This is a genomic window from Streptomyces sp. NPDC059009 (genome assembly GCF_042740175.1).
Taxonomy (GTDB): domain Bacteria; phylum Actinomycetota; class Actinomycetes; order Streptomycetales; family Streptomycetaceae; genus Streptomyces.
The window spans coordinates 1-54,486 of sequence record NZ_JBHYJB010000010.1 but is presented as its reverse complement, the minus strand read 5'-3'; the positions used below and the strand labels follow the sequence as shown (position 1 = coordinate 54,486).

General features: G+C 73.0%; 55 protein-coding genes (1 of these 55 only partly in view). 31 read left to right on the top strand and 24 right to left on the bottom strand.

What is annotated here, in order from left to right; translation table 11 throughout:
- The 4 genes from ACFWYM_RS12170 to ACFWYM_RS12155 all read left to right on the top strand — a co-directional run.
- Nucleotides 1–429, top strand: partial view of a cupin domain-containing protein gene (locus ACFWYM_RS12170; protein WP_384834087.1) — the 3' portion only. Its footprint begins 105 nt before the window's first position; 429 of the gene's 534 nt are visible here — the last part of the coding sequence; its start codon lies beyond the left edge, outside the window; it ends in the stop codon at nt 427–429.
- 92 nt (nt 430–521) lie between these two features.
- Entirely contained in the window at nt 522–788 is a 267-nt protein-coding gene (locus ACFWYM_RS12165; protein ID WP_384834084.1) for a DUF4235 domain-containing protein, read from the top strand.
- Nucleotides 789–944: 156 nt separating this feature from the next.
- Complete coding sequence (locus ACFWYM_RS12160) at nt 945–1,625, top strand: TetR/AcrR family transcriptional regulator (RefSeq protein WP_384834082.1); 681 nt, start codon at nt 945–947, stop codon at nt 1,623–1,625.
- Complete coding sequence (locus ACFWYM_RS12155) at nt 1,622–2,842, top strand: cytochrome P450 (RefSeq protein WP_384834079.1); 1,221 nt, start codon at nt 1,622–1,624, stop codon at nt 2,840–2,842. The genes ACFWYM_RS12160 and ACFWYM_RS12155 overlap by 4 nt, the downstream gene beginning before the upstream one ends.
- Before the next feature lie 32 nt (nt 2,843–2,874).
- On the opposite strand, the gene ACFWYM_RS12150 is transcribed toward ACFWYM_RS12155, so the two are convergent.
- From ACFWYM_RS12150 to ACFWYM_RS12130, 5 genes are all read right to left on the bottom strand, one after another.
- Nucleotides 2,875–3,537, bottom strand: coding sequence for a disulfide bond formation protein B (locus tag ACFWYM_RS12150; RefSeq protein WP_384834076.1), 663 nt, complete (start codon nt 3,535–3,537; stop codon nt 2,875–2,877).
- Between the two features lie 13 nt (nt 3,538–3,550).
- Nucleotides 3,551–3,727 carry a hypothetical protein gene (locus ACFWYM_RS12145; RefSeq protein WP_384834073.1) on the bottom strand — a complete coding sequence of 59 codons (177 nt, stop codon included), beginning with the start codon at nt 3,725–3,727 and terminating at the stop codon, nt 3,551–3,553.
- Nucleotides 3,728–3,873: 146 nt separating this feature from the next.
- Entirely contained in the window at nt 3,874–4,785 is a 912-nt protein-coding gene (locus ACFWYM_RS12140) for a LysR family transcriptional regulator (protein WP_384834070.1), read from the bottom strand.
- Nucleotides 4,786–4,809: 24 nt separating this feature from the next.
- The gene (locus tag ACFWYM_RS12135; protein ID WP_384834067.1) at nt 4,810–5,742 is read right to left on the bottom strand and encodes a zinc-binding dehydrogenase; all 933 of its coding nucleotides are present in this window, start codon (nt 5,740–5,742) and stop codon (nt 4,810–4,812) included.
- Between the two features lie 58 nt (nt 5,743–5,800).
- Nucleotides 5,801–6,232 carry a nuclear transport factor 2 family protein gene (locus ACFWYM_RS12130; protein WP_384834064.1) on the bottom strand — a complete coding sequence of 144 codons (432 nt, stop codon included), beginning with the start codon at nt 6,230–6,232 and terminating at the stop codon, nt 5,801–5,803.
- A 195-nt stretch (nt 6,233–6,427) separates the two neighbouring features.
- Between ACFWYM_RS12130 and ACFWYM_RS12125 the strand changes: the two genes are divergently transcribed.
- Together ACFWYM_RS12125 and ACFWYM_RS12120 are read left to right on the top strand one after the other, a co-directional pair.
- Nucleotides 6,428–7,351: a LysR family transcriptional regulator gene (locus tag ACFWYM_RS12125; RefSeq protein WP_384834061.1), complete on the top strand. Its 924-nt coding sequence runs from the start codon at nt 6,428–6,430 to the stop codon at nt 7,349–7,351.
- A 117-nt stretch (nt 7,352–7,468) separates the two neighbouring features.
- Nucleotides 7,469–8,152 carry a hypothetical protein gene (locus tag ACFWYM_RS12120; RefSeq protein WP_384834059.1) on the top strand — a complete coding sequence of 228 codons (684 nt, stop codon included), beginning with the start codon at nt 7,469–7,471 and terminating at the stop codon, nt 8,150–8,152.
- 8 nt (nt 8,153–8,160) lie between these two features.
- On the opposite strand, the gene ACFWYM_RS12115 is transcribed toward ACFWYM_RS12120, so the two are convergent.
- On the bottom strand, nt 8,161–8,988 hold the full coding sequence (locus ACFWYM_RS12115; RefSeq protein WP_384834056.1) for an endonuclease I family protein: 828 nt from the start codon (nt 8,986–8,988) through the stop codon (nt 8,161–8,163).
- Nucleotides 8,989–9,389: 401 nt separating this feature from the next.
- Here ACFWYM_RS12115 and ACFWYM_RS12110 point away from each other — a divergent pair, with 401 nt between their 5' ends.
- The 4 genes from ACFWYM_RS12110 (at nt 9,390) to ACFWYM_RS12095 (ending at nt 11,302) form a co-directional block, all read left to right on the top strand.
- Entirely contained in the window at nt 9,390–10,280 is an 891-nt protein-coding gene (locus ACFWYM_RS12110) for an SGNH/GDSL hydrolase family protein (protein WP_384834053.1), read from the top strand.
- Between the two features lie 72 nt (nt 10,281–10,352).
- Nucleotides 10,353–10,550, top strand: coding sequence for a hypothetical protein (locus ACFWYM_RS12105; RefSeq protein ID WP_384834050.1), 198 nt, complete (start codon nt 10,353–10,355; stop codon nt 10,548–10,550).
- Entirely contained in the window at nt 10,519–10,689 is a 171-nt protein-coding gene (locus ACFWYM_RS12100; protein WP_384834695.1) for a hypothetical protein, read from the top strand. The genes ACFWYM_RS12105 and ACFWYM_RS12100 overlap by 32 nt, the downstream gene beginning before the upstream one ends.
- A 103-nt stretch (nt 10,690–10,792) precedes the next feature.
- Nucleotides 10,793–11,302: a luciferase family protein gene (locus ACFWYM_RS12095; RefSeq protein WP_384834047.1), complete on the top strand. Its 510-nt coding sequence runs from the start codon at nt 10,793–10,795 to the stop codon at nt 11,300–11,302.
- A 61-nt stretch (nt 11,303–11,363) separates the two neighbouring features.
- Here the strand turns inward: ACFWYM_RS12095 and ACFWYM_RS12090 are convergent, their stop codons facing one another.
- Nucleotides 11,364–12,689 carry a peptide MFS transporter gene (locus ACFWYM_RS12090; protein ID WP_384834045.1) on the bottom strand — a complete coding sequence of 442 codons (1,326 nt, stop codon included), beginning with the start codon at nt 12,687–12,689 and terminating at the stop codon, nt 11,364–11,366.
- Nucleotides 12,690–12,994: 305 nt separating this feature from the next.
- Nucleotides 12,995–13,495 (bottom strand): cupin domain-containing protein, encoded by a 501-nt coding sequence (locus ACFWYM_RS12085; protein ID WP_384834042.1) that lies wholly within the window; start codon nt 13,493–13,495, stop codon nt 12,995–12,997.
- Between the two features lie 118 nt (nt 13,496–13,613).
- Between ACFWYM_RS12085 and ACFWYM_RS12080 the strand changes: the two genes are divergently transcribed.
- Nucleotides 13,614–14,153: a MarR family winged helix-turn-helix transcriptional regulator gene (locus tag ACFWYM_RS12080; RefSeq protein ID WP_384834039.1), complete on the top strand. Its 540-nt coding sequence runs from the start codon at nt 13,614–13,616 to the stop codon at nt 14,151–14,153.
- Here ACFWYM_RS12080 and ACFWYM_RS12075 read toward each other — a convergent pair.
- Nucleotides 14,143–15,078 (bottom strand): alpha/beta fold hydrolase, encoded by a 936-nt coding sequence (locus ACFWYM_RS12075; protein ID WP_384834036.1) that lies wholly within the window; start codon nt 15,076–15,078, stop codon nt 14,143–14,145. The genes ACFWYM_RS12080 and ACFWYM_RS12075 overlap by 11 nt on opposite strands.
- A 125-nt stretch (nt 15,079–15,203) precedes the next feature.
- On the opposite strand from ACFWYM_RS12075, the gene ACFWYM_RS12070 reads away from it, so the two are divergent.
- A complete protein-coding gene (locus ACFWYM_RS12070) occupies nt 15,204–17,303 on the top strand; it encodes a BTAD domain-containing putative transcriptional regulator (protein ID WP_384834675.1) in 2,100 nt (699 codons plus the stop codon).
- A 23-nt stretch (nt 17,304–17,326) separates the two neighbouring features.
- Here the strand turns inward: ACFWYM_RS12070 and ACFWYM_RS12065 are convergent, their stop codons facing one another.
- On the bottom strand, nt 17,327–18,835 hold the full coding sequence (locus ACFWYM_RS12065) for an MFS transporter (RefSeq protein WP_384834672.1): 1,509 nt from the start codon (nt 18,833–18,835) through the stop codon (nt 17,327–17,329).
- Between the two features lie 115 nt (nt 18,836–18,950).
- Complete coding sequence (locus ACFWYM_RS12060; protein ID WP_384834032.1) at nt 18,951–20,828, bottom strand: isocitrate lyase/phosphoenolpyruvate mutase family protein; 1,878 nt, start codon at nt 20,826–20,828, stop codon at nt 18,951–18,953.
- 64 nt (nt 20,829–20,892) lie between these two features.
- Here ACFWYM_RS12060 and ACFWYM_RS12055 point away from each other — a divergent pair, with 64 nt between their 5' ends.
- Together ACFWYM_RS12055 and ACFWYM_RS12050 are read left to right on the top strand one after the other, a co-directional pair.
- Complete coding sequence (locus ACFWYM_RS12055) at nt 20,893–21,660, top strand: ArsR/SmtB family transcription factor (protein ID WP_384834029.1); 768 nt, start codon at nt 20,893–20,895, stop codon at nt 21,658–21,660.
- Nucleotides 21,661–21,796: 136 nt separating this feature from the next.
- The gene (locus tag ACFWYM_RS12050; protein ID WP_384834026.1) at nt 21,797–22,336 is read left to right on the top strand and encodes a two-component system response regulator; all 540 of its coding nucleotides are present in this window, start codon (nt 21,797–21,799) and stop codon (nt 22,334–22,336) included.
- On the opposite strand, the gene ACFWYM_RS12045 is transcribed toward ACFWYM_RS12050, so the two are convergent.
- The 4 genes from ACFWYM_RS12045 to ACFWYM_RS12030 form a co-directional block, all read right to left on the bottom strand.
- A complete protein-coding gene (locus ACFWYM_RS12045; RefSeq protein ID WP_384834023.1) occupies nt 22,261–23,796 on the bottom strand; it encodes a sensor histidine kinase in 1,536 nt (511 codons plus the stop codon). The two genes, ACFWYM_RS12050 and ACFWYM_RS12045, sit on opposite strands and share 76 nt — an antisense overlap.
- Nucleotides 23,793–24,476, bottom strand: a complete 684-nt coding sequence (locus tag ACFWYM_RS12040; RefSeq protein WP_384834021.1) for a response regulator transcription factor — start codon at nt 24,474–24,476, stop codon at nt 23,793–23,795. Before ACFWYM_RS12040 ends, ACFWYM_RS12045 begins: the two co-directional genes overlap by 4 nt.
- A gap of 42 nt (nt 24,477–24,518) precedes the next feature.
- The gene (locus ACFWYM_RS12035) at nt 24,519–25,424 is read right to left on the bottom strand and encodes a PepSY domain-containing protein (protein ID WP_384834019.1); all 906 of its coding nucleotides are present in this window, start codon (nt 25,422–25,424) and stop codon (nt 24,519–24,521) included.
- Between the two features lie 138 nt (nt 25,425–25,562).
- Nucleotides 25,563–26,207, bottom strand: coding sequence for a TetR/AcrR family transcriptional regulator (locus tag ACFWYM_RS12030; protein WP_384834016.1), 645 nt, complete (start codon nt 26,205–26,207; stop codon nt 25,563–25,565).
- A gap of 104 nt (nt 26,208–26,311) precedes the next feature.
- Here ACFWYM_RS12030 and ACFWYM_RS12025 point away from each other — a divergent pair, with 104 nt between their 5' ends.
- The 6 genes from ACFWYM_RS12025 to ACFWYM_RS12000 all read left to right on the top strand — a co-directional run bounded on the left by ACFWYM_RS12025 (nt 26,312) and on the right by ACFWYM_RS12000 (nt 31,139).
- Nucleotides 26,312–27,250: an alpha/beta fold hydrolase gene (locus ACFWYM_RS12025; protein WP_384834013.1), complete on the top strand. Its 939-nt coding sequence runs from the start codon at nt 26,312–26,314 to the stop codon at nt 27,248–27,250.
- Nucleotides 27,247–28,212, top strand: coding sequence for an SDR family oxidoreductase (locus ACFWYM_RS12020; RefSeq protein ID WP_384834010.1), 966 nt, complete (start codon nt 27,247–27,249; stop codon nt 28,210–28,212). Before ACFWYM_RS12025 ends, ACFWYM_RS12020 begins: the two co-directional genes overlap by 4 nt.
- A gap of 41 nt (nt 28,213–28,253) precedes the next feature.
- Nucleotides 28,254–28,949, top strand: a complete 696-nt coding sequence (locus tag ACFWYM_RS12015) for a carboxymuconolactone decarboxylase family protein (RefSeq protein WP_384834007.1) — start codon at nt 28,254–28,256, stop codon at nt 28,947–28,949.
- Nucleotides 28,879–29,610, top strand: a complete 732-nt coding sequence (locus tag ACFWYM_RS12010) for a hypothetical protein (RefSeq protein WP_384834004.1) — start codon at nt 28,879–28,881, stop codon at nt 29,608–29,610. Before ACFWYM_RS12015 ends, ACFWYM_RS12010 begins: the two co-directional genes overlap by 71 nt.
- Before the next feature lie 114 nt (nt 29,611–29,724).
- A complete protein-coding gene (locus tag ACFWYM_RS12005) occupies nt 29,725–30,501 on the top strand; it encodes an SDR family NAD(P)-dependent oxidoreductase (protein WP_384834001.1) in 777 nt (258 codons plus the stop codon).
- Nucleotides 30,498–31,139: a hypothetical protein gene (locus ACFWYM_RS12000; RefSeq protein WP_384833998.1), complete on the top strand. Its 642-nt coding sequence runs from the start codon at nt 30,498–30,500 to the stop codon at nt 31,137–31,139. The genes ACFWYM_RS12005 and ACFWYM_RS12000 overlap by 4 nt, the downstream gene beginning before the upstream one ends.
- Before the next feature lie 96 nt (nt 31,140–31,235).
- Here the strand turns inward: ACFWYM_RS12000 and ACFWYM_RS11995 are convergent, their stop codons facing one another.
- The 4 genes from ACFWYM_RS11995 to ACFWYM_RS11980 all read right to left on the bottom strand — a co-directional run bounded on the left by ACFWYM_RS11995 (nt 31,236) and on the right by ACFWYM_RS11980 (nt 36,579).
- Complete coding sequence (locus ACFWYM_RS11995) at nt 31,236–31,805, bottom strand: hypothetical protein (RefSeq protein WP_384833995.1); 570 nt, start codon at nt 31,803–31,805, stop codon at nt 31,236–31,238.
- 123 nt (nt 31,806–31,928) lie between these two features.
- Nucleotides 31,929–34,025 carry a hypothetical protein gene (locus ACFWYM_RS11990; RefSeq protein ID WP_384833992.1) on the bottom strand — a complete coding sequence of 699 codons (2,097 nt, stop codon included), beginning with the start codon at nt 34,023–34,025 and terminating at the stop codon, nt 31,929–31,931.
- A 179-nt stretch (nt 34,026–34,204) separates the two neighbouring features.
- Complete coding sequence (locus ACFWYM_RS11985; RefSeq protein ID WP_384833989.1) at nt 34,205–35,227, bottom strand: hemolysin family protein; 1,023 nt, start codon at nt 35,225–35,227, stop codon at nt 34,205–34,207.
- Nucleotides 35,224–36,579, bottom strand: a complete 1,356-nt coding sequence (locus ACFWYM_RS11980) for a hemolysin family protein (protein WP_384833986.1) — start codon at nt 36,577–36,579, stop codon at nt 35,224–35,226. Before ACFWYM_RS11980 ends, ACFWYM_RS11985 begins: the two co-directional genes overlap by 4 nt.
- 255 nt (nt 36,580–36,834) lie before the next feature.
- Between ACFWYM_RS11980 and ACFWYM_RS11975 the strand changes: the two genes are divergently transcribed.
- Together ACFWYM_RS11975 and ACFWYM_RS11970 are read left to right on the top strand one after the other, a co-directional pair.
- Nucleotides 36,835–37,926: an LLM class flavin-dependent oxidoreductase gene (locus ACFWYM_RS11975; protein WP_384834669.1), complete on the top strand. Its 1,092-nt coding sequence runs from the start codon at nt 36,835–36,837 to the stop codon at nt 37,924–37,926.
- Nucleotides 37,923–38,576, top strand: a complete 654-nt coding sequence (locus ACFWYM_RS11970; protein WP_384833983.1) for a CE1759 family FMN reductase — start codon at nt 37,923–37,925, stop codon at nt 38,574–38,576. Before ACFWYM_RS11975 ends, ACFWYM_RS11970 begins: the two co-directional genes overlap by 4 nt.
- Here the strand turns inward: ACFWYM_RS11970 and ACFWYM_RS11965 are convergent.
- Both ACFWYM_RS11965 and ACFWYM_RS11960 read right to left on the bottom strand, forming a co-directional pair.
- Nucleotides 38,564–39,142 carry a hypothetical protein gene (locus tag ACFWYM_RS11965; protein ID WP_384833980.1) on the bottom strand — a complete coding sequence of 193 codons (579 nt, stop codon included), beginning with the start codon at nt 39,140–39,142 and terminating at the stop codon, nt 38,564–38,566. The two genes, ACFWYM_RS11970 and ACFWYM_RS11965, sit on opposite strands and share 13 nt — an antisense overlap.
- On the bottom strand, nt 39,139–39,681 hold the full coding sequence (locus ACFWYM_RS11960) for an RNA polymerase sigma factor (protein WP_384833977.1): 543 nt from the start codon (nt 39,679–39,681) through the stop codon (nt 39,139–39,141). Before ACFWYM_RS11960 ends, ACFWYM_RS11965 begins: the two co-directional genes overlap by 4 nt.
- 183 nt (nt 39,682–39,864) lie before the next feature.
- Here ACFWYM_RS11960 and ACFWYM_RS11955 point away from each other — a divergent pair, with 183 nt between their 5' ends.
- Complete coding sequence (locus ACFWYM_RS11955; protein WP_384833974.1) at nt 39,865–40,836, top strand: alpha/beta fold hydrolase; 972 nt, start codon at nt 39,865–39,867, stop codon at nt 40,834–40,836.
- 40 nt (nt 40,837–40,876) lie between these two features.
- Here the strand turns inward: ACFWYM_RS11955 and ACFWYM_RS11950 are convergent, their stop codons facing one another.
- Nucleotides 40,877–41,734, bottom strand: a complete 858-nt coding sequence (locus tag ACFWYM_RS11950) for an alpha/beta fold hydrolase (protein WP_384834666.1) — start codon at nt 41,732–41,734, stop codon at nt 40,877–40,879.
- Between the two features lie 76 nt (nt 41,735–41,810).
- Between ACFWYM_RS11950 and ACFWYM_RS11945 the strand changes: the two genes are divergently transcribed.
- The 4 genes from ACFWYM_RS11945 to ACFWYM_RS11930 all read left to right on the top strand — a co-directional run bounded on the left by ACFWYM_RS11945 (nt 41,811) and on the right by ACFWYM_RS11930 (nt 47,197).
- On the top strand, nt 41,811–42,494 hold the full coding sequence (locus ACFWYM_RS11945; RefSeq protein WP_384833971.1) for a sigma-70 family RNA polymerase sigma factor: 684 nt from the start codon (nt 41,811–41,813) through the stop codon (nt 42,492–42,494).
- Between the two features lie 130 nt (nt 42,495–42,624).
- Nucleotides 42,625–45,423, top strand: coding sequence for an InlB B-repeat-containing protein (locus ACFWYM_RS11940; RefSeq protein ID WP_384833968.1), 2,799 nt, complete (start codon nt 42,625–42,627; stop codon nt 45,421–45,423).
- 75 nt (nt 45,424–45,498) lie between these two features.
- Entirely contained in the window at nt 45,499–45,867 is a 369-nt protein-coding gene (locus ACFWYM_RS11935; RefSeq protein WP_384833965.1) for a DUF952 domain-containing protein, read from the top strand.
- Nucleotides 45,868–46,018: 151 nt separating this feature from the next.
- On the top strand, nt 46,019–47,197 hold the full coding sequence (locus ACFWYM_RS11930) for an acyl-CoA dehydrogenase family protein (RefSeq protein ID WP_384833961.1): 1,179 nt from the start codon (nt 46,019–46,021) through the stop codon (nt 47,195–47,197).
- 30 nt (nt 47,198–47,227) lie between these two features.
- On the opposite strand, the gene ACFWYM_RS11925 is transcribed toward ACFWYM_RS11930, so the two are convergent.
- Nucleotides 47,228–47,905: a histidine phosphatase family protein gene (locus ACFWYM_RS11925; RefSeq protein ID WP_384833958.1), complete on the bottom strand. Its 678-nt coding sequence runs from the start codon at nt 47,903–47,905 to the stop codon at nt 47,228–47,230.
- Nucleotides 47,906–48,353: 448 nt separating this feature from the next.
- On the opposite strand from ACFWYM_RS11925, the gene ACFWYM_RS11920 reads away from it, so the two are divergent.
- From ACFWYM_RS11920 to ACFWYM_RS11905, 4 genes are all read left to right on the top strand, one after another.
- Nucleotides 48,354–48,947, top strand: coding sequence for a hypothetical protein (locus tag ACFWYM_RS11920; protein ID WP_384833955.1), 594 nt, complete (start codon nt 48,354–48,356; stop codon nt 48,945–48,947).
- Nucleotides 48,948–49,038: 91 nt separating this feature from the next.
- The gene (locus tag ACFWYM_RS11915; protein ID WP_384833952.1) at nt 49,039–49,500 is read left to right on the top strand and encodes a Crp/Fnr family transcriptional regulator; all 462 of its coding nucleotides are present in this window, start codon (nt 49,039–49,041) and stop codon (nt 49,498–49,500) included.
- Between the two features lie 103 nt (nt 49,501–49,603).
- The gene (locus ACFWYM_RS11910; RefSeq protein WP_384833949.1) at nt 49,604–50,536 is read left to right on the top strand and encodes an oxygenase MpaB family protein; all 933 of its coding nucleotides are present in this window, start codon (nt 49,604–49,606) and stop codon (nt 50,534–50,536) included.
- Nucleotides 50,518–52,788, top strand: a complete 2,271-nt coding sequence (locus ACFWYM_RS11905) for a tetratricopeptide repeat protein (RefSeq protein ID WP_384833946.1) — start codon at nt 50,518–50,520, stop codon at nt 52,786–52,788. The genes ACFWYM_RS11910 and ACFWYM_RS11905 overlap by 19 nt, the downstream gene beginning before the upstream one ends.
- Before the next feature lie 19 nt (nt 52,789–52,807).
- On the opposite strand, the gene ACFWYM_RS11900 is transcribed toward ACFWYM_RS11905, so the two are convergent.
- A complete protein-coding gene (locus tag ACFWYM_RS11900) occupies nt 52,808–54,145 on the bottom strand; it encodes a M28 family metallopeptidase (RefSeq protein ID WP_384833943.1) in 1,338 nt (445 codons plus the stop codon).
- Between the last annotated feature and the right edge of the window lie 341 nt (nt 54,146–54,486).

Genomic DNA, 54,486 nt, shown 5'->3' with positions numbered 1-54,486 from the left:
GGCAGACAGCTCGACGCCAACGTCCTGCGGCTGCCGCCGGACGCCTCGGTGGCCGAGCACGTCGAGTCCGACGTGGACGTGATCCTGGTCGTGGCCGAGGGCGGCGGGCACCTCGACGACGGCACGCGGCGCCGGGAGTTGACGCCCGGCACCGTGGTGTGGCTGCCGAGGACGGCGCGCCGCGCCCTGTCCGCCGGGCCGCACGGCCTGACGTACGTCTCCGTTCATCAGCGCCGCGCGGGCATGGCCATCGGCGGCCCGCTCACCGCCACCGGGACCACCGTCGCCCCCGGAGCCGTCGCTGAAGGCGGCGAGCCGGCCTGTGCCCTGAACCGGGTCTGCCCGGCCTGCGGCCGCCTGGGCACCGAGGCGGGCGTCCGCTACTGCGGCTGGTGCGGCGAGGAACTGCCGGGTTCCGTCGCACCGTAGTCTCCCGCGCCTCCCACCCGCGGTGCCGCGTGACCCGCTCCCGACGGGGTACTCACGACGGGACGTCGACCCGCTGGCGAAGGGAGGGGCCGGTGAAGGCGGTGAAGGTCGCGTACAAGCCGGTCGGCATGGCGTTCGGGGCGCTGAGCGGCGTCCTCGCGGGCGCCGTGTTCAAGCAGATGTGGAAGACCCTCGGGCACGAGGACGACGCGCCCGACGCCACCGACGAGGGCCGCACCTGGCGTGAGGTGCTGCTCGCCGCCGCGTTGCAAGGTGCGATCTTCGCGGGGGTCAAGGCAGCCGTCGACCGTGCGGGCGCCGTCACGACGCGCCGTCTCACCGGGACGTGGCCGGGCTGACGGTGAAGAGGGCCGCCGCCCGTGCGAGGGGGTCGAGGCGGCGGCCCGCCGAGGGCTGTGGCTGCGCAAGGACTTGACGACTCGTCAGTTCAGTGGGTTCCTCTCTTATATCGGCTCACCGATATAAGTGCACACCGCAGCCGCCCAGGGAGACCCGTGCCCCGACCCACCCAGGCCCAGCGCAAGTCCGAGACCCGCACCCGGCTCATCGACGCCGCCGCCGAGCTCTTCGCCCAGAAGGGGTTCCACGCGGTCTCCGCCGAGGCCCTCGCCGACGCAGCCGGGCGCACCACGGGCGCGCTCTACAGCCACTTCGGCGGCAAGGAAGGGCTGTTGCTCGCCCTGCTCGACGTATGGAAGGAGCGCACCGCCGAGCGGCTGGCGGGCGAGCTGCACCAAGTGGCCGACCCCGGGGCGCACTTCGAGGTGATGTGGCGCAGCGTGACCCGGCCCGCCGACGACGACCGCGGCGACTCCTGGCTGCTCCTGGAGACCGAGCTGTGGCTGTACGGGGCCCGGGACCCGCTCGTCGGCGCGCCGCTCGCCCGGCGCTACACGGAGATACGGGCGCAGCTCGGCGAGGGCCTCGCCGACTGGGCCGAGGCCACCGGCAGCACGCTCCCGTACCCGCCCGAGGAGACCGGCGCCCTCGTGCTCGGCGTCCTCCTCGGCTGCGCGCTCCAGCACCGGCTCGAACCCGCCGCCGTACCCGAGGAGTTGGTCGTGAACGGGCTCAGCGGCCTCCTCGGACTCACGCCCGGCCGCAAGACCGACCGCCCCCGAAAGGCCGACCGCCCCCGAAAGGCCGACCCTCGTCGAAAGGCCGACCCCTCATGAGCACCGTCCCCACCCTCGACTCCATCGACCTCCTCGAAGACACCTGGGCGCACGCGGTGCCGCACGAGCAGTTCGCGCTGCTGCGCCGCGAGGACCCGGTGCACTGGCACGAACTCCCGGACGGCGAGGGCTTCTTCGCCGTCACCCGGCACGCGGACATCGTCGCGCTGAGCCGGGACCCGGAGCTGTGGTCCGTGCAGCGCGGCTCGTTCTTCATCCGCGACCAGACGCCCGAGGCCCTGGAGAGCCTCGGCCTGACCCTGGTCGGCATGGACCCGCCCAGGCACACCCGCTACCGGCGCCTGGTCAGCACCGCGTTCGCGCCGCGCATGGTCGCCAAGCTGCTCGACGACATCGAGCGGCGGGCCGCGCTGCTCGCCGACTCCGTGGAGCCGGGCGCCGACGTCGACTTCGTGGAGCGGCTCGCGGCCCGGCTGCCGCTGCAGGTCATCTGCGAGATGATCGGCGTGCCCGCCGCCGACGAGGACCGCATCTTCGACTGGAGCAACCGGATGGTGGGCTTCCAGGACCCCGACTTCCGCACCAGCGAGGAGGACGGCCAGACCGCGGCCGCCGAGATCTACCTCTACTGCGACGAACTCGCCGCCGCCCGCGTCAAGGACCCCCGCCACGACGTGATGAGCGCCCTGGTGCACGGCGAGGTGGACGGCGAGCGGCTGTCCACGCACGAGATCAACATGTTCTTCGTGACGCTGTGCGTCGCGGGCAACGAGACCACCCGCAACCTGCTCGCAGGCACCCTCCGCACACTCATCGAGCACCCGGACGCCCTCGCCGAGCTCCGCGCCGGCATCGACGACGACGCGCTGTGGACCTCCGCCACCGAGGAGTTCCTGCGCTGGAACGGCTCCATCCACAACTTCCGCCGCACCGCGACCCGCGACACGGAGATACGCGGCGTGCCGATCCGCGCGGGCCAGAAGGCCGTCCTCTTCTACACCTCCGCCAACCGCGACGAGGACGTCTTCACCGACCCCGGCACCCTCGACCTGCGTCGCACACCGAACGATCACCTCACGTTCGGCGGCGGCGGTCCGCACTTCTGTCTGGGCGCCAACCTCGCCCGCAGCCAGATCAAGGCGCTGATCCGCGCCCTCGTCCGGCGCTACCCGAGGATCGAACCGGCGGGCGAGGCGCGGCGCATGCGGTCGGACTTCATCAACGGGGTCAAGTACCTTCCCGTGCGCTTCAGTTGAAGCTCGCGGGCCTCGGCTGAGGCTCGCGTGCCTCAGCCGAGGTCGGTGAAGAGCCGGTAGCTGGTGGGGTCGCCCGGCAGCTGCCAGTGGAAGCCCTGCAGGGCGAAGCAGGCCACCAGGTTGCTGACGGCGAAGAAGGCGAGGACGGCCAGGCTGACGGTGGCGGTGCGGCGCAGCGCGGGGGAGTCCACCGCGGCGTCCAGGGGTTCGGCCTGCGGGGTCAGGACGAGGACGACGGCCGCGGCGAGCACCGCCACGACGAAGGTGATCGCGGCCCAGGTGTACAGGTGCAGGCCGAACAGCGCGCCCGCGTAGCCGGGGTCCGGCGGCATGATGTGCATGAGGACCTGGGTGGCGGAGACGGTGGAGCCGACGAGGGCGGCGACGGCGGCGACGCCCCACCCGGTCGCGAACTCACGGGTGCTGACCGGTCCCTTGCGCGACCGGGCCACGATCATGGCCGGGCCGACCGCGCTGAGCAGCATGAACATCCGCTGCAGCAGACACATCGGGCAGGGGTACTCGCCCAGGCCGAACTGGAAGACATAGGCGCCGCCGATGGTGCCGCACATCCCGAGGACGTACAGGTTGGCGAACCACAGGCCGAGCCGGTTCGAGAGCCGGGCGCGGGCGCGGCCGGCGGGAGCCGCGGGGGTGAGGGGGGCGGGGGTGACGGGGGTGGCGGTGGTGGTCATCGTGGGCTCCTCCTCAGAAGGCCAGGTGGAAGGTGTGGTCGAGGACGTGCGGCAGGAACGCCAGCGTCGTCAGGGCGAGCGTGCCCGACCACAGCAGCAGCCGTGACCTGGGCGGCCACGGGCAGAGCACCGCGAGCACGCACAGGGAGATCAGGAGGAAGAGGAGGGTGTACATCGTGTCCCGCTTCATCGGAGGAGTGGTGGCTTCACCCTCCGTCCGCCGGACACCCGCCGGTAGCGGTAACAAGTCGATGTATCCATAGAACGACTCTATGAGCACACCGGCTGCTGGCTGCCGAGTGCCGAGTGCCGAGTGCCGGGTGCCGGACGTCGGTCCTAGGACCGGGCGATCGCGTACAGATCCCGTGCCGGTCCCGCGAGCTGCTGCCCCGTGGGCCAGGCCGCGCGCAGGGTGCGTGTGAGGTCGAGGTCCGTCACGGCGGGCGACCGCAGGGTGCCGGCCGCCAGTTCCTCGGCGACGGCGAGCGAGCTGAGGACCGCGACGCCCGCCCCGCCTGCCACCGCGGTCTTGATGGCGGTGGTCGAGGACAGCTCGAGGGCCGCGGACGGCTGCCATCCCGGGAGGCGGGCGGTGACCGCCTGTTCGAAGGCGGTACGGGTACCGGATCCCGCCTCCCGCTGGATGAGGGGCGCCGTGGCGAGCTCCGCCAGGGCGACGGAGGAGCGCCGGGCCCAGCGGTGCCCGGGGGCCACCACCACGAGGAGCCGGTCCCTGGCGACGACGTGGCTCTGCAGTCCGTGGGGCGCCCGGGGGCTCTCGATGAAGCCGATTCCGGCCCGGCCGTCGAGGAGGGCCGCGGCGACCTCGGCCGAGTTGCCCGACTCCAGCGCGACGGCGGTGTCGGGGTGGCGGGTGCGCAGCGCCATCAGCCACTTGGGGAAGAGGTACTCGGCGACGGTCTGGCTGGCGGCGACGCACAGCCGGGCCGAGCGCTGCTCGCGCAGGGCGTCGATCCCCGCACCCAGCTCGTGCGCCGTGTCGACCACCGCGCGCGCCCACTCGGCGATCAGCACCCCGGCCGGGGTGGGCCGGGACCCGCGAGGCGTGCGCTCCAGGACGGGCACGCCGACCAGCTTCTCCAGGTAGCGGATGCGGGAGCTGGCCGAGGGCTGGCTGATGCCGTGCACCGCGGCCGCACTGCCCAGGCTCCCCGACTCGATGACGCTGAGCAGCAGATCAAGGGCGGACAGATCGGGTACACGCGGAGAAAGTGGAGATACGGGCATAGAGGGATTCTATGGGCGCCGCGCTCACTCCACCGTCAGGACCGCGTTCCCGCGCACCCTGCGCCCGCGCAGCTCGCCGATGACCTCCGCGGTGCGGCTCCAGTCCCGGACCGTGCCGATCTCGGGGTGGAGGCGGCCGGTGGCGACGAGCCGCACCAGGGCGGCGAGGTCGTCGCCGTACGTCGACTCGGACCGGGTGTAGTCGAAGTGCGTGATCCGCGCCTGGGCCGGCCCCTTGAAGAAGTCGAAGAAGTCCAGCGTCACCGGGGTGCGGCTCGCCTGCCCGAACCAGACGAGCAGCCCGCCCGCCGCGAGCCGTGCGAGCGCCGCCGGGAGCGAGTCGCCGCCGACCGACTCCAGCACCACGTCGTACGGGCCTTCGGCCTCCTCGACCGCCGTCACCAGGTCGACCGCCCCCAACTCCACCAGACGCGCCCCCCGTCGGGGACCGGCGCTCACCGCCGTCACGGCCGCTCCGGACGCCGCGGCCAGCTCGGTGACGTAGTGGCCGACGCCGCCGCTCGCCCCCGTGATCAGGACGCGCCGCCCCGCCATGGGCCCCGCCGCGCGCAGCAGCCGCAGCGCCGTGATCCCGGCGAGGGGGAGCGCGGCGGCCGTGACCGCGTCGACGCTGTCCGGGAGTTCGGCCACGGCGCCGGTCGGCACGGCGACGCGCTCGGCCCAGCCGTACGCGGGCGGGTGGGCGACGACGCGGGTGCCCTCGGCGGGTCCGGTGCCGTCGGCGGCAGCCCGTACGACCGTGCCCGCGACGTCCTTGCCGGGGCGCCAGCCGGGCCAGGTCCGGTCGAGCTGCCCGTCGAGCTGGAAGGTCTCGCCCCGGTTGACGGAGTACGCCTCGACGGTGAGCACCAACTCGTCCTGTGCGGGCTCGGGTTCGGGGACCTCGCCGAGGATGACGGGCTTGTCGGGGTCGGCGCCGGGGAGGAGGGCGTGCATGGCGGGCGGTCCTTTCGGGGGAGCGGGGGAGGGGCGTTCGTGTGTGTGGGGCGGGGGCTCAGGCGAAGACGATCTGCTGGGCGTGGAGGGTGTCGAAGTGCTCCCGTACGTCCGCGATCCGGCCGTCGCGGACCGTGAAGACCGCCAGGCAGTGCTGGTCGTAGCGGCCGCCGGAGCGGGCCAGGGCGCGGGTGCTCCACTCCGCGAGCACCCGCTCGCCCTCCCCGATGAGACCGTGGAACTCGAACTCCACGGTCTCCGGGACCAGTCGGGACACCATCGCGGGCACGAACTCGCCGAGGATCTCGTCGGGTCCGGTCCAGGTCCCCGACACGGGCAGGTCGCCGGCGAGCGTCCAGGTCGTCTCCGGGGTGAAGAACTCCCGCAGCGCGTCGAGGTCGCCCGCCATCAGGGTGTCCATGTAGCGCTGCACGACGGCCTTGCTCGACTGGGTCACGGTGGTCAGCTCGGTGAGGGGGTGCGTGGTCATGGCGCGGCCTGCTCTCGTCTCTCGAAGGTCTGTCGTGGGTCTCGTGTGGGCCCGCCGCCGGGACTGGTCCTGCGTGTGTTCCGGCGGCATCTGAACCGTAGGGACGGGAGTTGGGGCGAGGGAAAGACCTGTTGTGGATCGGCCCATATCGGGGCGGCATCAACGCAGGTCAGCGTGGGTCGTATGCTCCGCGGCATGTCTGAACTGCGTCGCCTCCGGTACTTCCTCGCGGTCGCCGCGGAGCGGAACTTCACCCGCGCCGCCGAGCGGCTGCACATCGCGCAGCCCGCGCTCAGCCGCCAGATACGCCAGCTTGAACAGGAGTTGGGGGTCAGGCTCCTGGACCGCACCACCCAGTCCGTCGAGCCCACCGAGGCCGGGCGGGTCCTGATGGAGCGCGGCGCGGCGCTGTGCGAGGAGGCGGACCGGCTGTGGCGGGACATCCGCGGCTTCGCCGAGGGCGAGCACGGCACCCTGTCCTTCGGCTACAGCGCGAGCACCGGATACGAGACGGCCCCCGCGCTCCTGGCCGCGCTGGCCGAGCGCCACCCGGGCCTCACCACGACGACGCGGCTGCTGCCCACGGCCGAGATCGTCGCGGCGGTGGCCGACGGGACGCTCGACGCGGGCCTGGTGCGCTGCCCGCCGCCCACCCCTCAACTCGTGCGCACGCTGGTCAGGTTGGAGCCGCAGGGTGTGTTGCTCCGGGCCGACCACCCGCTCGCGGAGAGCGGGTCGGCCGTCGACGTGGCCGCGCTCGCCGGGGAGACGCTCCTCGTCCACCCGCGCGCGGAGAACCCCGGCCACTACGACGCGATCATGGGCATCTTCGAACAGGCGGGCATCGCCCCGAGCCTGCGGCTGCGCCAGCTCTCCTTCGACGCCGCGCACACGCCCGTGGCGAGCGGCCGGGCGGTGACGGTCGTCGGCCAGTCCGCCGTCCCGAGCCTCCCGGCGGGCCTGGCCTGGCGCCCCTTGACCCCGGCGGCCACGATCGAACTCCACCTGCTCACCCGGGGCGCCACCGGCCGGGCCGCGGTCACCCGCCTGCTGCGGGTGGCGGGGGAGACGGCGCGGGCCGGGGGGTGGCTGCGGTCACCAGGCGCGCACACCCCCTGAACCACCGTGCGCAATGCCTGGGTCAAGGTGTTGCATTGCTTGGCCAAAGCGTTGAACTCCTGGGCTAATGTGCGCTCTGACCTGGGGTGATGGCATTTCAACGGGGGAACGATCTGCGTGGGCGCGATTCTGTTCAACGTCACGACGGCGGCGCTGCTGGTGCTGATGTTCAAGGGCGGCCTGGCGCTGGTCGGCGAGGACACCGTGCGGCAGCGGCCCGTCCCCTGGGTGGCCGTGGGCCTCGCGGCCGTCGCGATCGGCGGAGTGGTGCTCCAGCACACCTGGTCCGGGGCGATGGACACGCTCGACGCCGACCCGGGGAAGTCCGGGTGGTGGCGTGTGGTCACCTCGGTCTTCCTGCAGAACGGGGGCTTCCTCGGCGCCGTCTGGAACCTGGCGACGCTCGCCGTGATCGCCGCCCTCGCGCAGTGGTTCTGGCGCGGTCCGCTGACGCTGGTGCTGTTCGCCGCCGGGATCCTGCTGCCCGAGCGGATCGACGCGTTGTTCGGCGAGACCTCCCACAGCACCGACCCGCGCAATTTCGCGGGCAGTTCGGGTGCGACGTACTTCCTGGCCGCGACGCTCGCCGGGGCTCTCCTGCTGACCACCCGGGACACCAGGGAACGGCTGCTTGCGGCGGCCGTGCCCGCGCTCGGCCTCGTCATGTGGCTGGCACAGGACAACGGCCATGGCCTGGTGGCCTGTTACGGCTTCCTGCTCGGCGCGGCCGTTCTGCCTCTGGCCCGCAGGGTGTCCCACTCGTTCCGGGAGCCGGAGCGAGTGGGACAGTCAGCGCGGTAGGCGCTCGGCTACCAGATCGACTCGACCCACTCCGGGTGGTCGATGAACGGGTTGCGGTTGTGCTGGAACGTGTCGTAGATGACCTGGTTCCGGTTCTTCTCGAAGGCGTCCGGCGGGTCCTCGTCGCTCCACTGCTTCAGGACGGAGAGGCGGCCGATGGCGGGGGCGCTGCCGTTGTCGACCTTGTCGTTGGGCTCCAGGTCGGCGAAGCCGTCCTCGCCGTCGTAGCGGACCGCCATGTAGAGGATCATGCGGGCGACATCGCCCTTGACGGCGTCGCGGGGCTCGAAGGAGTCGGAGTCCGTGAGGCTGCCGGGGGCCTCGTCGACGGGGCTGCCGCCGTTGTCGAAGTCCTTGTTGCCGCGTGTGCTGTTGACCGTGACGTCCTCGGGGCGCAGGTGGTGGACGTCCGTGCCGGGGCCGGTCGCGGTGCCGAAGTCGCCGTGGGACTTGGCCCAGACGTGCTCGCGGTTCCAGTCGTTCGCGTCGCCGCCGTTGCTGTCCTTGCTCTGCGAGCGCCCGCTGTAGAGCAGGATCACGTTCGCGCTGTTGCCGGGGTCCTGGTCGGTGACCTTCAGGGCGTCCCAGACCTGGTCGTACGAGAGCTTCGTCTGCTTGCTGATGATGGTGTGCAGGGCGCTCTTGAGGGCCGGTCCGGTCTTGCCCTCGGCGTCCTTGTAGTAGTCGTCGACCGCGCTCGCGGAGCCGGAGGCCGCGGTGGTGGTCGTGGCGTCGGCGGCGGCCGGGACGGTGAGGCCGACGAGGACCGCGGCGGCCGTCAGGGCCAGGGGCTTCCAGTGCCGGGTGCGGGGGCGTCGTATGTGGGAGTCGGGCATGTGGGGGGAGTCCTTTCCCGGGCGGTACTCGCGCACAGCGACCGGTGGGGCCCAAGGAGCGGGCGGTCTACGCGAGTTGACTGCTTCGACACCGGGAGGGTGCCACGGGTGGCGGCGTCACGGTATGAACGTCGTGGGTCGAACCTGTGATGATGTCGTGGACATGAGGAAGTCGCGGCCGACCGGGCGAAGGCGGCTGCACGCCTATTGACGCGTATTCAAACCTGTCAGTAACTTCAACGCTGCACCACTTAACTCCCTGGTAACAAATGGGGAGTTGAGCTCGCGATGCCGCACCCGGCACTTCCCCCACCCTTCCCTGACGAGTCACCCATGCCGCCGCCGTACGGCGCTGCGCCATGCCCCCGTGCCCCTGCACGTCGGATTCAAAGGAGAATCGGATGCCGATCCGCGTACGTGCCAGAAGCCTCGCGGCCCTCGTCGCCGCGGCGGGAACCGCGGCCTTCGGCCTCACCGCGCCGACCCCCGCCACGGCCGCCCCCGGGCCCGCCGCCGACGGGCTCTCCTACGTCGCCATGGGCGACAGCTACAGCGCGGGCTCCGGCGTCCTGCCGCTGGACCCCGCCGCACCCCTCCTGTGCGCCCGCGCCGCCGTCAACTACCCCCATGTCATCGCCCGGCGCACCGGCGCCGAGCTCAGCGACGTGACCTGCGGCGGCGCCCAGACCAAGGACTTCGCCGGGTCCCAGTACCCCGGCGTCGCCCCGCAGCTCGACGCGCTCGGCAAGGACACCGATCTGGTCACGATGACGATCGGCGGCAACGACAACAACACCTTCATCAGCGCGATCCTCGCCTGCGGCTCGGCGGGCATCCTCACGGGCGGCCAGGGCAGCCCGTGCAAGGACCTCTACAAGGACTCCTTCACCGAGAAGGTCGACAACGTCACGTACCCGGCGGTGAAGCAGGCGCTCGCCGCGGTGAAGGCCAAGTCGCCCGGCGCGAAGGTGGCGATCCTCGGCTATCCGTGGATCCTGCCCGCGCAGGCCGCCCCGGGCTGCTTCGCGAAGATGCCGGTGGCCACGGGCGACGTGCCCTATCTCCGGGATCTGCAGACCCACTTGAACAAGGCGGTGCAGCGCGCGGCGTCCGAGACCGGCGCCACCTACGTCGACCTGTCCGGCGTCTCCGAGGGACACGACGCCTGTCAGCCCTCGGGCACCCGCTGGATCGAGCCGGTCCTCTTCGGCACGAACATCGTCCCCGTGCACCCCAACGCCCTGGGGGAGTCCAAGATGGCCGAACAGGCGATCGAGGCACTGGATCTGTGATGATCGCTGTCACGGACGGCGGCTGAGACCGGGCGCCGCGAGAGACGGAGACAAGAACGGGGGCGGTCGGGCATGGCGATCGTGGTGCTCATCGGTGTACTGGTGCTCGTGGTGGCGGGCCTGGCCGTGGGGATGTGGGGAGAGCGCGGCGGGCCCCGGTGGGCGCGCGGCGTCGGGGCGGTGGCGGCAGCGATCGGAGAGGCCGCCGCCAAGTCGGCGAAGAGGAACCGGAGGATCGGTGGCGGCAGCGGCAGCAGCGGCGACGGCTGAGCTGACCTTCCCTGCCGCCGAGCTGACCTTCCCGGTCGCTGAACTGCCCTCCCCGGGCGTCGAGCTGCCCTTCCAGAGTGCCGAACCGCCCTCACCGGGTGCCGAACTCCCGTTCCCGACGCCCGTTCCCGGGTACTGATCCCCTCGCCAACTCCCCTTCCCGGCCGCCCGTTCCGCCGCCGTGGCGAAGGGGAGGGCTGAGAGGGGTGTCCAGCGGGTGAAGGGTGCGCAAGGATGGGGTTATGACCGCGGTCCATCGCGCCATGGCCCAGCTGGAGTCCTGGCCGAACTTGGTAAGTGGTCCGCCTAGGTGTGCGATCGGGCACGGCATCGCCACGGCGGACCACGACATCGTTCACTTCCACTCCGAGGACGCCGCCGATGTGTGCCTCACACGGGGTGGCGTGGAGCGGATCCTGCCCCAGCTGCGGCACAGCAGCGCGATCCGGGTGATGCCCGGCGCTGCCTGGGTGACGGTGCTGCTCGACTGCGACACCGACATCGACCTGCTCCTGTGCCTGGTCAGCCTCGCCCTGAAGGAGAACGCCCGGGAGTGCGGAGCCAGACCGGACCCGCCCTGCGCCTGGGAGCGGCCGGGACGGGCGGTGCCGTGCGCGGCGGGCGAGCCGACGGGCACCGGGGACGCGGCGGACGGAGCGGGTCAGGCCCCGCCGCACGGGATGCACGGCATGCTCCCGAGCGCACGGCGCGCGGTCGGCCGGCTCATGCACCACGGGCGCCGGGCGAGCTGACACACGGCAGCCGCCCGGCGCCCGCAACTCCCGTCGCCGTGCGCGCGCTTGCTTGTTCCTGCTACTCCTGGATCAGCGCCCGGATCCGCGGTGTGCCCGCCGCCATCGCGGCCGCCGCGACCACCGCGAGCGAGCCCAGCGTGAGGTAGAGCGTCGCGCCGGTCAGGTGCGCGGCGACCTGGCTGCCGATCGCGTCGCCCGTGGAGGCGGACAGGAAGAACAGGCCGGCGAGCTGCGAACCCATGCCCGCGGGCGCCAGCTTGTGGCTGATCGACAGGCCGGTCGGGCTGAGGAACAGCTCGCCCAGGGTCTGCAGGAAGTACAGGCCCACGAGCCAGAGGATGGACACCCGTACTGTTCCCGTGGCCTGCGTGGCCGCGATGGCGAGGAACAGGAACGAAGCGCCGCACAGGGCGAGGCCCGTGGAGAACTTCGCGGGGGCCGAGACGCTGAACCGCCGCCACACCGCCGCGAGCACGCCCGCGAACAGCACGATCATCAGCGGGTTGAGCGCGGCCTGCCAGGTGTCGGGGAGCCCCATCATGTCGACGTGGTCCGCGGCGAAGAGCTGCACGTTCGAGGCCGCCAGGTCGAAGATGGCCCAGAAGAGGACCGCCGAGGCGAACAGCCAGACGTACGCGCGGACTCCGGAGCGGCCGCGCTCGTCGAGGCCCTTGGTGCGGAAGAGCTTCGTGAAGTAGAAGACGGGCGCGGCGACCGCAAGGACCGAGAAGGCGGTCAGCGAGTGCGGCAGCGTCAGCCAGCCGGCCAGCGCCACCAGGACGATGACGGCCGCGACGGCCACCGAGCCGATGCCCAGGGCGCGCAGCACCCGGCTCCGCTCGTGCGCGGAGAGCGGACGCGACGGGCCGTCCTCGACGGTGCGCAGGCCGCCGCTGGCGAGGAACACGACCAGGCTGAAGGCCATGCCGACCGCGGCCGCGCCGAACGCCACCGGCCAGCCGAAGTGCACACCGAGCCAGCCCACGAGGAGCGTCGCGAGCAGGCCGCCGATGTTGATGCTGGCGTAGAACTTGCTGTACGCGGCGTCCCGCTCCTGATCGCTGCGGTGCCCGAAGAGCTTGCCGACGAGGGCCGTCATGTTGGGCTTCTGCAGCCCGGTGCCGAGGGCGATCAGGACGAGGCCCGTGTAGACGGTGGCCGCGCCGTGCTCGAAGGCGAGCGCGATGTGGCCGAGGAGGATGACGACGCCGCCGAGCACGGCCGCGCGGCGTGCGCCGAGGACGCGGTCGGCGACCCAGCCGCCGGGCAGGGCGGTGAAGTAGCAGGCCGACAGGTACGCGCCGACGAGCGCGGTCGCGGTGGCCGGGCTCATGCCGAGGCCGTTCGCGGTGTCGACGAGGAAGAGGGCGAGGACCGCCCTCATGCCGTAGAAGGACCGCTAAGGAGAACCGCTCGGCTGCTTCGCTCAGGCACAGCGGCAGCAGACCCCGGATGGGGGCGCGGTTCTCTGCGATCACCTCCGATCGCGGACTGGCAGGTGGAGCGGTGGAGGGCATAAGAAGGGGCTGCCTATTCGAGTGCAGGTTACATCTACTGTCCTCCACGGTACGGCGCGCGCATGCGGCGCTCACAGGGGCATTGGGCCCGCGGATGCGGGGCGAAGATCCTGGCTTGCCGGCCGGTGCGGTGTCCGGCGCGGTGCCACCGGTGCGGTGGCTGATGTCGTGGTCAGCGGGGTGCGCGGGCCCGCTTCCAGGCCGGGCTCTCCAGGAAGAAGTTGTCGAAGCGCTCCTGCGAGTCCAGGACCTCCTGGATGTCGGCCGTGCCCTTGCGGACCCGGTCGAGGAGCCGGAAGTACTCGAAGCGCTCCACACCGGGCGTGATGACGATCAGTACGTCGGCGTCGGCCCCCGGCTCGGCGGCGAAGGCGTGCGGCATCCCCGCCGGGACGACGAGGAAGTCCCCCTTGTCCGCGGTGACCACGTCGTCGCCCGCGAGCGCCTGCAGCCGACCGTCCAGGACGAAGAAGAGCTCGGACGCGGTCGTGTGGTGGTGCGGCGCCGCCCCGTCGGCGCCCCCGGTGAGGGTCACGCGCTGGGCGCTCAGGGCACCGCCGGTGGTGCTGGAGTCGGCGAAGAGCCGCACGGTGCTGTGCGCCCCGCCCAGTGTCTCGGCCTCGGCCTCGCGCACGAAGATTCCCTGCCGGTCCCCAGGCGTGATCAAGGACATGACTCTCCCCTTTGTTTCTTCGTCTCTGTTTCTTCGTCGTCTTCCGGACGCTTCCCCGGTTAGTTCTGCTCCGGATAGTACGACACCTAATTATCTGGCGTCGAATAAGCTGGGCGACGTGACAGAGGAGCGGAAGCGGGCGACGGAGCGGCGGAACGACGTGGCGGAAGGCCGGGACGCGGTCGACACGATCATCGACCAGTGGCGGGCCGAGCGGCCGGACCTCGACCTCGCGGCGATGGGAACCTTCGGGCGGCTGGGCCGGCTGGCGCTGCTGCTCTCCCCCGCCATGGAGGAGGTGTTCGTCCAACACGGCCTGCGCCGGGGCGAGTTCGACGTGCTGGCGGCGCTGCGCCGCTCCGGCCCCCCGTACACCCTGATCCCCTCCGCACTGTCGAAGACCCTGATGCTGTCCCGGGCCGGCATGACCAACCGGCTCGACCGGCTCGAGGCGGCCGGGCTCGTCGAGCGCCGCCTCGACCCCGCCGACCGCCGCAGCTTCCAGGTGGCGCTCACGGAGCACGGCCACGAGGTCGTCGACGCTGCCGTCACCGACCACGCCGCCAACGAGACCCGGCTCCTCGCACCCCTCACGCCCGCCGAGCGCGAGACCCTCGACCACGCCCTGCGCATGCTGCTCCGCACCGTCAGCGACTGAGCAACTCCCTTACGGCGCGGCTCACTTCGCCCGGCGCCTCCTCGGCCATGAAGTGACCGCAGGAGACGGTGGTGTGCCGCAGGTCCGGCGCCCAGGCGCGCCACAGCTCCGCCGCGTCGAAGCCGAGGGCGGCGCCCCAGTCCTGCTGCAGCACGCTGACCGGCATGCCGAGCCGGCGGCCCGCGGCGCGGTCGGTCCGGTCGTGTTCGACATCGATCCCGGCGGAGGCCCGCACGTCCGCGACGATCGACGGCACCGCCGCGCGCGACGCGGCCAGATAGGCGGCGCGCACGTCGGCGGGGATCGCCGCGGGGTCGCGCGCCCAGACATCGAGGAAGTGGCCGAAGAACACGTCCGGGCACGCACCGATCAACTGCTCGGGCAGGCCCGGCGGTTGGGCCATCAGGAACAGATGGAACGCGACGGCGGCGGTGGTGCCGCGCAGCACGTCCCACGAGTCGAGGGTCGGCAGGACGTCGAGGGACGCGAGGTGCGTGACGGCCTCCGGGTGGTCGAGTCCGGCGCGGATCGCGACGAGGGCGCCCCGGTCGTGCCCGACCAGCGCGAACCGCTCGTGCCCCAGGGCGCGGGCGAGCTCGACGACGTCGGCGGCCATGGTGCGCTTGGAGTAGGTGGCCGCGCCGGTGGCGGCGGGCTTGTCGCTGGCGCCGTAGCCGCGCAGGTCGGGGCAGATCACGGTGTGCTCGGTGGCCAGCTCGACGGCGACGTGCCGCCACATGAGGTGGGTCTGCGGGAAGCCGTGCAGCAGGACGACGGGGGTGCCGGAGCCGCCGACGGCGACGTTGAGGCGGACGCCGTCGGCTCCGGGGGCGCTGCGACAGGTGAAGCCCGGAATGGCGGGAGCGGCGGGAGCGGGAGGAATCGGGGGAGTGGGGGGAGCAGCGGAAAGGGTGGGTTCAGTCATGGCGGGCCTTCCGGGACCGGGGACCGTGTCTCGGTCCCTGTGCCGTCGAGACTGCCGCCCGCGAATCAGCAGCCGATCAGCACGTACGGTGGCCGGTGAGCGCAGGAGCGACGCGAGAGGCGGCCATGGGCCAGGTCAGGTTCGGTGTGCTGGGGCCGGTGGCTGCGATGGCCGCGGTGGCCCCGGGGGCCGCCCAGGACGGCGCGGGCGGTGCGGACGCCCCGGCCGACGGGGACGGGTGGTCGGACGGGACCCCGATCGCGCTGAAAGGGCCACGGCACCGGGCCGTCCTCGCCCGCCTGATCGTCGCCCGTCGCCGCGTCGTACCGGTGGCCCGCCTGGTCGAGGACCTGTGGGAGGAGCCGCCGCCGCGCGCCGTGGGCGCGGTGCGGACCTTCGTGGCCGACCTGCGCCGGGCCCTGGAGCCCGACCGGCCGCGCCGGGCGCCCGCGCGCCTGCTGGTGACGGAGGGCCCGGGGTACGCGCTGCGCGCCGCGCACCCGGCCGCGGTCGACGCCTGGCACTTCGAGGCCGCGGTCACGCAGGCGCCCCGGCTCGCACCCGCGACGGCGCTCCGGCGCCTCGACGAGGCCCTGGCCCTGTGGCGCGGCCCGGCCTACGCGGAGTTCGCGGAGGAGGACTGGGCGCGCGGGGAGCGGTTCCGCCTCGCCGAGCTGCGGCTGCAGGCGGGGGAGCGGCGGGCCGAGGCCCTGCTCGCCCTCGGCCGCTCCGCCGAGGCGGTTCCCGACCTGGACGTGCACGTCGTCGAACACCCCTGGCGCGAGGACGGCTGGCGCCTCCTCTCGCTCGCGCTGTACCGGGAGGGCCGCCAGGGCGACGCCCTCGCGGTCCTGCGCCGGGCGCGGACGACGCTGATCGAGCAACTGGGGGTGGAGCCGGGCCCCGCGCTGCGCCGCATGGAGGCGTCAATTCTGGCGCAGGACCGGGCACTTGCCCCTGCTCCCGCCCCCGTTCCCGCTTCCACTCCCACCCTCGCCCCCGCTCAGCTCTGGTCCCAGGCAGCCGCCGCCTACGACCGCGCCGTCTCCGTCGGAGCCCGTGCCCGCCTCGAGTCGACGGTCGGGCTGCTGCGTACGCTCGCGGTGACCGGGCCGGACGGCCTCGAGGCCGCTCGGGAGCAGCGGATGGCGGCCATCGCGGCGGCCGAGGAACTGGGTGACCCGGAGCTGACCGCCCGCGTCATCGGCGGCTTCGACGTCCCCGCCAACTGGACCCGCAGCGACGACCCCGAGCTCGCCCGCCGCATCGTCGCCGCCGCCGAACGCACCCTGGCCCGCCTGCCCGACCCCCCATCCCCATCCCACGCCCACACCGCCACCCGCACCGCCACTCCCGTCGACGCCGCGCGCTGCCGTCTGCTCGCCACCGTCGCCCTGGAGACCCGGGGTCTGCGCACCACCCGCGGACCCGAGGCCGCGCGCGAGGCGGAGCTGATCGCCCGCCGCCTCGACGACCCCGCGCTGCTGGCCTTCGCCCTCAACGGCAGCTACATGCAGTCCTGTACGAGGGCGGGCGGTGCACCCCGGCGCGACGCCATCGGCGCCGAACTCGTCGAACTGGCCGCCCGCCACGGCCTGGTGACCTACGAAGTGCTCGGCCACCTCGTCCGACTCCAGGCCCGCGCGGCCCTCGCGGATTTCCCGCGCGCCGACGAACACGCAGCCAGGGCGCAGAAGTTGGCGGACCGTCATGAACTGCCCCTCGTAGGAGTGTTCACGCAGTGGTACGAGGCGTTGAAGCTGGCCGCGTCGGGGGACGCGGAGGAGACGGGAGAGCGGGCCGAGGCCGCGTACCGGGCTGCCGCGGTGCGTCTCGACGGCGCCGGGATGCCCGGCGTACGGACGGGGCTGCTGCCCCTCGCGCTCCTCGGGCTGCGGCTCGCCCACGGCCGTCCGCCCCAGGTCGACCTCGACCAGGACTGGGGGCCGTACCGGCCCTGGGTCGAGGCGCTCGCCCTGGCCGAGGCGGGGCGGCGCGACGCCGCACGCGCGGCCCTGCACCGGCTCCCGGAGCCGCCCCCCGACCTCCTCTACGAAGCCCTGTGCTGTCTCGCCGTCGAAGCCGCTCTGCGCGCCGACGATGCCGTGGCCCTGGAGCGGGCCACCACCCGGCTGCGCCCGGCGGCCGCCGAACTCGCGGGCGCGGGCAGCGGGATGCTCACCTTCGGCCCCGTCGCGCGCTACCTCGCGGAGAGCGGGGACTGACTGACGGCGGGAGCTGACCCGGATCAGCCGGCGCTCACGTCCGGCACGGGGGCGTGCTTGGGCGCACCGGCCGTCACCATCAGCGCGGCCACCACGGCGCCGAGGAACATGAACCCGGCGGCCCACCAGATGGCCACCGTGAAGCCGTGCACCATGCCTTCGTTGGTGACGAGGGCCTTCTGGGCCGGGTCGCGCAGATGAGAGGCGACGTAGGTGGTGGCGGTGGTCGTCGCGATGGTGTTGAGCAGGGCCGTGCCGATCGAACCGCCCACCTGCTGGAAGGTGTTGACCGTCGCGGACGTGACGCCCGAGTCCCGCGGGGCGACCCCGTCCGTGGCGGTCGCGAAGACCGGCATGAAGGTCAGACCCATGCCGAGACCAAGGACCACGATCGCGGGCAGGACGTGGGAGGCGTACTCGGAGTTCACCGTGATGCGGGTCAGCAGGACCATGCCGAGCGTGGCGAGGAGCATGCCGGGGGCCATCAGATAGCGCGGCGGTGTGTGCGGGAGCAGCCGGGCCGATATCTGGGTCGAGCCGATGATGATCGCGGCCGTCATCGGCAGATAGGCGAGCCCGGTCTTCACGGGCGAGTACTCCAGGGTGACCTGCAGGTAGTACGTGAGGAACAGGAACACCCCGAACATGCCGATGGTCGCGAGCCCCATCGTCGTGAACGACCCCAGGCGGTTGCGGTTCTTGATGATGTGCAGGGGCAGCAGCGGGCTCGCCGCGCGCGACTGCCACCACACGAAGGCCACGAGCAGCAGCGCGCCGGCGCACAGCAGCGTGAGGACGAGGCCGTCGCTCCAGCCCCGCGGCTCGGCCTCGCTGAACCCGTACACGATCGCGACGAGCCCACCGCAGCCGAGCAGGACACCGGGGACGTCCAGGGCCGCGTCCCGGTGGCCCGGCAGGTCGTGCAGGAGGGCCATGGCGCCGAAGAACGCGAGGAGGGCGATGGGGATGTTCACGTACAGGCACCAGCGCCAGTCCAGGTACTCGGTGAGCAGCCCGCCCGCGATCAGCCCGATCGCACTGCCGCCGCCCGCGAGGGCGCCGTAGATCCCGAAGGCTTTGCCGCGCTCCTTGGGGTCGGTGAACGTCGTGGTCAGCAGGGACAGGGCGGACGGCGCCAGGATCGCCGCGAACACGCCCTGGAGGGCGCGGGCGCCGAAGAGCATGCCGGAGTTGGCCGCGGCGCCGCCGAGCGCGGAGGCGGCGGCGAAGCCGACGAGGCCGATGAGGAAGGTCCTCTTGCGGCCCATGAGGTCGGCGATGCGCCCGCCGAGCAGCAGCAGCCCGCCGAAGGCGAGCGTGTAGGCGGTGATCACCCACTGCCGGTTGCCGTCGGACATGCCGAGGGCGCGCTGGGCGGAGGGCAGGGCGATGTTCACGATCGTCGCGTCCAGGACGACCATGAGCTGGGCCATGGCGATCACGACCAGCGCCCACCAGCGCCTGGGGTCCTCCTCGGCGCCGCCCTGCAGCTGCGCGGCCGCGGCGCCGACCGTCCGGCCGCCGGATTCCATGCCGTCCGGGGCCGGGTATCCGTCGCTCGCACTCATGGGTACCAGTGTGGGCGGGGGTGGTGAATTCCGCCTTTTGGGCGACTTTGTCGCGGGTCGCGGTTACCCGGTGTTGCCGTCAGCTCCTGCACTCCGTCGTCAGCTCCTGCACTCCGTCGTACGTGAAGGGGCGCGGGCTCTCGGGGAGGGCGTGCCCGTCGCGGACGGCGGTCGCGGTGCTGACGGCGGCGGCCAGGGCGGACCGGTACAGGAGCGAGCCGAGGCTGACCCGGCGGACGCCGAGGGCGGACAGTTCGGCGAGGGTGGGGCCGGTCGGGGTGTAGAGGACGTTGAGCGGGACGAGGACGGTGGCGGCGAGCACGGCGATGCCCTCCCGGTCCGCGAGGCCGGGCACGAACACCCCGTCGGCACCGGCCTGTTCATAGCGGGCGAGGCGCGCGGCCGTCTCGTCCTGCCGCAGGCCCAGCCAATGGGTGTCGGTCCTGGCGTTCACGAACAGCCCGGGCGCGGCGGCCTTGACGGCCTCGATCTTCGCGGCGTGCAGTTCGACGGGTGCGAGGGTGCCGTCGGAACGCCCGTCCTCGAGGTTGATCCCGGCGGCACCCGCTGCGTACAACGCGCCTGCCAGGGCGGCCACTTCGTCTGCATCATCACTGAAGCCGCCTTCGACGTCGACGCTGAAGAGAAACGCGCCGCGGCGCCCGAGCCGCCGGGCCAGGCCCAGCGTCGCGTCCGCCGCCGCGCCCACCCCGTCCGGGACCCCGGCCGCCGCGGCCACACCGAGGCTGGTGGTCCCGACGGCCGCGAACCCCTGGGCCGCGAGCGCGGCGGCGGAGGCGTGGTCCCAGGCGTTGGGCAGAAGGAGCGGCGTGGCCTGCTGGTGCAGCCGGGCGAAGGCGGACAGCGGCCGCTTCCGCAGGCCCTCGGACAGGGCCAGGGCATGGGCGCGACCGGGGCAGACGCGGGGCGGGGCGCCGAAGGTGAGGGACACGGGGTGCGCGCGGTGGGCGGCGGCGACGTGCAGCAGCACGAGGTCGCCCGCGGCGATGCGGCGTCCCGCGACCCGGGTGGGCCGGACGGCCACGCGCCGCATGGTCCGCAGGGGCGGGTGCTGCCGCAGCACCCGCGCGAGGGGCGCGCCGATGTCGTCACCGGGCCTGGCGTCGTCACCGGCCGCGGTGGCGGCGACGAGTGCGGCGGTGGCGTCACATGCCTGGACGAGGAGCCCGATGAGGTGGGCGGGGCTTTCGAGGGCGATCTCGGGTGCGTTCACACGGGGGCCGAGGGGCGGCCCGATCTCGGGGGCGCTTCTGTGCGGCGTACGACGCTCGCGCTCCGGAGCCGCGGCACGTTTGTCGTCCCGCGCCGAGTCAGGTTCGCTGTCTCGCGCCTCGCCACGCTGGTTGTCCCGCGCCGAGTCAGATTCGCCCTCCCACACCTCGCCACGCTCGCTGTCCCGCGTCGCATGGCCGGCGCCCTCAACGTCCGTACCGGCGCGTGCCGTTGGCGTCAGCCTCCCCACCAGCCGCGCCACCGCCTCGTCCGCCCCCGGAACCTCGCCGCCGAAATAGGCCCTGGCGACCGTGGCCACGTCCGCCGCCACCCCCGCCGGATCCGGCAGGCCCAGGGCCTCGGCGAGGGTGCGCACCACACGTATGCGGAGCGAGGGCATGTCCTCGGAGTCCGAAGGCGACCGCGCCCCCGACCCCGACTCCGACTCCGACTCCGCAACGGTCTCCGTCGCCCTCTCCCACAGCACCGCCGGTTCCAGCCGCGCCAACTCCGCCTCGGCCAGGGCCCGGCGCCGCCGGTGCGGCTCTCCGTGGCTGAAGCGGGCCACCGAAGCCCGCAGCCAGGCGACGCTCGCGCCGACGTGGGCCGCCTCGCCCTCCGTGGGCGGGAGTTCGGGCACGAGTGCCGGATCGGCCAGGGCCGCCCGTACGTCCTCGTACGTGTCGAACTCGTGCACCGACCGCATTGCCTCTGCGTCATCCATGCCCCGACGCTAGGCCCGGGACGGTTCGGTGCCGGCCGAACCGTCCCGGGGGCATCATGACCGCATGTCCCCTCTCGCCGAGACCGCCGCCCTGCTCGCCGACCGCACCCGCGCCGCCTTCTGCCAGGCCCTGCTCGACGGCCGCGCCTGGACCGCGGGCGAGCTCGCCCGGTACGCGGGCGTGCGGCCTTCCACCGCGAGCGAGCACCTTTCCCGGCTGATCGCGGGCGGGCTGCTGGCCGAGGAGCGCCAGGGCAGGCACCGGTACGTCCGGCTCGCCGGGCCGGAGGCGGCCGCGCTCATCGAAGCCCTTGCCTCGTACGCGCCGGATACGGAAGGAACGCAAGGCGCGCCGGGCACGCCGGGCACGCTGGATGTATCGGATGTATCGGATGTGTCGGATGCACCCGGCCGTCAACGGCCGCTGAATCTACGGCAGTCGGGGCGGCTCAACGCCGAGGCCAGGGCGCGTACCTGCTACGACCACCTGGCCGGACGGCTCGGCGTGGCCCTGGCCGACGCGATGATCGCGAAGGGGCTCGTCGCCGACGACGCCGGGCTCGCCGTCACCCCGGCGGGGACGGACTGGCTGGCCGAAGCGCTGGGATATCAGCGCCCGGCGCGGAGCAGGCGGCCCCTGGTGCGCAGTTGCCTGGACTGGACGGAGCGGCGACCGCACCTCGCGGGCGTCCTGGGCGCGGCGCTGTGTGCCACGGCGCTGGAGCGCAGCTGGGTGCGGCGCGTGGGCTCGGGGCGGGCGGTGCGGGTGACGCCGGAGGGGGCGGAGGCGTTCCGGGGGCTGCTGGGTGTGGAGGCGGGGGAGAAGAGATGACCGGCGTCGGGGGTGAGGCGTAGGTGGGGGGTGGGGCGGGTAGATCCCGGGTCCGTCACGGCAGTTGAGGCAATGCGGGGCGGCCCCATACCCCATGGGCGTACGGTGGACACGTGAGAGAGGGGGGCTCTAGGCCATGCCGGAAGACCCCAGGATCCTCGTCGTCGACGACCACGAGGACACCTTGTTCGCGCTGGAGAGCGCACTGGCCCCCCTCGGCCATGAGCTCGCGTGCGCGACCAGTGGCGAGGCGGCGCTCAAGGAGCTCCTGCACGGCCACGTCGGACTCATCCTGCTCGACCTGCGCATGCCCGGGATCAACGGCCTGGACGTGGTGCGCTACGCCCGCGGCCTGGAACAGACCCAGCACATCCCGATCATCCTGATCAGCGGCCTCGGGCTGACCCACGAGGAGTCGCTCTCGGCCTTCCGTCTCGGCGTGGCCGACGTCGTCATGAAGCCCGTCGACCCGCTGATCCTGCGCACCAAGGTTCGTTATCTGTACGGGACTTACCACGAGGCCCAGGACCTCCGCACCGAACTGGCGGACCTGCGCACCCAGTTGGCGGCCCACGACATTCCCCCTCCCCTAGGCGGTCCCTACGAGGAGCTGGACCTGCCGCCGACGGGGGCGCGGGACACGACGCCTCCGACGCCGCCACCGACCGCCCCGTAAGGGGGAGCGACCGCCACCGAGGGAAGCCGCAACGTGAACGCCACGCCCTGCCCCTCGGTGCCCCGCCCCTCGACGGGCGGACCCGCCGTGAGCGTGCCGCCGTGCGCCGTGGCGATGTCGCGGGCGATGGCCAGGCCGAGGCCGGAGCCGCCCGCGTCGCGGCTGCGGGACTCGTCGAGCCGGGTGAAGCGGGCGAAGATGCGCTCCCGGTCGGCCTCGGCGACGGGCGTGCCGTCGTTGGTGACGGTCAGGACCGCGGAGCCGTCGTCCGGCTCCGTCGCGGTGGTCACCGTGATGCGGGAGCGGGCGTGCCGCTGCGCATTGTCGAGGAGGTTGTCCAGGACGCGCGAGAGCTGGCTCCGGCTGGCGGCCGCGACGACGCCCGGCTCGGTGTCGAGCGAGACCCGGACCCGGCCGGGCGGGCGCCGGGCGAGGGTCCGCTCGCAGAGCTCGCCGAGGTCGAGCGCGGTGCGGTCGGGGTGCTGGCCGGCGTCCAGGCGGGCGAGCAGGAGCAGATCGTCGGCGAGCTGCTGGACCCGTACGACATCGGAGAGCAGCTCCGGGCCGCGCAGCAGGTCGGGGTGGGCGATGGCCACCTCGACGTGCGCGCGCAGGGCCGCGATCGGATTGCGCAGCTCGTGCGAGGCGTCGGCCACGAAGCCGCGCTGGCGGTCCATCGAGTCCTGGAGGCGGTCCAGGGTGTCGTTCATGGTGCGCGAGAGACGGGCCACCTCGTCGCGCGACGCGGGCACCGGTACCCGGCGGCCCAGGTCGTGCTCGGTGATCTCGGCGACCTCGGACCGGATCGCCTCGACCGGGCGCAGGGCCCGTCCGGTGCTGCGCCAGGTGACGGCGGCGACGAGCGCGAGCAGCAGCGGGATCCCGGGGATCATCGCGGTGAGGACGAGGTTGCGGGTGTACTCGGCGGTCTCCAGGCTCGTGCCCGCGTAGACCGTCGCCGGGCCGTCCGCACTGGTGGTACGCACCGCCACGAGCCGGTACGGGTGGGGCGCGCCGCCCTGTCGCGGGGCGACGCGCACACTGCGCGCGGCGCTCGTCCTGCCGTCCGCGGGGACGAAGGAGGCGACGGCGGCGCGGCCCGCGAGGTTCTCGCTCGCCGCCAGGACACGGCTGTCGTCGGTGACGACCTGAAGCAGACTGTCCTCCCCCTGCGGCACGGAGAGCCGCTCCGCCAGGTGCCCGGTCCTGGTGGCCTCGGCCACCGCCTCCGCCCTGGTCCGCGCGGTGTGCTCGGCGGTGACCTCCAGGCCGTGGTGGATGACCATGAGCAGCGCGGTGGAGGCGGCGACGAGGGCGACGGCCACGATGAGCACGGCGCCGACCGTCGTCTTCACCCGCACCGAGGCGCGCGGGAAGCGGGGGAGACGAGGGAGGCGAGGGAGGCGATTGCGGGGGAGGCGGGCGAAGCGGGCGGGGCGGGAAGGGGCGGTGCCGGTCACGCCGGGACCAGCCGGTAGCCGATGCCGCGCGCGGTGTGCAGCAGCTTCCCGCCCGCCGCCGCGAACGGCTGGTCGACCTTGCGGCGCAACGCGCTGACGTGCACCTCGACCAGGTTGGGGTCGCTGTCTCCCGGCAGGTCCCAGACCTCCTCCAGGAGTGCGGCCTTGGACACCGCGACGCCGGGGCGGCGGGCCAGGACGGCCAGCAGGTCGAACTCCTTGGCGGTGAGGGTGAGTTCGGCCCCGGCGCGGGTGCAGCGGCGGGTCTCCGGCTCCAGGACCAGGTCGCCGACCTCGATCCGCTCGGCCCGGCCCCGGGCGCTGCGCCGCAGCAGGGCGCGCAGCCGGGCCTGCAGGACGAGATACGAGAAGGGCTTGGTCAGGTAGTCGTCGGCGCCGCTGTCCAGGCCCTCGGTCTCGTCGTACTCGCTGTCCCTCGCGGTCAGCATCAGGATCGGGGTCCACAGCCCCGCCGCCCTGATCATCGAGCAGACCCGGTGCCCGTCGAGGCCGGGCAGCATGACGTCGAGGACGATCGCGTCGTACTCGCCCTCCAGCGCGAGCCGCAGTCCCTCGTCACCGTCGTGGGCGACATCCACGCGCAGCCCCTCGGCCTCGAAGCCGCGACGGAGCACGGACGTGAGCGAGACCTCGTCCTCGACGATCAATATGTAGCTCATTGCCCGAATTCTACGTATTGCCGGAAAGGCTCCTGGCGGAGGTCAGCGGGGGAGGTGCTGCGTCCAGTCGTGGTGATCGCGGCCGAAGTCGTCCGAGCGCTCGCGCACCTCTTCGTACGAGGCGGCGGAACGGCCCGACTCCCGCCCAGACTCGTGCCCCGACGCACGGTCGGACTCGCGGCCCGAGTGGTCGCGGTCCGAGGAGCGCCGGGCGTTGGACCCGCTCTCCTGCTCGGACGCGACGACCGCGCGGCTCTTCGCGTCGACCTCGACGCGGTGGCGGGTGTCCCCGTCCATGACCTTCACCCGCCACACCGGGCGGCTCTCGCTGCCCTGGATCGAGACGGCGGAGACGAAGCCGCCGCCCGCCTCGGTCAGCGCGGTCCCGGCCGCGTCCTGGCGCCCGACGCCCGCCGCGGCCAGCTTGGCGAGCGGGATCTTCAGATACGTGCGGGCGCGCTCGGGCATCCGGTCGGCGTGGCTGCCGAGGAGCGCGCCGGTGGTGGCGTCCACCGTGATGTTGTGCACGCGGGGCGCGGAGGTCATCACGTCGATCTTCCACACCTGGGCGCCGTCGTCGGTCTCCAGCTGTACGTCGGTGACCTGGCCGCCGGACACGGACTTCTCGGCCACCGCGGCGGCCGCGCTCCAGGACGTCTTGGGCCCGCCCGTCTCGGCGACCGCCTTGCCCGCCGAGCCGTCCTTGCCGCTGCCTGCGCCACTGCCTGTGCCGCTGCCCTTGTCGTTGTCCTTGCCGTCGGCCTTCGTGTCCTTGTCCGCCGCGTCGGCGGAGGCGGTGTTCGCGGCACGCGCCTTGTCGACCCCGGCGTCCGCATCCGGACCGCACGCCACGGCGGACAGCGCGACGGCACCGATGAGCGCGCCCGTCGCGGCGAGACGGCGGCGGCGACGGCGGGCGGCGGGAACGGGCAGCTGGCGGCTGTTCATCGAGGTGCTCCTTGCGGTTCGGTGCCAGAGGCGCGGCGGTGACCGCCGCGCATGACCTCCACCTTCGGGCCCTCGGCTGAACTGTCCCTGAAGGAAACTGAAGCCCACTTCAGGAACCGGGCGTGCCGGGCGCAGCGATCAGGGCGCCACGGCCCGGACCAGTGCCGTCACGGACGTGGCGAGGCGCTCCGCCGTGAACGTCTCGGGCTGCTCGATCAGCAGCCGGGCGAGATGCTCGGCGTTGTCGCGCACGAGGTGGGCGACGAGCTCGACGTCGACGTGGGGGAGCCGGTCCTCGACGACGGCGAGGATCTGGCGGCGCACCCGTTCGCGGCCCTCGCGGATGGCCTCCCGTACGGCCTCCGGCGCACCTTCGATCGGCAGCAGCACCAGCTTGGAGATGGCGGGTTCACTCGCGACGCTCTCCAGGTAGACCGTCAGACCCGCGCCGAGCCCGGCCGCCACGCTGTCCGCCTCCCGCCCCGCCGCGAGGGCCTTGGCGACGCGGTCCTGGGTGACCTCCTGCGCCCGCAGCAGCACGGCGCGCTGAAGTCCCGCCTGGGACGCGAAGATCGCGTAGCTCACGGACTTGGCCACCCCGGCCTCGGCGGCGACGCGCTCCATCGTCATCCCCCGCCAGCCGTGCTCGGCGATCAGCCGGGCCGCCGCGTCGAGGATCTGCGTGCGGCGGAGCTCGCGGGGCCGGCGCGGGGCGTAGCGGCGTCGCGGGGTGTCGGGTGCGGCCGAAGAACCCGCTGAACCCGCTGAACTCGATGAAGTCACGCGGCAATGATAGGCGGCGAGTGTACCCAGGCGAATATTCCCGGTGGTACATTCCGTGCCGGTGAGCGCACGAGCGTGTGCCGAGGCGACCGGAGGGCGGCCCCATGAGCTGGTTCGAGTTCGACGGCATACGCGTCTGGTACGAGCGCAGGGGCAGCGGAACCCCCCTCGTGTTCCTGCACAACGCCGGTACCTCGCACGAGCTGTGGCACCGTCAGATCGCGCACTTCGGCGAGCGGTACGACGTGATCGCGCCCGACCTCGTCGGCTACGGCCGCTCGGACCGGCGGCCCGACGACCCCCATGACCAGGGCCTGTATCTGCGCATGCTGGAGCACCTGGTGGACGAACTCGACCTGGACCGGTTCGTGTTGGTCGGCAACTGCATCGGCAGCGCCACGTCGGTGCGCTACGCCGAGCGGCACCCCGAGCGGGTGGCGGCTCTCGTGCTCATCAATGTCGTGACCGCCCGGATCGCCACGGCGGGCGGACTCGGCCCGGTGATCCGGCTGCAACGGAACGCACGCCGGCGACCGCTGCTGCGCCGCGCCGCCGGTCTCCGGCTGCCGTGGCGGCTCCAAGCCCCCGTATTCCGAAGGCTGTTGTTCGGCCGCGGCGGCGACCGCGCGTTCATGGGCTGTCTGTCCTCCCTCTACCGCGACCCCGGCCAGACGGTGTCGCTGGTCAAACTCGGCGAGGACATCGGCACGTTCGGGCCGCTGGAGCGCTCGCGCGCCCTCGCCGGGCTGCCGATCTGCGTGCTCCACGGAGAGGACAACCGCGTCCTGCCGCTCGGCCGGGCCGCCGGGACGATCCGCGCGCTGGCGCCCGATGAGCGTCATGTCATCGCGGGCGGCGGTCATGTGACGCCCACTCAGAATGCGCGGGAGGTCAACGAGATCGTGGACGGCTTCCTCGCCGCTCACGTCCGGGAGGAGGACGATCCCGCCGCAGCCCGGTCTGCGGCCTCCACTGTCTCCGCGGCCCCCACCGTCTCCGTGGTCTCCGCGGTCTCCACCGTCTCGGCGGAGACCGCGTCATGACCCGGCGTGGCGGCGGCGTGCGGAGCCTCGCCGGGCGCCGTGTGTTCCTCACCGGCGCGGCCGGCGGCATCGGCCGCGCCCTCGCCGAACGGGCCGCCGCCGAGGGCGCGGTGCTGCTCCTGACGGACCGTGCCGCCGACCGCCTGGAGGACACCGTCCGTTCCGTACGGGAAGCGGGCGGCACGGTCGCGTACGCGAAGGCGGCGGACGTCTCCGCGTACGACGAGGTGCGCGCCCTGGCCGAGGAGATCCACGCCGAGGGCGGCCCGGCCGACGTCGTGATGAACGTCGCCGGGATCTCGACCTGGGGCACCGTCGAGATGCTGGAGCACCGGCACTGGCGGGACGTCGTGGAGGTCGATCTCATGGGGCCGATCCATGTGATCGAGTCGTTCCTGCCCGCGATGATCGCGGCGCGCCGGGGCGGCCACCTGGTGAACGTCTCCTCGGCCGCGGGCCTGATCGGCCTGCCCTGGCACGCCCCCTACAGCGCGGCCAAGTTCGGCCTGCGCGGCGTCAGCGAGGTGCTCCGCTTCGATCTGCGACGGCACCGCATCGGCGTGACCCTGGTGTGCCCGGGCGCGGTGGCCACGCCGCTCGCCGACACCGTGGAGATCGTCGGCGTGGACCGCGACAGCCCGGCGGCCCGGCGGCTGCGGGCCCGCTTCCTGAAACGGGCCGCGTCGCCCGAGGAGGTCGCCACCACGATCCTCGACGGCATGCGCCGCGGCCGCTACCTCATCCACACCTCACGCGCCATCCACGTCCTGCACGCCCTGCAGTGCCTGGCCCCACCGCTGTACGTCCTGGCCATGCGGGCCTGGAACCGGGTCGCGCAGCGGGTGTTGGGGGCGGCGGTGGCCCGGTCCGGGGAGAAGACGACCGGCCCAGGTTCCGGTTCTGGTCCTGGTTCTGGTCCTGGCTCCGGTCCTGCGGCGGTGCGGGTCGGGGGTGTTCGGTGATGGGAGAGGGCAGCGGCGCGGGGCCGACGGGCGAGGGGCCTATGGGCGAAGGGCCGCCCGGCGACACCGCCCCCGGCACCCCGCCGACCAGCCCCGTCCCCCGCATCTCCCCCGGCACCCGGGCCGAAGTCGGCCGTGGCACCTGGCTGTTGAGCCGGGCCGCCGGGTTCGTCGGTGGCACCCGGCCGCCCGCGCTCTTCCTTGTCCTCGGCCGGCATCGCCGCCTCTTCCGTGGCTGGCTGCGCTTCGCCGGGCGGCTCATGCCGCGCGGCACCCTCCCGCGCCGCGAGACCGAACTCGTCATCCTGCGCACCGCCCATCTCCGCGACTGCGCCTACGAGTTCGAGCATCACCGGCGCCTCGGCCGCCGCGCCGGAGTCACGCCCGGCGACGTCGACCGGGTCCGCGTAGGGCCCGACGCCCCGGGCTGGAGCGCGCGCGAGCGGGCCCTGTTGTCCGCGACCGACATGCTGCAGCACAGCCAGGACCTCGACGACGCCACCTGGCAGCGGCTGCGCGAGCACCTGGACGAGGCCGCCACCATCGAGTTCCTGCTCCTCGTCGGGCACTACCAGATGCTCGCCACCGCCATCACCACGCTGCGACTGCCCCCGGATCCCGTACGGGCGACCCCGGGTGTCCGAGGTAAATGGCAGAGTGTTCGACATGAAGCAGCAGGAAGAGCGCGGGTCTGTTCGACTCGTCGTGGTGGACCCGGACCTCAACGCCCAGTGTGAGCGCGTGGCGAAGCACGTGCTGGAGCCCATGGCCGCGGCCATCGGTGAGGGGCCCGACCGCGCCTTGTTCGCGGACGGGATCGCGGCCTTCCGGGCCGTGCGCGACATCCTCGCCGAGGCCGTGGCCACGGGGCGCCGCGTATGGACGCCGAACGGCCGCTGGGAACACGAGGGGCTGCGCGTCGTGTCGTTGCCCGCCGCGCACACGGATCTGCTGTACGCGGTGCTGCGCACGCTCTCCGGCGCGTTGGCGGCGCCGCCGGACCCGGCCGCCGCCGCCACTGCCGCGGCCCTGCGCACCGTCGCCGCTCCGGAGCCGGCGGAATCCGACTCGGCCGGTCCCGGCTCAGGGGATCCCAGCTCAGGGGATCCCGACTCAACTGCCCCCGACTCGGTTGCCCTCGGCTCAGCTGCCCCCGGCTCCGGGGACTCCCGCTCGGAAGAGTCCGCCGTCGCCCTCGTCGGCGCCCTCGCCCGCGTCCTCTCGATGGTCGACCTCACGCCCGACGCCGACACCGCCACCCTGTCCACTGCGCTGCAGGCCGCCGACAGCGAGAACGTACGCCTGACGTATCCGCAGGAAGAGGCGTGGCAGCGCCTCGCCCACCGGGTCACCGTCCTGCTGACCGAGTCGGAGCCCTTGCACCGCTTCCTGTACTGAGGTCATTGAGATCGCTGAGGTCGCTGAGATCACCGAGGTCGCTGAGACGTCGTCGAGCAACTCGCTCACCTGCTCGTTTAGGGTAAAAGCGAGCAAACGAAGGAAAGGCGCCACATGTCCCACGACAACCTCCGGCCCCAGCCCTCTGCCGGTCAACTCACGGGCAGGACCGCCGTCGTCACCGGGGCCAAGCAGGGGCTGGGCCTCGCCATCGCCGAGCGTTTCGCGCGCGAGGGCGCGACGGTCGTCATGTCCGACGTCGTGGACGCCGGTGCCGAGGCCGCGGAGCTGGGCGCGCACTTCGTCGCCGCCGACGTGAGCGACGAGGAGCAGGTCAAGGCGCTGATCGCACACACCGCAGCGACCTTCGGCGGACCGGACGTCCTCGTGAACAACGCCGGGATCGAGTTCGCCAAGACCATCCTGGACACGACCGTCGACGAGTGGGACCGGCTGATGTCCGTGAACCTGCGCGGCGTCTTCCTCTGCTGCAAGCACACGGTGCCCGCGATGACCGCGCGCGGCGGCGGGGTCATCGTGAACATCGCGTCCGAGCTCGGCCTCGTGGGCGACGCGGGCGTGGCCGCGTACTGCGCGTCCAAGGGCGGTGTCATCCAGCTCACCAAGGCGACCGCCATCGACCACGCGAAGGCCGGGATCCGCGTCAACGCCCTCTGCCCCGGGCCGATTTCGACCCAGCTCCTCGAAGAGGTCTTCCAGGCGAGCGACGACCCGGAGGGCATGCGGGCCACGTTCGAGGAGCGGACCCTCCTCGGCCGCCTGGGCCGCCCCGACGAGGTCGCGTCGGCGGCCCTGTTCCTCGCCTCCGACCAGTCGTCCAACATGACGGGCGCCAACCTCGTCCTCGACGGCGGCTGGACTGCGCGATGAACCGGACGACAGGGGCGACCCGGGCACCCCGGCTGCCGCTGCCGTCAGCCCTCTCCGCCCTCCCCGCCCTGGCCCTCTCCGTCTCCCTCGCCCTGCTCGCGACCGGCTGCGGGACGGACCGGCCGGGCGACGCCGCCGCCACCGCCACCGACGCGGCCGCCCCGGCACAGACGGCGCCGTCGACGTCGGGCGCGACGGCGGACGTCCCGTGTCCCGGTGAGAGTCACAGCCCGACGGCGCGGGCCACAGGGACAGCGGACGGTGCCCCGCCCCCGGCCGCCGAGCCGGGTGACCACTACGCCGAGAACCACGGCTTCAGGGAGCCCTTCCCGCTGCACGGCAAGCGCCGCTGCGCCGGCCTCGCGGCCGTCGAGCGCGTCGAGCGCGCGCTCGAACCGCTGGGCGAGCGCGGCGACTTCACCCCGGAGAGCGTCCGCGCCGCGCTGACCGGCCTCGGTTACGCCGAGGGGAAGGTGCAGACGTACGAGGACGGCCCGGAGAGGGTGGGCTTCCTCATCGAGGTCGACGACTCTCCGCTGTGCGTGGAGGGCGCGATGCGCGAAGCGGCCGTCGAGGCGGACGCGTTCGGCGGCTACCCCGACCACGCGGGCTGCGACGTCCCCAGCGGCGGCCACTGACGACGGCCGGTTCGGTGACGAATGCCGGTCCGGCGACGACGCCCACTCCGGCGACGACGCCTGCTCCTGCCGCGACGCCCGCTCCTGCGGCGACCGTCAGTCCTCGCACCCGTCGATGTCGTCGTCACAGCCGTCCACCGCGTCCTTCGCGAGGGTGTGCAGCCGCCACATGATGAGCCCGGTGCCGTCCTTCACCGGGTCCACGCGCGCGGTGAAGGGGCGCCCCGCGGGAACGTTGAACTGATCCGCGTCCGCGTCCCCGCACCCGATCCCGTACGACTGCTCCTCGCCGTCGCGGGAGAGGGTGAGCGTCACCTCCTCGATGCCCGAGGTGTCGCAGGTGATGTCGAAGCGGTAGGGCCGCGCGCCCGTCGCCGTGAACTCCTTGTCCAGGCCGCTCGCCACGTACGCGCTCCCGGAGTCGACGAACTCCGGTTCCCCGCCGTCGTCGGCGGCCGAGTCAAGGGCGCGCTTCGCGCGCTGCAGCGCGTCGTCCGGCTCCCACTCGCGTCCCCCGCCCTCGCTCGGGTCGCTCTCCTCAGGCGATGCCGACGGCCGTGCCGACGCGTCGGCCGACTCCTTGCTCCCACCGCCCCCGTCGCCGGAACAGCCGCTCAGGAAGAGGGCGGTGGCGGCACAGAGGGGAAGGAAAAGACGTGTGCGCATATGTCCAACCGTAGATCCACACGCCGGCGGCGGAAGGCACTCCCGCCCCCCGCCGCCGACTCGACGTACGTGTACGTATGTGCATGTACGTGTACGTACGTCCTGCGTACTGGCCGACCAGCCCTAGGCGGGCGGCGGCACCAACTGGTACTCGCGGCCGAGGGCGTCGGCCTGCGTGTTGCCGTACATCGACACCTCGCCGTCGGACCAGCGCACGAAGACGTCGTCCTCCCAGAGGTTGCCGCCGAACTCGCCGGGCACGACGACCTTGGCGTGCTTCCAGGTGCCGTTCGGGCCCTTCACCTGGTTCTCCTTGCCGAGACCGTGGGCGCCGATGTCCTCGTAGATGGTGAGTTCACCGTCGGACCAGCGCACGAACAGGTCGAAGTCGGAGTTGGTGGAGCCGTCGAAGTCGCCGCCCGCGACGATGTCGGCGTGGTCCTTCCACAGCGCGTTGGGGGCGAGCATCTGCTGCTCGGCGTGGAAGCCGCCGCCGTCGACGTCGGTGTACTTCGTGACCTCGCCGTCGACCCAGCGCACGATCAGGTCGTCGGGCCACTTGTTGCCGCCGTACTTGCCGGTGGCGATGCCCTTGGCGTACTTCCACGTGGACCCGGCGGCGGCGATCTTGATCTCGTTCGCCGGGTGCTGGTCGGTGGAGGTCGGGAGCTTGGTGTGCTCGTCGATGTCCTTGTAGATCGTGACCTCGCCGTCGATCCACTTGACCATCAGGTCGTACGCGTCGGAGCCGGTGTAGTCGCCCGCGGTGATGACCTCCGCGTAGTCCGCCCACATCTTGTTCGGCTTGGCCAGCTGCACCTCGCACGGCTGGTCCTTGGCGCAGCCGGTGTGGAAGCCCTGGGACTGGTCGCCGGGGTAGAGCGTGACCTCGCCGTCGGACCACTTGACGATCAGGTCGCCGTCCTTCGTCTTCTGCGACGAGGTGTGGAACTGCCCGGTGGCGGCGGCCTTCGCGTGGGTCCACAGGCCCGCGTTGCCCATGCCCTCGTTGCCGGATGGCGTGTCCGGCGTGTAGTCGTTCACGGCCTGGTTGTAGAGGCGCACGACATCCGCGTCGAACTGCGAGGAGTACGAGATGTTGTCGAGCTTGCCGCCGGTCTTGTACCCGCCGATGACGCCGATGACATCTCCCCGCTCGCCATCGAAGTTCCGCAGGAACGGACCGCCGGACACGCCGGGCGCGAACCCGTCACAGGCGATCTCCAGGAAGCGCCCCTGGAACGGCTTCGTGGTCGTCGACGGGCACACGCGCGGCGACTTGGCGTCGCCGGGGAAGCCGATCAGCGTCACGTTCTTCTGGTTGAGGTTCCCCTTGGCGGGCAGCGTGGTGAGCTCGTTGCCCATGCCCGTCGCGTTCTCCAGGAACTGTCCCTTGGAGTTGGGGCCGGTCTTGAGGAACGCGAAGTCCAGGTCGTCGGCCTTCGACGGGCCCTGCGACAGATAGCGTCCGTCGATCCAGATCTTCCCCTTCTTGATGGGGAAGATCCCGTACGGGGCGATGCCCTTGCCCTTGTGGTTGGGGTCGGCCTTCCAGCCCGGCGCGAACGCCAGGTTGCGGAACCGGTCGTTGTCGTTGAGACAGTGAGCGGCCGAGATCACCAGGGACTTGGTGGGCGAGGCCACCGAGGAGGCGGAGCAGAACTGGTCCCGGTTGCCCGGGTCCGACTGCGGGTCGTCGTCCTGGTTGATGAGGAAGACGCCCGCCGTGGCGACGCCCTTGCTGTCGATGTGCGACGGCGACCGCAGCATGTCGCCGAGCGAGCGGGGGGCGGGGCCGGCCTGGGCGCCCTTGTCCGGGTTGGCGGGCACGGCGTCGGCGATGCGCTCCGGAGTCCAGTACGCCTCGACGCGCCTGGCCTCCGCGATCTCCTCCGGGGTGGCCTTGAGCCCGTCGTCCGGGGCCGGGTGGGTGGTGGCGCTCGCCTCGGGGGACGGGGTCGTCTCGGGGGACGGGGCCGCGTCGGGGGTCGGGATCGCGTCGGGCGTGGTGCCCGGCTTCGAACTCCCCTTGGGCGGAGCGGGAGTTGGGGTGCCGGTGGCGGTGGGCGCCGCCGTCGCCGTGGTGCCGGGTGAGGCGATGGGGGAGGGCTCGCCCGGCGTGGGCGCGGCGAGCGCCGCACCGGGAGACGCGAGCAGTACGGCTGCCGCCGCCGCGCCGAGCGCGGCCGTACGCACGGCAGTGCGTATTCGGTTGTTCATGAAGAGCTTTCGATGTGGTGCTAATGCAGGCATACGTCGCAGATGTGCAACGCATGAGGCGATGACCCTACTTCATTGGTCTGCACCAAATGACCGGCCCCCGCCGGGAGCTCTCTCCGGCGGGGGCGTGGGTCGTTCGCGGCTGCAACGTGCCGCGCATTCCGGGTGGTTCGCCGCCGTCAGGCCGCCCCGCTCGGCTGGAGGTAGCGCGCCAGCAGGTCGTCCAGGCTGACCAGTCCGGTGAGGCGGCCCGCGTCGTCGCAGACCACGGCGAGGGACGCGCGGCGGTGGCGGAGCTGCTCGACGGCGTCGGCGACGGTGGTGTCGGCGGTGAGCTCCGGCATCGGCCGGGCCAGGTCGGCGGCGGTCGTGGCGCGGCCGCGGGCGCGGGCCACTAGGGCGTCGCGGGCGTGCACCGAACCGAGCACCCGGGCGCCGTCGCGGACCAGCAGACGGGTCCGTGCGCTGGCGTCGGCGACCGCGAGGATCTCGTCGACCGGGGCCGTCCCCGGCACCGACGTGATCTCGGCGGAGGGGATCTGGAGGTCGCCGACCGGTGTCAGCGGCTCGGTGAGCGAGCGCGCGATCAGCTCCGAGTCGTCCTTGCTGATCAGGCCGAGGCGCTCGGACTCCGCGACGAGGTAGGTGAGTTGCTCCCGGTTGTGGACCGCCGTGAGCTCGTCGCGCGGGGTGACCCGGCACAGCCGTACGAGGCCGTTGCTGACCTTGTTGAGCAGCCAGATGAGCGGGCGCACGGCCTTCACCACGGCGCGGAAGGCGGGGGAGAGGAGCATCGCCGAGCGCTCCGGGTGGGCGATGGCCCAGGACTTGGGCGCCATCTCGCCGACCACCATGTGCAGGAAGACGACCACGATCATCGCGAAGGCGAAGGAGACGCCGTAGCTGAGTCCGCTCGGCAGCCCCCAGCCGTGCAGCAGCGGGTCGAGCTCGTGGGAGATCGCGGGTTTGGAGATCGAGCCGAGCCCCAGGGTGCAGACCGTGATGCCGAGCTGCGCGCCCGCGAGCATCAGCGACAGCTCGCGCATGCCCGCGAGCGCCGCCTTCGCGCCGCGCTTCTTCTCGGCGGCCGCCTTCTCCATGCGGTGCCGCTTGGCGGCGACGAGCGCGAACTCTGCGGCGACGAAGAACCCGCTGCCGATCAGCAGCAGCACGGTGATGAAGAGTGCCATGGGCAGACTCATGCCTGCTCCTCCTCGGCCGTGGCCCCGGCCGTGGGTGCCGCCTCGGGCAGCCGCTCCAGGCGGACCCGCTCGGGCACGTGCCGGTCCAGGCCCCGCACGTCGATGACCGCGCTGCCGCCGCCGGGCAGCGCCACGGTGAGCCGGTCGCCGATGGCGGGGAAGCGGCCCAGCCGGTCCACGATGAGCCCGGCCACGGTGTCGAAGTCGTCCTCCTCGGGGAGCACTACGCCGGTGGCCTGGGCGACCTCGTCGAGGCGGCGGCCCGCGTCGACGAGCCAGCCGCGCCCGTCGGCGACCGCGAGCTCGGTGACGGTGTCGCTCTCGTCGGCGATGTCCCCGACGAGTTCCTCGGCGATGTCCTCGTACGTGACGATGCCCGCCACACCGCCGTGCTCGTCCAGGACGACGGCGAACTCGTCGTCCCGCGCGCGCATCTGCGTCACCGCGTGGGGCAGCTCCAGGGTGTCGGGCAGCAGCAGCGGCGGGCGCGCCAGCCCGGCGGCCGTCGTCGTGCGCAGCCGGTCGGCGGGCAGTCCCATCAGCTCGCGCACGCCGAGGACGCCGCCGATGTCGTCCGGGTGGTCGCCGAGCACGGGGTAGTTCGAGTGGCCGTGCCGCGCGATCAGCTCGACGGCCTCGGCGGCGAGCGCCCCGGCCCGCACGAAGACGGCGTCCACGCGCGGCACCATCACCTCGTCCAGGGTCCGCTCGGAGAACTCCAGGGCCTGGTCGAGGAGTTCGGCGGTCTCCTTCGGCAGCTCGCCGCTCTCATGGGACTCGCCGATGAGATGGCCGAGCTCCTCCAGGGTGGCCCCGTGGTGCAGCTCCTCGACCGGCTCGATGCCGACCTTGCGCAGCAGCCGGTTGGCCGCCCCGTCGAAGACCCGCACCAGCGGCCCGACGACCTTCAGATACGCGAGCGTGGACCCCGCGAGCGCCTTGGCGAGCCGCTCCGGCACGGCGAGCGCGAGGTTCTTCGGTGCCAGCTCGCCAAGCACCATCTGCACGATCGTCGCGAGCACGAACGACAGGACGACGGAGACGCCGGAGACGGCCCCGTCCGGGAGGCCCGTCCCGGTCAGCACGGGCCGCAGCAGCGTCGAGACCGAGGGCTCGGCCAGGAAGCCGACGACCAGACCGGTCACGGTGATGCCGAGCTGGGCGCCCGACAGCATGAAGGAGAGCCGCTCCAGGACCTGGAGGGCGCGCGCGGCCTTCCTGTCGCCGCCCTTGGCCTCGCGTGCGAGGGCGAGCCGGTCCGCGGAGACGTAGGCGAATTCCTGGGCGACGAAGTAGCCGGTGCCGGCCGTCAGGACGAATACGGCGACCACGCCGAGTACAGCACTGATCATCGGGCACCACTGGGGCCCGGGGGGTCCGTCGGTCTGGCGGACAAGGTTCGGCTCCTCGAACTCGGGGGTTGCCAGGGGAACGGTCGGCTCCGGATCTGAGTTCCGGCGCCCTGTGACCACTGTCCGACGAGCCCGTACGGGGTGCCACCCGGCGCCGCGGCCCGCGGGAACGGCGGGCGGGAATAGCGGGCGGAGGGAGATCGTTCGGCAGGATATAGTTGAACAGTCAACTAGAGAATCTGGAGGGTGAGCGCCATGCAGTTCGGGATCTTCACTGTCGGTGACGTCACGCCCGATCCGGCCACCGGACGGGCGCCCGGCGAGCGCGAGCGGATCAAGGCCATGCTCGCCCTCGCGCAGAAGGCGGAAGAGGTCGGCCTGGACGTCTTCGCGACCGGTGAGCACCACAACCCGCCGTTCGTGCCCTCGTCCCCGACGACGATGCTCGGCTACATCGCCGCCCGCACCGAGCGCCTCATCCTCTCCACCTCCACGACCCTCATCACCACCAACGACCCGGTGAAGATCGCTGAGGACTACGCGATGCTCCAGCACCTCGCGGACGGCCGCGTCGACCTGATGACGGGCCGCGGCAACACCGGCCCGGTCTACCCCTGGTTCGGCAAGGACATCCGCGACGGCATCGACCTCGCCATCGAGAACTACGCGCTGCTGCGCCGCCTGTGGGAGGAGGACGTGGTCACCTGGGAGGGGAAGTTCCGTACGCCGCTGCAGTCGTTCACCTCGACCCCCCGCCCCCTGGACGGAGTTGCCCCCTTCGTCTGGCACGGCTCCATCCGCTCCCCGGAGATCGCCGAGCAGGCCGCGTACTACGGCGACGGCTTCTTCCACAACAACATCTTCTGGCCCGCCTCCCACACGAAGCAGATGGTGAACCTGTACCGGCAGCGCTACGCCCACTACGGGCACGGCACGCCCGAGCAGGCGATCGTGGGGCTCGGCGGGCAGGTGTTCATGCGGAGGAACTCGCAGGACGCGATACGCGAGTTCCGGCCCCACTTCGACCACTCGCCGCTCATGGGCGGCGGCCCGTCGATGGAGGAGTACATGGCACAGACACCGCTGACCGTCGGCTCCCCGCAGCAGGTCATCGAGAAGACCCTCTCGTTCCGCGACTACGCGGGCGACTACCAGCGCCAGCTGTTCCTCGTCGACGGCGGCGGCGTGCCGCTGAAGTCCGCGCTCGAACAGATCGACTTCCTCGGCGAGGAGGTCGTCCCGGTCCTGCGCGAGGAGTTCGCGAAGCTGCGCCCGGCGGGCGTGCCCGAGGAGCCGCCGACGCACGCGTCCCGCGTCGAGGCCGCCAAGGAGGTGCGTACGGCATGAGGCTCGTCGTCGTGTCGGCGGGGCTCGGCTCCCCGTCGTCCACCCGCCTCCTCGCCGACCGTCTCACGGCGGCCACGCGGGAGCGCGTCACCGCCGACGCGGAGGTCATCGAACTCCGCGACCTGGCAACGGAGATCGCCCAGCACCTGGTCGCCGGCTTCCCGCCGCCCCGCCTGGCCGCCGCGCTCGACACGGTGGCCGCCGCGGACGGACTGATCGCCGTGACGCCGGTCTTCTCCGCCTCGTACAGCGGGCTGTTCAAGTCGTTCTTCGACCTGATCGACAAGGACGCGCTGACCGGCAAGCCGGTGCTCGTCGGCGCCACGGGCGGCACCGCCCGCCACTCCCTGGTCACCGAGCACGCCCTGCGCCCGCTCTTCACCCATCTGCGCGCCCTGGTCCTGCCGACCGCCGTGTACGCGGCGTCCGAGGACTGGGGCGAGCAGGGCCTCGCGGCCAGGATCGACCGCGCGGGCGCCGAGCTGGCCCGGTTCATGGGGCCGGGGGCCGGGCAGGAGGCCGGGCCCGGGGCCGCCGGGCGGGCGGCGTCGAAGGGGGCCGTCACCTCGGTCGGCGCGCGTGACGGCCTCGACGTGGTCCCCTTCGAGGAGCTCCTGTCGGCGGTGCGGTCCCGGCCTCAAGTGGGTTGAGCAGGGCCGGTGTTGACGTCACCGTCGCCGCCCTGTGCCGCGGTGCGCCGTGCTTCGGTGCGGCGTGTCTCGGTACGGCGTGCTTCGGTACGGCGGCGGGCGCGGGCGATCATGCGGTGGCCGCGGGCCCGGCCCAGTGGCCGCACGGCGCGCCGGACCGGTCCCGGCACGGCGTGCCGCACCCCGCCGAGCACCGCGAACCGGGTACCGGACCCCTCCGGCACGGCGGCCATCCCCCCGACCACATGCGCGCTCTGCATGAGGCACCACCCCGGTCGCAGCTGCACGTCGAACCGGGCCCGGTGCCCGAACGGCCCGTACGCGAGGGCGGTGCTGCGCCCGGACGGGAGCGTGGCCGTCGTGCGGAACGCCCGCATGGCCGGGACGAGCTGCGGGAGTTCGGCGTCGAGGTCGCTCGCGACCGCCCACACCTCGTCGACGGGCAGGTCCACGTACTCCTCCGCGTACATGACGGCATTGAGCCCCGCGGCCATGACGCGCAGCCGGCGCACGGGGTCGAGGTCAGTGCCGGTGCCGGTGTCGTTGTCGGGTGGGTCGGCGGTCATCGGGCCCATGCCTTTCGGAAGGTGTGGCGGGCGCGGTGCAGCCGTGACTTCACCGTGCCCCGGGAGACGTTCAGGACCTCGGCCGCCGTCCGCTCGTCGAGCCCCTCCAGCTCGCGCAGGACGAGGATCGCGCGGTGCTCGCCCGGCAGCCGGCGCAGCACGTCGCGGACGTCGGCGTCCCGTTCGGGCCCGGGCAGGGACGCGATGTCGTCGAACTCGCCGACGGGCGTCTCCCGTTGGCCGCGCCGGGCCACCCGCACCGCCTCGCGGACCGTGACGGTGCGCACCCATCCGTACAGCGCGCGCGGGTCCTTGAGGCGGGGCAGCCCCTGGAAGACGGCGATGAGGGACTCCTGCACGGCGTCGGCGCTGTCGGCGAGGGCGATGGGGCGGCAGAGCCGGCCGACGTAGGGCGTCAGCAGGTCGATCAGGTCGTTGAGGGCCAGGGCGTCACCGGACTGGGCCGCCCGCACCAGGAGCGCGGCCGCCGCCCAGGGGTCGTCCTTCCTGGACGGATCGCCTTCCTCTGGTTCGCGCACGGTTCGGTTCCCTCCCTGGGGTGCTGCGTCGCGACGGCTCTGTCGCGTGAGCCGTCGGAAGGTCAGGAGGCGCGGGCCCGCGCAAAGGTTCCCACCGATTCCTGCGGAACTTTTTCCCGGCCGGGTTCCTCCTGACGGAACGACCGCCGAACAGGCAGCTGCTGAACAGGAGTTGACATCGCCATGGAGCCGATGAAAGCGCTGAGCCCGCAGGAGTACGCGTCGGAGTGCGGCGCTCGACCGCTGCCCGCCCTGGACGGCGTCCGCCACCACGACGTCGAGGTGCGAGGAGGGGGGCGAGGAGGGGCGCGAGGAAGAGCGCGCGATGCGGTGCGCCTGCACGTCGCGGAGGCGGGCGACGGTGCGGGCGAGCCGGTCGTGCTGCTGCACGGGTTCCCCCAGCACTGGTACGGCTGGCGCGAGATGATCCCCCGCCTGTCCGGCACGTACCGGCTCATCTGCCCGGACCAGCGGGGCTTCGGCTGGTCCGACGCCCCGGCGACCGGCTACGACACGGACAGCCGGGTGGCGGACGTGCTCGCGCTGCTCGACGCCCTCGGCCTCGACCGGGTCCGGCTCATCGGCCACGACTGGGGCGCCTGGACCGGCTTCCACCTGTGCCTGCGCGCCCCGGAGCGCGTCACGCACCACCTCGCCCTGAACATGGTGCACCCCTGGCCGCGCCACCGCCGTCTCGCGCCGCAGTCCTGGCGCTTCTGGTACACGGCGCTGCTCGAACAGCCCCTGCTGGGACGGTGGTTGCTGCGCCACCGGCCCGGCTTCACCCGCTGTCTGATGCGGAAGGGAGTGGCCGCACAGGAGGTGTGGTCGCCCGATGTCCTGGAGGAGTTCGTCAGCTCCGGCCGGGAGCCGGACCGCGCACGAGCCGGGGAGGCCCTGCACCGCGCCTTCGCCCTCCACGACATCGCGCGTCTGGCCCTCGGCCGCTACCGGAAGCTGCACCTCACCACCCCGACCCTGATCCTGGGCGGCGACCGCGACTTCCTGCTCCCGCCGAGCGTCCTCGCTCCGCCTGCCGAAGGCCGCGCCGACGACCTGAGGACCGAGATCCTGACCGGGTGCGGGCACTACGCGCACGAGGAGCGGCCCGACGCGGTGGCACGGGCGGCGCGCGAACTGTTTCAGACGGGCTGAGCCGCGCCGCGCGAGCCGGGGCGGGGCGAGCCGGGGCGCCTCAGCCGGGTCGCGCCGCGAGGAACGCGGCCGTGGCCGCCACGAAGCGGTCCGCGTCGTCGTGCCACGGGTAGTGCCCCGCTCCCGGCTGCACCACGAGCGTGGCGTCGGGGAAGAGCGCCGCGAGCCCGGCCGTCGACGCGGGCGGGCTGTTGAGGTCGTACTCCCCGGTGAGCAGCAGCACGGGCGCCGTGAGGGAGGCGAGCGCCGCCCGGGTGGCGTCCGGGTCGAAGGCCCCGTCGGAGCCGTAGCCCCGGACCGCCTCCTGGTTGCGCGGCCGGCTCTCGGCGTGCAGCTTCCGTGCCGTCTCGTCCCAGCGGCCCCAGAAGAAGGGCGCGACGGCCTCCCAGTCGCCACCGGTGCCCGCGGCCACCGCCTCGAACGCGGCGAACGCCTCCGGGAACCACGGCTCGTGGGCCCGCGACAGCGCCACCGCGCGCCGGGCCTCGCCCGTGACCTCGACCCCGGCGGCGCGGGTGCCGGGGCCGATCAGGGCGAGCCTGCGCACGCGCTCCGGGTACCGGGCCGCGTACTGGACCGCGAGGTTCGCGCCGCCGGAGTGGGCGAGCAGGTCGATCCCGGAGAGGCCGAGGTGCGTACGGAGCGCTTCGACGTCGTCGACGAGCCGGTCGCAGCGGTAGGAGGCGGGGTCCTCGGGGAGCGCGGACGCGCCCGTGCCGCGCAGGTCGAGGCGGAGCAGCGCGCGGTGCGCGGCGAGGCCGCCGAGGTCGCCGAGATAGGCGGAGTCCGCGGGGCCGCCGGGGAGGCACACGACGGGCTCGCCGTCCCCGTCCGCGTCCCCGTCCCAGGACAGATGAGCGGCGAGCCGGGTTCCGTCCGGTGCGGTGAAGGTGGGCATGGCGCGGATCCTGTCACCCATAACCAGGTTGTACAACCCGGTTATGGACGAGCGTGCGTACGTGTATAACCGAGTGATGGCGATGACGGAGGAGCAGGCCGAGCGGATGCTCGCGGAGATGAACGAGGTCATCCGCGCGGGCGAGGAGATGCGGCGGCTGCGCGCCGAGATGATCGAGATGTTCGCCGCCCTCGGCTGGAGCCAGGAGAAGATCGCCCGGATCGCCGGGATGAGCCAGCCCGCGGTCTCCAAGCAGATGGCCCGGCACAGGACCGCCCGGCACAGGACCGACGATGCCCGTCGGGCGCCGTCCGCGCCGCGGCTCTCCCTCGACCAGTACGACACCCCCTGGCTCGAGGGGCGTCTGTGGGGCCTCGCCGAAGAGATCTCCGAGATCTGCGAGAGCGACTCCGAGAACTCCCGGGCTCGCCACGGCGCCCACGGCACGGCCCGCTGCGCCCGCGCCGTCGCCGCCCTCGCCCGCGGCAAGAAGGGCTTCACGCCCCGCCACGTCGACGAGCTGCGCCGTCTCGTCGAGGCGGACCTGAGGCTCAACAGAGCGGAGCTGCCGGGGAGTTACCAGGCCGCGTACGACCAGATCGCCCGCGGCCTCGACGTCCCGCCGAAGGGTGCCGCCTACCCAGCCGACGACCCAGCCGGTGGCCCGGCCGCCGACCCGGCCCCCGTCCCCGCGTCGCCCTCCGCGCGCCGCGCCCTCGCCTGCCGGATCCAGCGCGACGTGCTGCGCGCCGACGCCTGACCGGCGGGTCCGCGCACCTCCGATCGGCGGAACCCCCGGCGTGCCCGGGCCGTCGTGCGCGGGGAGCGGTACGGGCCGGGGTCCTCTGGTGGGTGACGATCCGTCACCTATCGGTCAGGAGAGGACTGTTGTGGTCAGAGCAGTGGACAGCGTCGTGGGCGGCGTGAACAGACGGCGCAGACAGGCGAGTTGGGCCTCGGCCGTGCTCTGTGCGGTGGTGCTGGGCCAGGCGGCGCCGGTGGCCGCACAGGGGGCGCCGCCGCCCGCCGGGGGAGCGGCCGCGCGGGCCGCCGCCCTGGGACCCGTACCGGGAGAGCCCTGGGTGCTGCGCGAGGGCAGGGTCGGTGTCACGCCCGAGAACGTCAAGAGCCTCTGCGACCAGCAGGCCGACGGGGTGTTCTCGATCGTGCTGCCGCTCTTCCCCGACGTGACCATCAGCGCCGTGGCCGACCAGGTCGGCTATCTGCCGGGCGACAGCATCGTGATCGAGGGGCACGTCGAGGGCGTGCCGGACGCGAAGCTGTACCTGACCGTGACCAAGGGGTGCAGCGGTGGTCCCGTCCGCCTCTCCGGGCAGGTCCAGCAGGGCTACCTCCGGTACGAGCTGACCGGCACCGACGAGGGGTACAGCGCGGTCCAGGAGATCGACCCCCGGGCCAAGCCGGTCCGGCCGACGGACACCTACACCCCGCCCGTCGTCCACCGCGAACCCGCCGGGTCCCGTGCCCGGAGCGCCGCCCGCCCCGAGACGCGCCGCGCGCCGCGCGTCAAGGCGCAGTCCGTCGTGGACGTGGCCGTCGGCTACACCAAGAACGCGGCGAAGAAGCTCGGCGGCGACCAGGGCCTCAAGGACAAGGTCGCCGTCGCGGAGAAGTCGATGAACGCCGCGCTCAAGGCCGCCGGGGTGCAGGGCAAGGTGAAGTTCGGCTCCCTCTTCAAGGCCGACTACACCGGCAACGAGGACTCCGACGCCGTACTGAAGGCCCTCAACACCAAGGACAGCGCCCTCGGCAAGCAGGCCCGGAAGGTGCGCGAGGGCAAGAAGGCCGACCTGGTGTCCGTCATCTCGGACGTGCCCAAGCCGCCCGCCGGGGAGTACACCGCGGGCATCGCCAACACTCCGCAGGAGCCGCTCCTCAAGGAGAAGCGGGAGCGCCAGGGCAACACTATCTGGGTCACCCCGCCGACCTCCGACGAGCAGATCTACTCGGCCGTCGACGCCGCCGACATGGCCGACGGCACGATGGCGCACGAGCTCGGCCACAACATGGCGCTGTGGCACGACGACAAGACCCTGGACACCTACCGCGGCAAGGGCTGGGCGAAGAACCCCGTCTACCCCTACAACCGCGGCTTCGTCGTGCCCAGCCAGAAGTACCACTCGATCATGGCGTACGGCTCGGCGTGCACCCCCGCCTACAGCTGCAGCGTGAGCATGCACTACTCCGCGCCGAAGCAGAAGGCCGCCTCGGGCGAGACCCTCGGCAACGCCGACCACGACAACGCGCGCGTGCTCCGCCAGACCCTCCCCGTCGTCGCCCGGTACCGCACCCCGCCCAAGCCGCCCACCACGTACGCGCTCTCGCTCAGCGCCGCCCCGGCCGCGGGCGGCACCGTGAAGGCCGCGCAGGACGGCCCGTACGACCCGGGCACCAAGGTCACCGTGACCGCCACGCCGAAGGCGGGCTACGCGTTCAGCGGCTGGACGCTCGACGGCAAGCCGCGCGGCTCGGCCAACCCGACGTCGGTCCTGATGAACGCGAAGCACACGCTGGTCGCCCAGTTCAAGAAGAGCACGACACCGCCGAAGCTCCACCCGGTCACGGTAACCGCCGACCCGGCCCAGGGCGGCACCGTCGCCCTCAAGCCGAGCAAGAGCGGCTACCCGCAGGGCACCAAGGTCACCGCCACGGCCCGCCCCAAGGCCGGATACCGCTTCACCGCCTGGGAGTTGAACGGCCGACGCGCGGGCACCGACGCGGCCCTGGACCTCGAAGTGAACGGCGCCACCCGGCTCACCGCGAAGTTCAGCCGCGCCGACCTGACCGTCACCACGAAGACGGCGCCGGACGCGAAGTCCGGCACGCTCCAGCTCTCCGAGCCCGGCCCGTACCCCAAGGGCAGCTCGGTCCTGGTCGGCGCCCGCCCCGCCAAGGGCCGCAAGCTGACCGGCTGGACCGTCGACGGCGCCGAGACGGCCGCCGCCAACCCGCTCCGCCTCACGATGGACACCTCCCACACCGTGACCGCCACCTTCGGCTGCGCGGCCTCGCCCAAGGGCGCCTTCGCGGCCAAGTGGCGTGCCCGGGGCGGTGAGAGCGGCCCCCTCGGCTGCGCCACCACGGGCGAACGCCGCACCCGCGGCGGCTCCTACGAGCGCTTCGCGGGCGGCAACCTCTACCGCGCGGGCTCGGGCCAGTCGTTCGCCGTCCACGGGCCGATCTTCACCAAGTACGGTCAACTCGCCTATGAGCGCGGCGGCTTGGGCTTCCCCGTCGCCGACGCGAAGGACTCGGCGGCCGGCACACGCCAGGACTTCCGGGGCGGCACCCTCGTCTACGACAAGAAGACCCACAAGGTCACCGTCCAGCGCCACTGCAAGCTCCCCGTGACCGGCTCCTTCGCCCGTGAGTGGCAGCAACTCGGCGGCATCCAGGGCGTCTACGGCTGCCCCACGACCAAGGAACGCCCCGCCTCCAAGGGTGGCGTCTTCCAGCGCTTCGACTACGGCAACCTCTACTGGACCAAGGCCACGGGACCGCACGGCGTACAGGGGCCCTTCCTCTGGACGTACGAGGCGCGTGGCTGGGAGCGCGGCAGGCTCGGCTTCCCCGTGGGCGACGAGCGGCGCACGGCGACCGGCGCCACCCAGCGCTTCCAGGGCGGGACGCTGACGTGGAACAGGAGCACGGGCAAGGTCACCGGCTGACGCCCGGCAGGTGCGGACGGCTGCGGCGGGGCCCTGACGGGGGCCTTGCCGCAGCCGTCGTTGTATAACCGGCGCATGATCTACCACGCGGTCCCCCTCGCGGACTGGAGCGCCGACCCCGACGCCCCGTACGCGCCCTCCTCCCTCACGAAGGAGGGCTTCGTCCACTGCTCGCCCGACGAGGCGACCACCCTCTCCGTCGTCAACGCCTTCTACCGCACCGCCCCGAGACCGCTCGTGGTCCTGTGCCTGGACGAGTCCCGCCTCACGTCCCGGGTGGAGTGGGAGGCGCCGACGCCCGTGCCCCCGCCCGGAGCGCCCCGAGGCGCCCGGTTCCCGCACGTGTTCGGCCCGCTCGACCGTGCGGCGGTCGAGCGGGTCCTGGAGGTCGAGTGGGACGGGGCGGGGCGGGCGGTAGGGCTGCGGCCCGCCGTCGGCGGCTGACGATCAGGCACGGCGGCCGCCACCGAGGGCACGGCCGGGAGCGGGCGCGCGCACTCCGCCCCTGCACCGCCATTCACAATTTCTGGAACGAGTTCTACTGTGTCCGCCGTCAGGTCCCGGATGCGCAGAAACCGCCGAGCCAGGAGCCGCCATGCACCTCGAATACACCCCTGAGCAACAGCAGTTGCGCACCGAGCTGCGTGCGTACTTCGCCGACCTCGTGCCGGACAACGCCTACGCCCGCTACGACGACCCCGCCGCGCAGAAGCAGTTCTACCGGGAGACCGTGCGGCGGCTCGGCTCCGACGGGTGGCTCGGGGTGGGCTGGCCCAAGGAGTACGGGGGGCGCGGGCTCACGCCCATGGAGCAGTTCATCTTCTTCGACGAGGCCGCCCAGGCGGGGGTCCCGCTGCCCCTGATGGCGCTCAACACCGTCGGGCCGACCATCATGCAGTTCGGCACCGACGAGCAGAAGGCGTACTTCCTGCCGAAGATCCTCTCCGGGGAGATCGACTTCGCCATCGGCTACAGCGAGCCCGACGCGGGCACCGACCTCGCCGCCCTCAGGACGAAGGCGGTGCGCGACGGTGACGAGTATGTGGTCGACGGGCAGAAGATCTGGACCACCAACGGCGACACCGCCGACTGGGTCTGGCTCGCCGTCCGCACCGACCCGGAGGCCCCGCCGCACAAGGGCATCACGATGCTCCTCGTGCCGACCTCCGACCCCGGCTACTCCTGCACCCTCATCAACACCCTCGCCTCGCACGACACCACCGCGAGCTACTACGAGAACATCCGCGTCCCCGTCACGCGCCGGGTCGGCGACGAGAACAAGGGCTGGCGGCTCATCACCAACCAGCTCAACCACGAGCGCGTCACGCTCGCCGCCCACGGCACCATGGCGATCCGCGCCCTCCACAACGTGCAGCGCTGGGCCGCCGACACCAAGCTCGCCGACGGCCGCCGCGTCATCGACCTGGGCTGGGTGCGCCAGCGCCTGGCGAAGACGCACACGAAGCTCGACGCCATGAAGCTGCTCAACTGGCAGATGGTGAACGCCGTCCAGGAGGGCACGCTCACCCCGCAGGACGCCTCGGCCGTGAAGGTCTACGGCTCCGAGGCCCGCCGCGACGCCTACGCCTGGCTGATGGAGGTCGTGGGCGCGGCCGGCGTCCTCAAGGAGGGCTCCGCGGGCGCGGTCCTCCACGGCGAACTGGAGCGCGGCTACCGCTCCGCGGTCATCTTCACCTTCGGCGGCGGCAACAACGAGATCCAGCGCGAGATCATCTCGTGGATCGGCCTGGGGATGCCGCGCGTACGGCGGTGACCTCCCTGCCCGCGCCGTGGGCCGTCGTCGTCACCACTGCTGCCACGACGCGGACTCCGTCGACCACACCTCGTCGCGCACGCGCGTGTCGTGTTCGAGGTGGCCCGTGTCGTTCCAGCGGCGGATGACGCGGTGGCCGTGGCTCCAGCTGAGACCGGACAACGACCCCGGGGCGAGGTCGAGCCGGGCCGCGAAGGCGACGTCCTGCCCCAGCCAGCGTGCGGCGAGCGCGCGCAGCATGTGGGCGTGGGCGAAGAGAATGACGTTGCGGTTCAACTCGACGGCCCAGTCGACCACTTCGTCGGCGCGGGCGGCGATGTCCGCGAGGGTCTCACCCTCGGGCACGCCGTCCCGCCACAGGTCCCAGCCGGGGCGGTCCTCCTGGATCTGGGGCGTGGTGAGGCCCTCGTAGGCGCCGTAGTCGTACTCCATGAGCGCGTCCCACGGCGTGGCCCGGTCGATGAACCCGGCGAGTTCGCAGGTCTGTCGGGCGCGCAGCAGCGGGCTGGTGCGGACGACCGCGTCGGACAGGCCGTCCCAGGGGCTGCGGTGGAGGCGCTCGCCGAGCCGTCGCGCGCTGCGCCGTCCCGCCCCGATCAGCGGCAGGTCGGTGCGGCCGGTGTGCCGTCCGCTCCGGGACCAGGTGGTCTCGCCGTGCCGGGCGAGCAGGATGCGCGGCGTGGACGGGGGCGTGGGCGCCGTCGGCATGGGGTGCTCCTCTCTTGGTGGTTGGTGGTTGGTGGTCCGGGATCTCCCAGTAGCCGCCAAGAGCGGCTCACCGTCAGGCGGAGCTGGGCCGATCGGGTGCGGACGGTGCCGGTACGGACGAGACCGCGCCGGGCCCCCGGCTGTGCGGGCCCCGGCTGTGCGGGGCGACGGCCGCCGGGGAGCGGCTCGCGGGCCGGCTGTCCTGGCGGGACGTCCGCAACGCCCTCGCGCGACAGCTCCGTTGACGGCGACGGGCCGGACGGCCGCTGTCCAGGGGCCGGACGGCCCGCTCCGGTGCCCGGCCGGCCCTTGGTGGCCGCCGGGTGCGGCCGGACGCTGAGAGGGAGGAGCCGGACCCGCAGCGGCGAAGGGACGGCAGCCATGGCGGACAGGTGCGAGACGATCCGCGCGGCATCAGCCCCACCCCGTACGGAGGGGGTCTGACGGCATGCCGGGCACGCGGCGCGGCTGGCGGTGGCGAGCGAACCCCCTGCGGCGCCGGTCCGACGTCGTCGAGGCATGGCTGGTCCTGGGCATGGGGGCCACCGTGCTCCTCGGGGCGCCCGCGGTGGGCGTCGTCGTGGGCGGGGCCGCGCTCGCCGACGCCCGCGTCGAGGCCCAGCGGCAGCGCGCGGAACGCCTGCCCGCCCGCGCCGAACTCACCCGCGACGCACCGTCACAGACCGCCTGGACCGCCACGGGCGGCAGCCCGCCCTCGACCTACCCGGTGTCCGTGCGCTGGACCACGGAGGCGGGCGAGCGCCGCACCGGCACGGCGCGCGTGACCGTCGGCCTGCGCACGGGGGACCGCGTCGACATCTGGCTCGACCGCCGGGGCGACCTGGTGGGCGCCCCCTGGGACGACTCCGACCTGTGGTTGCGCGCCCTGTCCACCGGCGCGGGGGCGGCGGCCGTGGGGGCGGGCGCGGCGCTGGTGACCGGCTGGGCCGTGCGGCTCGGCCTCGACCACCGGCGCCTGGCCGCCTGGGAGCGGGAGTGGGCGACGACGGCCCCCGACGGCCCCCGCCCGCCGGCCCCGTGACGACCCCCGTGACGGGACCACTCGGACCTTGCCGGTGCGGGGGCGCCTCCCGAAGGCTGGGAGGTGACCCGTTCGATGAGGAGACCCGGCGATGAACGACTCCACGCTCCGCATGGCCATGGCCCTTCCCGCGGCGGACCGCGGACGGCTGCTGAGCATCGCCCGCGAAGTGACCTTCCCGCAGGGCACGCGGCTCTTCGAGGAGGGCGGGAGCGCGGACCGGTTCTGGATCATCCGCTCCGGGACGGTCGCCCTCGACCTGCACGTTCCCGGCCGCCGCGCCGCCGTCATCGAGACCCTCGGCTTCGGTGACCTGGTCGGCTGGTCCTGGCTGTTCCCGCCCCACGCCTGGCAGTTGGGGGCGGAGGCGGCGAGCCCGCTGCGCGCCCATGAGTTCGACGCCGCCGCGGTCCGGGCGATGTGCGCGGCCGACTCCGCGTTCGGCCGGTCCGTCGGACAGTGGGTGGGCCGGGTGCTCGCCCACCGTCTGCAGGCGGCCCGCGTCCGGCTGCTCGACCTGTACGCGCCGTACGGGAGTGGGATGCCGCGCTGAGCGCCGGGGGCCGCAGCCCGTAGCCGGCGGGCCCCCTCAGCCGCACGGACCATACTGAAAGGACACCAACAGCCGTCGTACATCGCACTCCAGGAGGCCGGCCATGCGCCCCGACCCCGGTGACCCCGGCCTCTTCGGGCCCTCGTCCGTCACCTGGAACCTGCACGGCGACCCGATGATGTGGGTCGCCGGGATCCGCGCGCTCTACCTCCAGGCGCTGCACCCGCGCGCGGTCCGCGGCGTCATGCAGAACTCCGACTTCAGGAAGGACGCGTGGGGGCGGCTGCTGCGGACCGCGCGGTTCGTCGGCGTCACGACGTACGGCGCCACGGACGCGGCCGAGGCGGCCGGGGCCCGGGTCCGGAAGATCCACAGCAAGCTCGGGGCGACCGACCCGGACACAGGGGAGCGGTACGGCGTCGACGAGCCGGAGCTGCTCCTCTGGGTGCACTGCGCGGAGATCGACAGCTACCTGCACATCGCGCGGCGCTCGGGGATCGGCATGCCGGACGCGCTCGCCGACCAGTACGTGCGCGAACACCGGGAGAGCGCCCGCCTCGTCGGGCTCGACCCCGCCGCCGTACCGGCGTCGACCGCCGAACTCGCCGCGTACTTCGAGAAGGTGCGGCCCGGGCTCGCCGCGGGGCCCGAGGCCCGGGACGTCGACGACTTCCTGCGCCGGCCGCCCGTGCACCCGGCCCTCGTCCCGGCCCGCGCCCTGCTGTGGCGGCGCGTCGCCGGGCTCGCCTATGCGTCGCTGCCGCCCTACGCGCACGCGTTGTACGGGCGGCCCGCTCCGGCGCCCGCCGTCGTGACGCGCCGCCTGCGCACCACGGGCACCCTCCTGCGCACCATTCCCGCTCGTCTACGCTGGCAACTTCCCCCGAAGCACATCCTGCGGGCCATGGAGCGCGTCGGCCCGGGCAGCCGCCCGGCCCCGTACAAACTCGGCACCCGGGAAGCCATACTGGACGAGCCGGGGAGGGCGCAGCGAGGCAACGGGGGCGACGGCACGACATGGCGGACACCAGGCTGATCCAGGGCCGCTACCGGCTCCTCGATCTGATCGGGCGCGGGGGCATGGGCGAGGTGTGGCGGGCGCGGGACGAGTCGCTCGGCCGCAGAGTCGCCGTGAAGTGCCTCAAGCCCCTGGGACCCCAGCACGACCAGTCGTTCACCCGCGTCCTGCGCGAGCGCTTCCGCAGAGAGGCACGCGTCGCGGCCGCGCTCCAGCACCGGGGCGTGACCGTCGTCCATGACTTCGGCGAGCACGACGGGCTGCTCTACCTGGTCATGGAGCTCCTGGACGGGCGCAACCTCAGCCAGCTCCTCGAGGACAACAAGCAGCACCCGCTGCCCGTCGGCGACGTCGTGGAGATCGCCGACCAGGTCGCGGGCGCCCTCGCGTACACCCACGAACAGGGCATCGTGCACCGCGACTTGAAGCCCGCGAACATCATGCGGCTCACCGACGGCACGGTGAAGATCTGCGACTTCGGCATCGCCCGGCTCGGCGCCGACATCGGGTTCACCTCGCGGCTGACCGGCACCGGCATCGCGATGGGCACCCCGCACTACATGTCGCCCGAGCAGATCAGCGGCGGCCACGTCGACCAGCGCAGCGACCTGTACTCGTTCGGCTGCGTGCTCTACGAGATCGCCACGGGCGCGCCTCCCTTCGACATGGAGGACGCCTGGGCGGTCCTCGTCGGCCACCGCGACACGGCACCCGAACCGCTCCGCACCCACCGCGAGGAACTGCCCGTCTCCTTCGAGGAGATCGTCCTCGACCTGCTCGCCAAGGAGCCCGACGACCGCCCGCACGACGCCCGCGAGCTGAGCCGCCGCATCCACGCGGCCCGCGGCCCGCACGCCCCGCACGCCCCGCACGGCGGATACGTCCCGACGGTCCGGACGCCCTCCGTCGCACCCCGCCCCGGCCGGCCCGCCTCCGCCGACCACCTCCCGTCCCACGAGCCGCGGCTGCCGTCGTGGACGCGCGGCATGACCACCGGCCACAAGGCGGGCGGCGCGGGCTCCCTGCGCATGACACCGCCCGACGCGGCGGCCGGGCTCACCGGCGAGTGGATCCCGCGCGCGGGCGCCCGCGGCCCCGCCGTGCCCCGCGAGCCCGAACGCCCCACGCCGCCCCCGGAGTTGCTCGACAGACTCGCCGACCGGCACAGCGCGGGGCTCAGCCTCGGGCGGCTCGGGCGGTGGGCGGAGGCCGGGGAGGTGCACCGCTCGGTGGCCGCCGAGCGCGAGCACGCCCTGGGGCCCGAGCACCCCGACACCCTCGCCAGCCGCTACGAGGTCGGCTTCACCCTCAGCCGCACCGGGCGCCCCGCCGACGCCCTGCGCGAGTACGGCCGCGTCGCCGAGGGCCGGGAGCGCGCGCTCGGCCCCGACCACCCCGACACCCTCGCCGCCCGCCAGGAAATGGCATACGTCCTCGGCCAGTTGGGGCGGCACTTCGAAGCCCACCAGGTCTATACGGCGGTGCTCGCCGCCCGGGAGCGCACCGTCGGCGCCGACCACCCCGACACGCTGCGCTGCCGCCACAACCTCGCCTACAACCTCAGCCGCCTGGGCCGACTGGAGGACTCGTACCGCCTCGCGAGCCAGGTGGCGCTCGCCCGCGCCCGCGTCCTCGGTCCCACCCACCCCGACACGCTCGTCACACGGTACGAAGTGGCCTACGCGCTCGGCCAGTTGGGACGCTGGCCGGAAGCCCTGCAGACCTACCGGGAAGTCGCCGACGCCCGCTCCCGCGCCCTCGGCGCCGACCACCCCGACACCCTCGCCGCCCGCTACGAGGTGGGCATCAGCCTCGGCCGTCTCGGCCGCAGTGGCGAGGCCCTCGAGCTCTACCGCGACCTCATCGACGACCGCACCCGCGTGAACGGCCCCGCCCACCCCGAGACGCTGCGCGCCCGGCACGGACTCGGCGTCAACCTCGGCCGCCAGAGCCGCTGGGAAGAGGCCCTGGCCGAGGCCCGCGACGTGTGCGCGATCCGCGAGCGGGTGCTCGGCGCCGACCACCCGGACACCCTGGTCAGCCGCCGCGAGGTGGCCGTCGGGCTCGGCTGGCTGGGCCGCTGGGCCGACGCGCTCACCGAGTACCGGCGGGTCGCGGCGGCCCGCGAACAGGTCCTCGGCGCCGACCACCCCGACGCCCTGGCCAGCCGCAACGACGAGGCGCACTGTCTGGAGCAGCTGGGCCGGGGCACCGAGGCGGTGGAGCTGTACCGGAGGGTGGCGGCGCTCAGACAACAGCGCGCCACCTGACCCGTCGGTCGGACAGGGCTCAGAACGTCAGCTTCCAGCTGTTGATGTAGCCGGTGTCCTGGGCGGCGACGTCCTGGACCCGCAGCTTCCACGCGCCGTTCGCCGCCTTCGCGGACGCGTTGACGGTGTACGACGCGATGACGTCGTCCGCCGAGTCGTTGCTGCTGGAGTTCTTCAGCCGGAACGCCGTGCCGTCCGGGGCGAGCAGGTCGACCACCAGGTCACCGCGCCAGGTGTGCCGGATGTCGACGTCCACCTTGAGGTTCGACGGGGCGTTGCCGGTGCGGCCGGTGACGTTGACCGTGGACGTGACGGCGGCACCGTTGTCCGGGACGGCCACGTCGTCGGTGTTCTCGAAGACGCCGCCGGGCGGGGTCGTGGACCCGGCGGCCAGGTTCCAGATGGCGTACGCGATGGCGTCGCTGTTGCGGTCCAGGGCGGTGTCGTTGATGTTCGCCGTGGTGTCGCAGGACGAGTGGTAGCAGCGGTCGAAGGGCTGGCCCGCCGTGCCGCCCCACTTCTGGGCCTGGGCGCTGGTCTTGGTGTAGTCGGCGCCGCTGAACAGCCCGCCGACGGCGATGCCGACGTTCTTGAAGGGGGCGTGGTCGGACCGGCCGTCGCCCTCGGTCTCGATCTCGGTGGGGATGTTGAGGCCGGCGTAGTAGTCCTTGAAGACCTTCTCCAGGGCGGTGTTGTCGTCGTAGACGAAGTAGCCGGGGTTGGGCGAGCCGATCATGTCGAAGTTCAGATACCCGCTGATCTTCGAACGCTCGCTGGAGGGAAGGTTGTTGACGTAGTACTTCGACCCGACCAGACCGAGCTCCTCCGCGCCCCACCAGGCGAACCGCAGATGCTTCGCGGGCTTGAACTGCTCGCGCGAGACGGCGAGGGCGGTCTCCAGGACGGCGGCCGAACCCGAGCCGTTGTCGTTGATGCCGGGCCCTGAGGTGACGCTGTCGAGATGGGAGCCGGCCATCACGGTCTGGCCGGTGTCGCCACCGGGCCAGTCGGCGATGAGGTTGTAGCCGGTGGCGCCGCTGGAGGTGAACTGCTGGACGGTGGTGGTGAACCCGGCCGCGTCCAGCTTGCCCTTCACATAGTCCAGCGACGCCTTGTACCCGGCGCGGCCGTGGGCGCGGTTGCCGCCGTTGGAGCTCGCGATGGACTGGAGCTGGGACAGGTGCGCCTTCACGTTGGCCACGGGGATGTCGGGCGCGGCGAGGGCGGGAGCGGGGGCGAGGACGGGGGTGGGCGCCACGGGGTGCGGCGCCGCGAGGGCCGCGGGCGCGGCCGGGACGAGCAGCCCGCCGATGGTCAGGGCGGCGGCGACGGCGGCGGTGCGTCTTACGCGTCTCATGAGAGGGCTCCGGATTCCGAACAGGGACAGGGACGGAATGTGCGAGACGCCCCGTGCCGTGGGGACAGGGGGCGCTGGAGCTGTGGGGGAGGGAGAGGTACGTGAAGCGTGAACGGTGACGCGAGCCTGATGGTCGGGGAGGGGTGAGGCACCGTCAAGGTCGGAAACCGGTCAGAATGCGGGCGCCAGTGTCCGCATATCGGGCGGGTGGCTGGTGGGTGCTGCGGGTGAGCTGGCAGCCGGTGGTGGGGGCGGGGTGGGGACGCGGCGGTATGTCCGTCCTCGAAAAGCCGGGGGCGCCGGACGAGTTCACGAGTACTGGGGTGGGTGGGGTGCTGTAC

Bases quoted from the DNA above. Each gene is read 5' to 3' on its own strand.
- ACFWYM_RS11905 (WP_384833946.1), top strand. From the start codon at position 50,518: ATGGCGGACACCAGGCTGATCCAGGGCCGCTACCGGCTCCTCGATCTG.
- ACFWYM_RS11900 (WP_384833943.1), bottom strand. From the start codon at position 54,145: ATGAGACGCGTAAGACGCACCGCCGCCGTCGCCGCCGCCCTGACCATC.
- ACFWYM_RS12010 (WP_384834004.1), top strand. From the start codon at position 28,879: ATGAAGCAGCAGGAAGAGCGCGGGTCTGTTCGACTCGTCGTGGTGGAC.
- ACFWYM_RS12025 (WP_384834013.1), top strand. From the start codon at position 26,312: ATGAGCTGGTTCGAGTTCGACGGCATACGCGTCTGGTACGAGCGCAGG.
- ACFWYM_RS12145 (WP_384834073.1), bottom strand. From the start codon at position 3,727: ATGAAGCGGGACACGATGTACACCCTCCTCTTCCTCCTGATCTCCCTG.
- ACFWYM_RS12055 (WP_384834029.1), top strand. From the start codon at position 20,893: ATGTCCCCTCTCGCCGAGACCGCCGCCCTGCTCGCCGACCGCACCCGC.
- ACFWYM_RS12105 (WP_384834050.1), top strand. From the start codon at position 10,353: ATGGCGATCGTGGTGCTCATCGGTGTACTGGTGCTCGTGGTGGCGGGC.
- ACFWYM_RS12050 (WP_384834026.1), top strand. From the start codon at position 21,797: ATGCCGGAAGACCCCAGGATCCTCGTCGTCGACGACCACGAGGACACC.
- ACFWYM_RS12020 (WP_384834010.1), top strand. From the start codon at position 27,247: ATGACCCGGCGTGGCGGCGGCGTGCGGAGCCTCGCCGGGCGCCGTGTG.
- ACFWYM_RS12115 (WP_384834056.1), bottom strand. From the start codon at position 8,988: ATGCCCGACTCCCACATACGACGCCCCCGCACCCGGCACTGGAAGCCC.
- ACFWYM_RS11955 (WP_384833974.1), top strand. From the start codon at position 39,865: ATGGAGCCGATGAAAGCGCTGAGCCCGCAGGAGTACGCGTCGGAGTGC.
- ACFWYM_RS11950 (WP_384834666.1), bottom strand. From the start codon at position 41,734: ATGCCCACCTTCACCGCACCGGACGGAACCCGGCTCGCCGCTCATCTG.
- ACFWYM_RS11915 (WP_384833952.1), top strand. From the start codon at position 49,039: ATGAACGACTCCACGCTCCGCATGGCCATGGCCCTTCCCGCGGCGGAC.
- ACFWYM_RS11980 (WP_384833986.1), bottom strand. From the start codon at position 36,579: ATGATCAGTGCTGTACTCGGCGTGGTCGCCGTATTCGTCCTGACGGCC.
- ACFWYM_RS12090 (WP_384834045.1), bottom strand. From the start codon at position 12,689: ATGAGGGCGGTCCTCGCCCTCTTCCTCGTCGACACCGCGAACGGCCTC.
- ACFWYM_RS11985 (WP_384833989.1), bottom strand. From the start codon at position 35,227: ATGAGTCTGCCCATGGCACTCTTCATCACCGTGCTGCTGCTGATCGGC.
- ACFWYM_RS12000 (WP_384833998.1), top strand. From the start codon at position 30,498: ATGAACCGGACGACAGGGGCGACCCGGGCACCCCGGCTGCCGCTGCCG.
- ACFWYM_RS11910 (WP_384833949.1), top strand. From the start codon at position 49,604: ATGCGCCCCGACCCCGGTGACCCCGGCCTCTTCGGGCCCTCGTCCGTC.
- ACFWYM_RS12135 (WP_384834067.1), bottom strand. From the start codon at position 5,742: ATGCACGCCCTCCTCCCCGGCGCCGACCCCGACAAGCCCGTCATCCTC.
- ACFWYM_RS12070 (WP_384834675.1), top strand. From the start codon at position 15,204: ATGGGCCAGGTCAGGTTCGGTGTGCTGGGGCCGGTGGCTGCGATGGCC.
- ACFWYM_RS12035 (WP_384834019.1), bottom strand. From the start codon at position 25,424: ATGAACAGCCGCCAGCTGCCCGTTCCCGCCGCCCGCCGTCGCCGCCGC.
- ACFWYM_RS11965 (WP_384833980.1), bottom strand. From the start codon at position 39,142: ATGACCGCCGACCCACCCGACAACGACACCGGCACCGGCACTGACCTC.
- ACFWYM_RS11935 (WP_384833965.1), top strand. From the start codon at position 45,499: ATGATCTACCACGCGGTCCCCCTCGCGGACTGGAGCGCCGACCCCGAC.
- ACFWYM_RS12095 (WP_384834047.1), top strand. From the start codon at position 10,793: ATGACCGCGGTCCATCGCGCCATGGCCCAGCTGGAGTCCTGGCCGAAC.
- ACFWYM_RS11975 (WP_384834669.1), top strand. From the start codon at position 36,835: ATGCAGTTCGGGATCTTCACTGTCGGTGACGTCACGCCCGATCCGGCC.
- ACFWYM_RS11920 (WP_384833955.1), top strand. From the start codon at position 48,354: ATGCCGGGCACGCGGCGCGGCTGGCGGTGGCGAGCGAACCCCCTGCGG.
- ACFWYM_RS12130 (WP_384834064.1), bottom strand. From the start codon at position 6,232: ATGACCACGCACCCCCTCACCGAGCTGACCACCGTGACCCAGTCGAGC.
- ACFWYM_RS11990 (WP_384833992.1), bottom strand. From the start codon at position 34,025: ATGAACAACCGAATACGCACTGCCGTGCGTACGGCCGCGCTCGGCGCG.
- ACFWYM_RS12005 (WP_384834001.1), top strand. From the start codon at position 29,725: ATGTCCCACGACAACCTCCGGCCCCAGCCCTCTGCCGGTCAACTCACG.
- ACFWYM_RS12015 (WP_384834007.1), top strand. From the start codon at position 28,254: ATGGGCGAAGGGCCGCCCGGCGACACCGCCCCCGGCACCCCGCCGACC.
- ACFWYM_RS11970 (WP_384833983.1), top strand. From the start codon at position 37,923: ATGAGGCTCGTCGTCGTGTCGGCGGGGCTCGGCTCCCCGTCGTCCACC.
- ACFWYM_RS11925 (WP_384833958.1), bottom strand. From the start codon at position 47,905: ATGCCGACGGCGCCCACGCCCCCGTCCACGCCGCGCATCCTGCTCGCC.
- ACFWYM_RS11945 (WP_384833971.1), top strand. From the start codon at position 41,811: ATGGCGATGACGGAGGAGCAGGCCGAGCGGATGCTCGCGGAGATGAAC.
- ACFWYM_RS11930 (WP_384833961.1), top strand. From the start codon at position 46,019: ATGCACCTCGAATACACCCCTGAGCAACAGCAGTTGCGCACCGAGCTG.
- ACFWYM_RS12150 (WP_384834076.1), bottom strand. From the start codon at position 3,537: ATGACCACCACCGCCACCCCCGTCACCCCCGCCCCCCTCACCCCCGCG.
- ACFWYM_RS12075 (WP_384834036.1), bottom strand. From the start codon at position 15,078: ATGACTGAACCCACCCTTTCCGCTGCTCCCCCCACTCCCCCGATTCCT.
- ACFWYM_RS12140 (WP_384834070.1), bottom strand. From the start codon at position 4,785: ATGCCCGTATCTCCACTTTCTCCGCGTGTACCCGATCTGTCCGCCCTT.
- ACFWYM_RS11995 (WP_384833995.1), bottom strand. From the start codon at position 31,805: ATGCGCACACGTCTTTTCCTTCCCCTCTGTGCCGCCACCGCCCTCTTC.
- ACFWYM_RS12085 (WP_384834042.1), bottom strand. From the start codon at position 13,495: ATGTCCTTGATCACGCCTGGGGACCGGCAGGGAATCTTCGTGCGCGAG.
- ACFWYM_RS12110 (WP_384834053.1), top strand. From the start codon at position 9,390: ATGCCGATCCGCGTACGTGCCAGAAGCCTCGCGGCCCTCGTCGCCGCG.
- ACFWYM_RS12155 (WP_384834079.1), top strand. From the start codon at position 1,622: ATGAGCACCGTCCCCACCCTCGACTCCATCGACCTCCTCGAAGACACC.
- ACFWYM_RS12060 (WP_384834032.1), bottom strand. From the start codon at position 20,828: ATGGATGACGCAGAGGCAATGCGGTCGGTGCACGAGTTCGACACGTAC.
- ACFWYM_RS12040 (WP_384834021.1), bottom strand. From the start codon at position 24,476: ATGAGCTACATATTGATCGTCGAGGACGAGGTCTCGCTCACGTCCGTG.
- ACFWYM_RS12065 (WP_384834672.1), bottom strand. From the start codon at position 18,835: ATGGAATCCGGCGGCCGGACGGTCGGCGCCGCGGCCGCGCAGCTGCAG.
- ACFWYM_RS12125 (WP_384834061.1), top strand. From the start codon at position 6,428: ATGTCTGAACTGCGTCGCCTCCGGTACTTCCTCGCGGTCGCCGCGGAG.